Here is a 57,671-nt window from a genome sequence, read left to right as displayed (position 1 = left end):
GGGCCTCAACCAGTCCACCCACGGCACCTGGAACACCAACGCCCTGGTCAACCTGCACCTGGCCACCGGCGCGATCTGCCGTCCCGGCAGCGGCCCGTTCTCGCTCACCGGCCAGCCCAACGCGATGGGCGGCCGCGAGATGGGTTACATGGGCCCCGGCCTGCCCGGCCAGCGCTCCGTCCTGGTGCCCGAGGAGCGGGAGTTCACCGAGCGGGTCTGGGGGATCCCCGGGGGCAGCCTGCGCACCGAGGTGGGCAAGGGCACGGTCGAGATGTTCGAGCGGATGGCCGCGGGGGAGATCAAGGCCTGCTGGGTGATCTGCACCAACCCGGTGGCCTCGGTGGCCAACCGGGCCACCGTGATCCGGGGGCTGGAGGCGGCCGAACTGGTCGTCACCCAGGACGTCTTCGCCGAGACCGAGACCAACGCCTACGCCGACCTCACCCTCCCCGCCACCCTGTGGTCCGAGTCCGACGGCGTGCAGGTCAACTCCGAGCGCTGCCTGACCCTGATACCGGGCGTGCTGGACGCCCCCGGACAGGCGCTCCCCGACTGGAAGCTGATCGCCGAGGTGGCCCGCGCGATGGGCTACGCCGAGGGCTTCACCTACGCGAGCGCCGAGGAGGTCTACCAGGAGATCCAGCGGTTCTGGAACCCGGCCACCGGCTGGGACCTGCGCGGCGCCGACTACGAGCGGCTGCGCCGCACCCCCGTGCAGTGGCCGGCCGCGCCGGGCGGCCCGGAGCGCAACCCCGTCCGCTACCGCAACGACGGCGTCAGCCAGGCCCTGCTGGAGCGGCCGGACGGCAGCCGCCCCGCGCTGGTCTTCGCCACCCCGTCCGGCCGGGCGAGGTTCTTCGCCCGCCCGCACCTGCCGCCGGCCGAACTCCCGGACGCCGAGCACCCGTTCACCCTCACCACCGGCCGGGTCCAGCACCAGTGGCACACCCTCACCAAGACCGGCAAGGTGGCCAAGCTCAACAAGCTGGACCCGGGCTCCTTCGTCCAGGTCCACCCCGAGGACGCGGCCGAGCTGGGCATCGCGGAGGGGGACCAGGTGGAGGTGGCCTCGCGCCGCGGCCGCGCGGTGCTCCCGGCCCGGGTCACCGACCGGGTGCTGCCCGGCACCTGCTTCGCGCCGTTCCACTGGAACGACCTGTACGGCGAGTACCTGAGCGTCAACGCCGTCACCAACGACGCCGTCGACCCGGTCTCCTTCCAGCCCGAGTTCAAGGCCTGCGCGGTGCGGCTCACCAAGGTCGCGACGGCCCCGGCCGCCCTCCCCGCACTCGACGCCCCCGCCGAACTCCCGATCACCGTCCCGCTGTTGGCGGCTGCCCTGGGCCTCGGCGAGCTGACCCCGCCGGTGCTGGCGGCGGAGGAGCGCAGCTACCTCGCCGGGTACCTGGCCGGGATCACCGCCGCCCCGCCGGAGAGCGGGGTGCCGGTGCTGCCCGCGCAGGCGCCGCTCGCCCCCGCCACCGCCCGGTGGGTGGACGGCCTGCTGGCCGGGATGTACTCGCGCACCCCGCCGCCCGCGGACGGCGGGCCGCAGGTGCTGGTGCTCTGGGCGTCCCAGACCGGCACCGCGGAGGAGGCCGCCGCCGCCGTCGCGGCCCGGCTCACCGCGGCCGGCCGGTCGGCCAGGCTGCTCGCCATGGCCGACTGCGCGCCCGCCGAACTCGCCCGGGGCGCCGACCTGTTGGTGGTCAGCAGCACCTTCGGTGACGGCGAGGCCCCGGACAACGGCGCGGCCTTCTGGCAGTGGCTCAGCGCCGAGGACGCACCCCGGCTGGAGGGCACCCGCTACGCGGTGCTGGCCTTCGGCGACCCGAGCTACGCCGACTTCTGCGGCCACGGCCGCCGCCTGGACGAGCGCCTGGCCGAGCTGGGCGCCGAGCGGGTGCTGCCGCGCACCGACTGCGAGCCCGGGCAGGAGCAGCGCGCCGCCGACTGGTCCGCCCGGGCCGCGGAGGCGCTGGCCGTCGCCCCGCCGGCCGCGCCGAAGGCCTCGAAGCGCCGCGAGCACCAGGCCAGGCTGACCGGCAACCGGCTGCTCAGCCTGCCCGGAGCCGCCAAGGAGATCCGCCGCTTCACCTTCGAGCTCGGCGAGGACGGCCCCGAGTACGAGGCGGGCGACGCGCTGGGCGTCCGCCCGGTCAACTGCCCCTCCCTGGTGGAGGAGTGGCTCACCCTGACCGGCCACCACCCGGACACCGCCGTCACGGTGGACGGCCTCGGCGAGCTCCCCTTCGCCGAGGCGCTCACCCGCCACCTGGACATCACCCGGCTCACCCCCGACCTGCTCCGCCTGGCCGCCGAGCGGACCAGGGACCGCGAACTGCGTGCCCTGCTCCGTCCGGACAACAAGGACGGCCTGGCGCAGTGGAGTTGGGGCCGCCAGGCGGTGGACCTGCTGGCCGAGCACCCGCTCAAGCTGAGCGCCCAGGAGTGGGCCGAGGCGTTGCGGAGGCTCCAGCCCCGCCTCTACTCCATCTCCTCCAGCCCGCTCACCGAGCCCCGCCGGCCCAGCATCACCGTCTCGGTGCTGCGCTACGAGGGCCCGCGCGGCCAGCAGCGCAAGGGCGTGGCCTCCACCTTCCTGGCGGACGCCGCACCTGACCTCCCGGTCCCGGTCTTCGTCCAGCGCTCCCCGCACTTCCGCCCGCCCGCCGACCCCTCCGCCAAGACCGTGATGATCGGCCCCGGTACCGGGGTGGCCCCCTTCCTCGGCTTCCTGGAGCACCGCCGTGCGCTGGGCCACCTGGGCTCCAACTGGCTGTTCTTCGGAGAGCAGCGCCGCGCCACCGACTTCTACTACCGCGACGAGCTGGACGAGCTCTACCGCTCCGGCACCCTCTCCCGCCTGGACCTCGCCTTCTCCCGCGACCAGCGCGCCAAGGTCTACGTCCAGGACCGGATGCGCGAGCACGGAGCCCAGCTCTGGCGCTGGCTCCAGGACGGCGCCCACCTCTACGTCTGCGGCGACGCCACCCGGATGGCCAAGGACGTGGACCGCGCCCTGCGCGAGATCGCCGTCACCCACGGCGGCCTCACCGAGGAGGAGGCCGAGGTCCACCTCAAGCAGCTGGCCGCCGACCGCCGCTACGCCCGGGACGTGTACTAGACGCGCACCGGAGGTCTACCGCTCCGTCCGGCGCCGCCGGACCACGACCGCCAGGTCCACCGCCGCCAGCAGGGTGAGCACCCCGCAGACGATCGCGAAGGTGCGCAGGCTGGTGTCGCTGGGCACGTCGGTGGGGCCGTTCACCGCCGCCCAGACCGCGAAGCCGGCCGTCATCAGGGCGAAGAGGGGGGTGAAGAGGACGGAGAGCAGGAAGCGGAGCCTGAGGTCGCTGCGCGCCGTCATCGGCTCGGTGCCGCTGCGCCAGTCGTGGGGAGTCCTGGTCGGTCGCATCGCCGCACCACCTCCTGGGCCTACGATCGGCATGTACCCACGAGGGGAGAGGGGTAACGGCGATGGACGAGGACGAGTACCTGGGGCTGACCGCGGAGCGGGCGCGGCTCCTGGCCGCCGAGCGCGGCTGGTCGGCGGTGCGGGTGCTGGAGCCGGGGGCGCTGATCACGCTGGAGTACCGGGAGGACCGGCTCAACCTCCAGGTGCGTGACGGCCTGGTGGAGCGCTGCTGGCAGGGCTGAGCCTGCCCGGGGCGGCGCGGACGGGGGCGGCCCGCCAGAGGCCGGTGATCCTGCGGTCGACGGCGGTGACCAGCGGCTCGCCGGCCGGCAGGGCGAGCAGCACCAGGGCGCCCGCGGCCCACCCGGCGAGCACGTCCGAGAACCAGTGGGTGCCCAGGTAGACGGTGGTGAGGCCGACCGAGGCGGCGACCAGTGCGACCAGCGCCGTGCCGGTCCGCCGCCAGCGCACCGCCAGGTAGGCCAGCACGCCCCAGGTGACCACCGAGTTGGCGGTGTGCCCGGAGGGGAAGATGGTGCCGCCGAGGAAGAGCTCGGGGTCGTCGAGGTAGTGCGCGTAGTGCGGGCCGAGGCGCCCGGTGAGGATCTTCACGCTGCCCACCGTGATGTTGAGCAGCAGCAGGGCCCCGACCATCACCAGCAGGGGCCGCACCGTGCGCTGCCTGACGCTCCGCCAGCCCAGCCAGAGGCAGGCGGCGATGGCGGAGGGACCGCGCTGGCCGACCACCACCCAGAGGTCGAGGAAGTCCAGCACCTGCGGCCAGCGCTTGTACGGGCGCAGCTGCTTGAGCCACCAGTCCAGGTGCACCAGTGAGGTGTCGAACACCACCGCCAGCACGATCAGCAGGTAGGCCAGCCCGACCAGCACGGTGAGCGCCCGGTGGCCCCGGCTCATCGGGAACGGCGGGCTGACGGATCGTCGGGAAGCGGTCGGCACAAGCCAGACACTACCCGGACAGAAACGGACATTACGTCAGCCCGGAGCCGGGACGGCCGCTTCCGCAGGGTGGGGGTCCCGCGGAAACGGCCGTCGTACCGGGCCCGAACGCGGGCCGTCCCGCAGGTGTCGGCCGACTTGTTCAGACACCAGTTGCAGAGGAACTTAGCAGCCCCCCAGGGCCCGTGGTCACTCGATTCGGTCTCGATTTCCCGGCGCGGCCGGTCCGCCGGAAGCCCCCGGGCCCCGCACGGTGTGCGGGGCCCGGGGGCTTCGTCCGGCGCTGCGGCGCGTGCTGCAGTATGTAAGGAGTGGTCAGGGGGTGAGCCGCTCTACCGCGGCCGCCCCCTCCAGCTCCAGCTGGCGCCGGGCGCGCTCGATCAGCGCGGGGGTGGGGGTCCGGCCCGAGGCCATCACCAGGTCCTCGGGGTCGACCGGGTGCTCGGCGCCGGTGTGCAGCAGCCGGTCGGGCGTGGGCATGGAGTCGGCGTCGTCCGCGGGGTTCATCATCGTGCTGCCTCCAGGGTCCTCGGGGGGTGCGCACCGGCACCCGTGCCCCGAGTCTGCCCCCGCCGCCCCGGCCCCGCGAGCGGACGCTCCGTCAGTCCAGCGGGCCGCCCGCCACGTAGATGACCTGGCCCGAGACGAAGCCGGCCGCCTCGGCCGCGAGGAAGGAGATGGTGTTGGCCACGTCCTCCGGCAGGCCGACCCGGGCGACCGGGATCTGGGTGGCGGCGGCCGCCTTGAAGGCCTCGAACTCCATGCCGACCCGGGCCGCGGTGGCGGCGGTCATCTCGGTGGCGATGAAGCCGGGGGCGACCGCGTTGGCGGTGATGCCGAACTTGCCGAGCTCGATCGCCAGGGTCTTGGTGAAGCCCTGCATGCCGGCCTTGGCAGCGGAGTAGTTGGCCTGGCCGCGGTTGCCCTGGGCGGAGGAGGAGGAGAGGTTGACGATCCGGCCGAAGCCGGCGTCCACCATGTGCTTCTGGCAGGCCCGGGACATCAGGAAGGCGCCCTTGAGGTGCACGTCCATCACGGTGTCCCAGTCCGACTCGGACATCTTGAAGAGCAGGTTGTCGCGCAGCACGCCGGCGTTGTTGACCAGCACCACCGGGGCGCCGAGCTCGGTGGCGATCCGCTCCACGGCGGCGGCCACCTGGGCCGCGTCCGAGACGTCCGCGCCGACCGCCAGGGCCCGGCCGCCGGCCGCGGTGATCCGCTCGGCGGTCTCCTTCCCGGCCTCCTCGGTCAGGTCCACCACCGCGACCGCGTAGCCGTCGGCGGCCAGCCGCTCGGCCGTGGCCGCGCCGATCCCGCGCGCGGCTCCGGTGACCACCGCGACGCGGGGGGTGCTCTGCTCGGTCATGTTCGTACTCGTCTCTCTCTCGGGGGTGACGGGAGAACGCCATCGGTGCCGCCGAACGTTCGGACGGGCGCCGCGGGCGCTAGATTACCGACCGGTAGGAATGCTGACCAGGGGGCAGAGCCGCAGGTGACGCAGGGTGAGGATGGCTCATGTTCGGAGCCGTGGAGGCCGGGTCGACGTGGACGCGACACCTGGCGGAAATATGCCAACTCCGCCGAACAAACATCTACTCTTGGCCCCCGCCTGCCAGTTCTGGCCGACCGTTTGTATAGTGTGCGCCAGCAGCCACCGGCTGCACGGCTGGCGCGCTCACCCTCACAGCGGGTCGCTCACTCGCCGTTACTGCCCGCCCGGGTGTCCCACACACACCGGGTGTGACATCGGGACGGATTTCATGGTGCTGGGGGAGATCCCGACAACCCGCGTGCCCGGCCGACTTCAGCAGTCGCCCGGTCACCTCATCCGCGTGGCCCAGCAGGTGCACACCCGCCTCTGGTCCGAGCATGTCGGCAACGAGTTGACGGCGCCTCAGTTCGCCGTGCTGCTCGTGCTGGCGCTCGAACCGGGAGCGGACCAGCGCACCGTCGGCGAGCGGGCCTCGCTCGACAAGGCCACGATGGCCGAGATGGTCGCCCGGCTGGTCCGGCGCGGCCTGGTCCTGCGCCGCCGCGATCCTGCGGACGGCCGGCGCAAGCTGCTGGCGCTCTCGCAGAACGGCGCCCAGGTGGTCCGCGAGGCCACCGGCGGCGTGGTCCGGGTCCAGCGGACCCTGTTCGAGCCGCTCACCCCTGAGGAGCAGCTCGAACTGGTCCGGGTGATGGCCCGCATCGCCCGTCTGGAGCCCGCCGCGGTGGCGGCGATGACCGACGCCAGGCCCCTGCTGGACGCGCAGCGCGCCGTCGGCTACCTCATCCGGGTGGCGCAGCAGGTGCACACCAAGCTCTGGTCCGACCAGGTCGGTTCCGACCTGACGGCGCCCCAGTACGCGGTGCTGGACGCGCTGGAGACCGAGCCGGGCGCCGACCAGCGCACCGTCGGCGAGCTGGCCTCGTTGGACAAGGCGACCATGGCCGAGATGGTCAGCCGGCTGGTCCGGCGCGGTCTGGTGCTCCGCCGCCGCGACCCGCTGGACGGGCGCCGCAACCTGCTCTCGCTCTCCCCGGCCGGCCAGGAGCTGCTCCACCGCTCCTCGGCGGGGGTGCGCGCGGTGCAGGAGCTGCTGCTCGCCCCGCTGGAACCGCACGAGCACGCGCCCGCCATGGTGCTGCTGGCCAAGGCGGCCCGGCTGTAACGATTCATCAGGCTCCAAGGACCTGGCAGGAACGATTTTGCCCAGATTTTTCCGGAGCGCCTGACCGGCCGGCCACCACCCTTTCCGCAGAGGGTGGTGGCCGGCCGGTTTCGGTCCGTCGCCGGGCCGGTGCCGCGGTGGGCCGTCAGTTCCAGTCGAACTGCTGCGGGTCCGGGCCGAGGCGGGTGCCGGTCTCGACGGAGGCGACCGCGGCCAGGTCCTCGGCGTCCAGCTCGAAGCCGGCCACGTCGAGGTTCTCCCGGATGCGCGAGGGGGTGACCGACTTCGGGATCGCGATGATCCCGCTCTGCAGGTGCCAGCGGAGCACCACCTGGGCGACGGTGCGGCCGTGCTTCTCGGCCACCTTCACCAGGGCCGGCTCGGAGAGCAGGTCCTTGCCCTGGCCCAGCGGGCTCCAGGCCTCCGTCGCGATGCCGTGCTCGGCGTGGTAGGCGCGCAGCTCGTGCTGCGGGAAGTGCGGGTGCAGCTCCACCTGGTTGAGCACCGGCACCAGCTCGCTGCGCTCGCGCAGCTTGTCCAGCTGCTCGGGGCCGAAGTTGGAGACGCCGACCGAGAGGGCGCGGCCGTCGGCGGCCAGCTTCTCGAAGACCGTCCAGATGTTGAGGAAGCTGTCCCCGTGCATCGGGCGCGGCCAGTGGATCAGGTAGAGGTCCACGTGGTCGAGGCCGAGCTTGGTGAGGGACTCCTCGAAGGCGCGCTCCACCCGGGCCCGGCCCTGCTCGCCGGACCAGTCGAGCTTGCCCGAGTTCCACAGCTTGGTGGTGACGTACAGCTCCTCGCGCGCCACGCCCGAGGCGGCGAGGGCCTTGCCGGTGCCCGCCTCGTTCTCGTAGATCGCCGCGGTGTCGACGGAGCGGTAGCCCGCCTCGATCGCGGTGGCGACGGCGGCGGTGGCCTGGTCGTCCTCGACCTGCCAGACGCCGAAGCCGAGCTGCGGGATCGAGCGGCCGTTGTTGAGGGTGATGCTCGGGATGGTGCTCACGGGAAGGGGTGCCCTCCAGGTCGTACGGTCTTTGCCGTCAAGCACCCAACTGGTGGTCCAGGCCACTTGTTCCCGTCTCGGCCGAATTCGTCCGAAAATTCCCGCACACGGAGCACACCGGCCACCCCCGCCCCGGCCGGCGACCGTCGTGGGGCGTCCTGACGTGGCCGGACCGGACGGGCCGGGCGGAAAAGCGGTTGCGGCGCGCGCCCGGCCCCCGGCACGCTCGATGGCCATGACCTCGTGACGGAGCATCACCTCCCCCTGCCGCAGGCCGCCTCCCTCCCGCCGGAGCCCGCCTCCCCCTCCGCCGCCCCCGGTGATCCGGGCCCGGCCGTCCTCCCCCGCCCGCACCACCGCATCGGAGCGTCATGCCGCTCACCACCCTTCCGATGGCCGATCCCGGCCGTCCCGACCTGAACTCCCCGCTGGCGTTCCTGCGCTGGCTCCAACGCAGCCAGCGCCGGGGCAGCTGGCTCGCCACCCTCTGGGGCACCGTCGAGATGGCCGCGATGGCGGCCCTCCCGGCCGCGCTCGGCCTCGGCATCCAGGCCGTGGTCGACGGCGACAGCGGCGCACTCTGGCGGGCGGGGGCGCTCGCCGTGCTGCTCACCACCCTCCAGGCCGTCGGCAGCGTCCTGCTGCACCGTCAGGCGGTGTGGAACTGGATCACCGCCGCCGCCCAGGTCCGCCAACTGGTGGCCCGTCAGGCCAGCGCGCTCGGCGCCGGGCTCTCCCGGCGGATCGCCACCGGCGAGATCGTCGCCGTCAGCAGCGGCGACGTGGAGAAGATCGGCTGGTACGTGGAGCTGGTCGCCAGGGTCCGGGCCGCCGTCCTGGTCTGGCTGGCCGTCAGCCTGGTGGTGCTGGTGCAGCAGCCGCTGCTCGGCACCGCCGTGCTGCTCGGCGTCCCGGTGCTCGCGCTCTCCGTGCTGCCGCTGCTCGGCCCCTTCGAGCGCCGCTACGACGAGCAGCGCCGGCTCGGCGGCAGGGCCACCGAGCTGGCCGCCGACACCGTCGCCGGCCTGCGGGTGCTGCGCGGCATCGGCGGCGAGGAGCTCTTCCTCTCCCGGTACCGCGAGGCCTCCCAGAAGGTGCGCGGCGCCGCCGTGCGGGCGGCGAAGGTCTGGTCCCTGATGCAGGCCCAGCAGGTCCTGCTGCCCGGCCTGTTCGTGGTCGGGGTCACCTGGTACGGGGTCGAGCTGGCCGCCGAGGGCCGGATCACCGTCGGCGAGCTGGTCGCCGTCTACGGCGCCACCGCCTTCCTGGCCGCCCCGCTGCGCATCCTCGGCGAGGCCGCCCACGCCTGGAGCGTGGCCCGGGTCTCCGCCGCCCGGGCCACCCGGGTGCTCGCGCTGCACCGGACCGACGGCAGCCGCCCGCTCACCGCCGAGCTGCCCGCCGCCCCCGGCCTGGCCGACCTGCACGACCCGGTCACCGGCCTCACCGTCCGGGCCGGCCGGCTCACCGCGGTGGTCTGCGGCGACCAGGAGACCGCCGGATCGCTGGCCGCCCGGCTCGGCGGCCACGTGCCGCTGGCCGAGGACGAGAGCGCGGCGCCCTCCGTCCGGCTGGGCGGCGTCGAGCTGGACGCCGTACCGCTGGACGAGGCCCGGGCCGCGGTGCTGGTCCACGACAAGGAGCCGGTGCTGCTCTCCGGCACCCTGGCCGAGCTGCTCGCCGTGCCCGCCTCCGGGCGGGTCGGCGCCGAGGAGGCGGTGCGCGCCGCCCAGGCCGAGGACGTCCTGGACGCCCTGGTCGACGGCTCGCCCGAGGCCGGCGGGGACGCCCTCAAGGCCGTGATCACCGAACGCGGGCGCTCGCTCTCGGGCGGCCAGCGCCAGCGCCTGGCACTGGCCCGGGCCCTGGTGGTCGACCCGCCGGTGCTCGTCCTGGACGAGCCCACCAGCGCCGTCGACGCCCACACCGAGACCAGGATCGCGGCCGGCCTGCGCGCCGTCCGCGAGGGCCGGACCACCGTGGTGCTGGCCACCAGCCCGCTGCTGCTCGACCAGGCCGACACCGTCGTGCTGGTCGAGGACGGCAAGGTGGCCGCCACCGGGCGCCACCGCGAACTGCTGCGCACCACCCCGGCCTACCGCGCCGTGGTCACCCGCGAGGACGACGAGGCCGCCGCCTCCGTTCCCGCCGTCGTCGAGGAGACCGTGTGAAGCCGCCCCTGGTCCAGGAGCAGGGCCCCGCCACCGTCCTGCCCGTCGCCACCCCCGCCACCGTCCGCGGCTACGTCCGCCACCTGGCGCGCCGTCACCGGGGCGGCTTCGGCGCGGTGGTGGGCCTGCACACCGTGGCCACCCTGGCCGGTCTGGTCGGGCCCTGGGTGCTCGGCTCGCTGGTCGAGGACCTGAGCGCCGGCACCGCGGAGGGCAAGGTGCTCGCCGCCGTCGGCTGGTACCTGGCCGCGCTGGTGGTGCAGGCCGCCTTCATCGGCTGGTCCCGGCTGCGCGGCGGGGTGCTCGGCGAGGAGGTGCTGGCCGACCTGCGCGAGGACTTCCTGGTGCGCTCGGTCGCCCTGCCGCCCGGTGTGCTGGAGCGGGCCGGGACGGGCGACCTGGTCTCCCGCGGCACCACCGACGTGGACCGGCTCGCCAAGTCCGTCCGCGAGGCGGTGCCCGAACTGGCCGTCGCCGTGGTCTCGGTGGTGCTGGTGCTCGGCGCCCTGGTGCTCACCTCCCCGCTGCTGGCGGTCTCGGTGGCGCTCGCGCTGCCGCTGCTGCTCTCCACCTCCCGCTGGTACTTCCGGCGCGCCCCGCAGTCCTACCGCTCCGAGTCCGCCGGCTACGCGGCCGTCAACACCGTGCTCGCCGAGACGGTGGACGCCGGCCGCACCGTCGAGTCGCTGCGGCTCGGCGGCCGGCGGGTGGAGCTGACGGACCGCAAGATCCACGAGTGGCAGGCCTGGGAGCGGTACACCCTCTGGCTGCGCTCGGTCTGGTTCCCGACCGTCTCGGCCTCCTACGCGATCGTCATCATCGGCACCCTGGTGCTCGGCGGCTGGTTCGCGCTGCGCGGGTGGCTGACGGTGGGCCAGCTGACCGCCGGGGTGCTCTACGCCCAGGCGCTCACCCACCCGGTGGACCTCATCCTGCGCTGGTACGACGAGCTCCAGGTCGGCCAGGCCTCGCTGGCCCGGCTGGTCGGCGTCCGCGAGGTGGCCGACCCGGAGACCGACGCCTCCGTCCGTCCGGCGGGCCGCCGGGTGGCCGCCGACGACGTGCGGTTCGGCTACCGCGAGGGCGCCGACGTGCTGCACGGCATCAGCCTGGACGTCGCCCCCGGCAGCCGGGTCGCCCTGGTCGGCCCGTCCGGGGCCGGCAAGTCCACCCTCGGCCGGCTGCTCGCCGGGATCTACGCCCCGGGCCGCGGCAGCGTCACCCTCGGCGGCGCCGCGCTCTCCCGGATGCCGGCCGAGCGGGTCCGCGCCGAGGTGGCCCTGGTCAACCAGGAGCACCACGTCTTCGTCGGCACCCTGCGGGACAACCTGCGCCTCGCCCGGCCGGAGGCCTCCGACGCCGAGCTGCGCGGCGCGCTGGCCGCGGTCGACGCCGACGAGTGGGCCGACGCCCTCCCCGAGGGCCTGGACACCGAGGTCGGCTCCGGCGGACTCGCCCTGACGCCCCCTCAGGCCCAGCAGCTGGCCCTCGCCCGCCTGGTCCTCGCCGACCCCCACACCCTGGTCCTCGACGAGGCCACCTCCCTCCTCGACCCGCGCGCCGCCCGGCACCTGGAGCGCTCGCTCTCCCGCGTGCTGGCCGGCCGCACCGTCATCGCCATCGCCCACCGCCTCCACACCGCCCACGACGCCGACGTCATCGCCGTCGTCGAACGCGGCCGGATCAGCGAGTACGGCCCCCACGAAGCGCTGGTCAGCGCCGACGGCCCGTACGCGGCCCTCTGGCGCTCCTGGCGCGACGAGGGCTGACGCCCCGACGGCGGACGGCCGCCCGGCGAGGGCCGCCAGCCCTCGTCCGGGCAGCCCGAAGAGGTAGGCGGCCCGGACCGAGGGCTCGCGGGTGGCGAGCACCCGGTCGGTCAGCAGCTCGGCCAGGGAGTGCCGTTGCGCCTCGGTCAGCAGGGCGGCGAGCACCAGCAGGTCACCGGTCCGCCTGACCCGCGCGGCGTGCTCGACGGCGTGCCGGACCGTCGAGGTGAGGTGGAAGGCCGTCTCCAGGCGCAGCAGGGTCGGGACGAGCTGCTCGGGCGGCTGGTGCTCGGCGGCGGCGGTCGCCACCGCGTCAGCCGGGGCGTGCGGGAGCCTGCGCCGGTGGAGGTGGAGCACCAGGTTCCCGACGGCCTGGTGGTCGTTCTCCCGGACGAAGACCGCGGCGGCGGCCGAGACCTGGTCGGTCAGGCCGAGGCCGGCGAACGCACCGACCAGGTCGGCCGCCTCGACGACGTCGCGGCCCCGCACCGCCTCGGGGAAGGCGGCCAGGGCGGGTGACGAGGGCGCCGCCCCGTGCAGGGCCGTCAGGAGCGAGACGGCCTCGCCCGCCGGACGGTGCCGGGCCGTGGCGCGGACCAGCTCGACGATCACGTCCCGGTACCGGGCGTCCGGGTGGACGGCGAGGTGGAACAGCTGCTCGGCCGAGGCGCAGCGCAGGTCGTTCATCAGCTCGTCGGCCCGGGCGACCGGGGACACCAGGTCGAGGGCGAGCCGCTGCTCCCAGAGCAGCTGGCGGACCCGTTCCTCCGCCGCCAGGGTCCGGGCCCGCTCCCTGAGCAGCTCCTCGCGGAGGTGCAGGACCTCCCGGTGGAGCGTGTCGCGCTCGTGGCGCAGCCGCAGGTGTTCGGAGTCGTCGGTGGTGAGTGACTGCCGCAGGGCACGGAGCCGGTCGTCGGAGAGCGCCAGCGCCCTCTCCCGCTCGGCCAGCCTGCCGGCCAGGACCTCCTGCTCCTGGTGGCTGCTGGACAACTCCGCCCGCGTGCGTTCGAGTTCGAGCCGCAGGTGCTGCGAGTCGCTCCGGCCGGCCGAGGCCCGCTCCAGCAGGGCGAGCAGTTCGGTGCGCACCTCCGGGCCGACCGGCCGTCCGGCCGCGTCCAGCTCCTCGCAGAGGCCGGTGACGAAGGCCGGTTGCGGCAGGCGTTGGCCGGCCACGTAGCGGTACACCGCCGAGTGGTCCAGGTTGTGCCGCTCACCGTACTCGCGGTAGGTGCTGCCCAACTGCTCGTACAGGGGGCGCAGCCGGGCCGCGAAGGCCGACCGGTCGGAATGGTCTTGCTGGGACACCGCACCGTCCTCGCTCTCGCCGTGGATGGCTCGATCCTCCCGGCTCCGTCGCGCCGTGGCCGGTGTTGCGGACGGATCGTCAACACATGGGTGGGGAAACGGCGATGACGGTTGCCGGGACGACCGGCAACGTGTTGCGGCTTACGCAACGCGCACGCCGCACGGCACGGTGGGGTCCTCGTCCCCGCACACCCTGGAGCTCCGGTGTCCCGTACCGCCCTCGTCCTGCTCGCCGCCGCCGTGGTGGCGCTCGCCGCCCTGCTGGTCGCCGCCGCGGCCGCCGGGCTGGCCCGTTGGGAGGGGGCCGGGCGTCCGGCGGCGGTGCGGGCCGGGGCGGTGGCGTTCGCGGGCACCGTGACGCTGGCGGTGGTGGTCGCCTCGTACCTGGGGGACGTGCTGGGCTGACTGGGCCGTACGGATGGTGTCGGTGCGATGGTCGGAGTGGTGCGGCGGGCCCCGGCGGGGGTGGGCGCATGCTCGGCGGGTGACCAAGACAACGGGTGATGGGTCGGGGAAGCGGAGCGAGATCGCGGGGATCCCCACGCGGGTGATCGCGATCGGGGCGATCGTGGTGCTGGCGGTGTGGTTCCTGCTGGCCAACCTGGACAAGGTGAAGATCCAGTTCTGGGTGTTCACGGTGTCCTGTCCGCTGTGGATCGCGCTGCTGGCGACCCTGCTCGCGGGCGGGGCGCTGGGGTGGCTGCTCAAGGGGCGGCGCTCGAAGTGAGCGGGGTGGCCGCGTTCACCCCGCTGATCGAACTCCGGGGGGTGAACAAGCACTTCGGGGCGCTGCACGTGCTCCAGGAGATCGACCTGACGGTCGGCCGGGGCGAGGTCGTGGTGGTGATCGGGCCGTCCGGGTCGGGCAAGTCGACGCTCTGCCGGGCGGTCAACCGGCTGGAGCAGATCGAGTCGGGGACGATCACCATCGACGGGGTGCCGCTGCCCGCGGAAGGCAAGGGCCTGGCGAAGCTGCGCGCCGAGGTGGGGATGGTCTTCCAGTCCTTCAACCTGTTCGCCCACAAGACGGTGCTGCAGAACGTGGTGCTGGCCCAGGTGAAGGTCAGGAAGCGCGCCAGGCCGGAGGCCGAGGCCAAGGCCCGCGCCCTGCTGGACCGGGTCGGGCTGGCCGCGCACGCGGACAAGTACCCGGCCCAGCTCTCCGGCGGGCAGCAGCAACGGGTGGCGATCGCCCGGGCGTTGGCGATGGACCCGAAGGCGCTGCTGTTCGACGAGCCGACCTCCGCCCTCGACCCGGAGATGATCAACGAGGTGCTGGACGTGATGAAGGGCCTCGCCGACGAGGGCATGACGATGGTGGTGGTGACGCACGAGATGGGCTTCGCCCGCAGTGCGGCCCACCGCGTGGTGTTCATGGCGGACGGGCGGATCCTGGAGGACCGCGCGCCGGAGGAGTTCTTCGCCAGCCCGCGGACGGACCGGGCCAAGGACTTCCTCTCCAAGATCCTGAAGCACTGAGGGGCGGTCAGCGATGCGAAGGATCGCGGTCGTTGCGGTGCTGCTCCTCGCGGCCGCCGCCTGCGGCAAGCCCGGCACCCCGCCGCCCAAGGGCCCGCAGCCCAGCGCGCTGCCGAGCTACCAGGTGAACAGTGCGGACGCCGTGCAGGGCTCGCCCACCCTGGAGGCGGCCCGCGGGCGCGGCCGGCTGGTGGTCGGCGCCAAGGAGGACCAGCCGTACCTGGGTCAGAAGAACCCGGCCACCGGCCAGTACTCCGGCTTCGACATCGAGATCGCCAAGATGGTCGCCGCCGACCTGGGCTTCGCCCCGGAGCAGATCCAGTTCCGCACCATCGCCTCGGCCAACCGCGAGACGGCGCTGCAGAACGGCCAGGTGGACTACTACGTCGGCACCTACACCATCAACGACAACCGCAAGAAGCTGGTCGGCTTCGCCGGGCCGTACTACATCGCGGGCCAGGGCCTGTTGGTGCGTCAGCAGGAGAAGGACATCGCCGGGCCGCAGGACCTGGGCGGCAAGAAGGTCTGCTCCGCCGCCGGCTCCACCCCGTACCAGCGGATCCAGAAGGACTACCCGCAGGCCACCCTGGTCGGCTACGACACCTACTCGGCCTGCGTGGACAACCTGATCACGGCCCAGGTGGACGTGGTGACCACCGACGACACCATCCTGATGGGCTACGCGGCCAAGGTCCCGGACGAGTTGAAGCTGGTCGGGCAGCCGTTCTCCAAGGAGCCGTACGGCATCGGCACGCCCAGGAACGACACCGTGCTCAGGGGCGCGATCAACGACGCGCTCCAGCACCACGAGCAGAACGGCGACTGGAAGAAGGCGTACGACGCCACCCTCGGCCTCTCCGGGGTGCCGGCACCGGCGCCCCCGCCGATCGACCGTTACTGACGCTACCGAGAGGCGCCCGGGTTGAAGGTCCTGACGGACAACTGGTCCACGTACTGGGAGGGTTTCCTCGGCACGCTGGAGCTGACGGCGGTCAGCGCGGTGCTGGCCCTGGTGCTCGGGGTGCTGATGGCGGCCTGCCGGGTCTCGCCGGTGAAGCCGCTGCGCACGCTGGGGACGGCCTGGGTGACGGTGCTGCGCAACACGCCGCTGACCCTGCTGTTCTTCGCGGTGCTGCTGGGGCTGCCGCGGTTCGGGATCTCGCTGCCGTTCTTCACCTTCGCGGTGATCGCGCTCGGCTGCTACACCTCGGCCTTCGTCTGCGAGGCGCTGCGCTCGGGCATCAACACGGTGCCCACCGGGCAGGGCGAGGCGGCCCGCAGCCTGGGCATGACCTTCGGTCAGACCCTGGGCCTGGTGGTGCTGCCGCAGGCCTTCCGCTCGGTCGTGGCGCCGGTCGGCAGCGTGATGATCGCGCTGGCGAAGAACACCGCGATCGCCGGCTCCTTCTCGGTGGTGGAGCTGCTCGGCACCTACCGGACCGTCAACGAGCTGGGGTACAGCATCATCTGGACCTTCGTCTGGATCGCCGTCGGGTACCTGGTCATCACCCTGGCGATCAGTGCGGTCTTCAACCTGATGGAGCGACGGCTGGCGGTGTCCCGGTGAGCGCGGAGGGTACGCCGGCCTCGGCGCTGTACGACGTCCCCGGGCCGAAGGCGGCCGCCCGGCACCGGCTCTACGGGGTGCTGACCACCGTCCTGCTGGCGGCGGCGCTCGGCTGGGTGGTGTGGAAGCTCTTCGACACCGAGCAGTTCACGTACCAGAAGTGGATGCCCTTCGAGTACGAGGGCGTCCAGGAGCTGCTGCTGCGCGGCCTGGGCAACACCCTCAAGGCCTTCGCGCTGACCGCCCTGTTCGCCCTCCCGTTCGGCGCGCTGTTCGCCGCCGGGCGGCTCTCCGACCACCGGCCGGTGCGCTGGGCGTGCACGGTGGTGGTGGAGTTCTTCCGGGCCATGCCGCTGCTGGTGATGATCTTCTTCATCTTCGTCGCCATGCAGGTGCAGCCGCTCTGGGCGCTGGTGGCCGGGCTGACCCTCTACAACGGCTCGGTGCTGGCCGAGGTCTTCCGGGCCGGGGTGCTCGCGGTGCCCAGGGGGCAGCGCGAGGCGGCCTACGCGCTCGGCATGCGCAAGACCCAGGTGATGGCGTACGTGCTGGTGCCGCAGGCCAACCGGGCGATGCTGCCGAGCATCATCAGCCAGCTGGTGGTGGCGCTCAAGGACACCTCGCTGGGCTTCCTGATCACCTACGAGGAGTTCCTGCACGCGGGCAAGCTGATCGCCACCAACCTCGACTACGACCTGCCCTTCATCCCGGTGGTGCTGGTGATCGCCCCGGTCTACATCGGCATGTGCCTGCTGCTCTCCTGGCTCGCCCGCTGGGTCGAGCAGCGCGGCCGGCGCAGCCCGCGGATCAAGGGCGGGGCCCCGATGGCCAAGGCGGGCGTGGCGATGGGGCTGCCGCCGGAGGCGCGGTGACGTGCCGTCATGGGAACGGCTTACAGCACGCGATGACGCCCCGTCAGCGGGAGGGCTGCCCGGCGGGCGCGCCGAGGACCTCGGCGGCCTTGGCCAGGACGGCGCCCTGGTGCTCCCTGGCCCGGTCCAGCGCCGGGCGGTGGGCCTCGATGGCGGCCCGCTGGAGCTCGCTCTCCACCGTCAGCAGCACGGTCGGCAGCCGGGTGGCGGTCTTGCAGGCGACATCGGCCCGGGCGGTGGCGCGCTCCAGCTCGCTGGGCTGCGCCGCGTTCCACCGGGGGTCGTCGTTGGCCCGCCAGATGTCGGGGTAGGAGTAGCCGGCCCGCTGCATGCAGGCGCTCCACTCCGCGGTCGCGGCCACCGTGCGCGGGTCCTTCCCGGCCCGGGTGAAACTGTCGGTCGGTATCCGGTTGAGCTCGATGCTGCCCTGGCTGAACCTCCCCACCCCGAGGGTGCGCCGGGCCTCGCCGAGGCAGCCGCCCTCGGGCACCGGGACCCCGTTCAGCTCGGCGCCCCCCTTGCCGCCGTACGCCGTCACGACCTCGGGGGTGGGTTCGGGCGCGGCCTCGGCGGCCGGCCGGGGGAGCGGGTGGTAGCCCAGCCGCTCGGCCTCGGCCGGGTCGATCAGCCCGTACCGCTGGGCGTTGACCGGCCCCGCGGAGTCCGGTGGCGAGGCGGCCGGCCGCCAGTCGAGGCCGAAGCGCCGCAGGCAGTCGCCGGCCAGCAGCTGCTCGGCCCGGGCCACCGTGCGCTCCTGGTCCGCCGTCATCAGGTAGGCGTCGAAGGGCAGCACGATGTCGGCTCCGGTCCGGACCTCCCGGACCGGATCCGGCGGCCGGGAGCCGGGCCCGGCCCCCGGCGCGGGAGAGCAGGCGGCCAGGGCGGCCAGGGCCGCGAGCAGCAGGGTGAGCGGGGCGGTCGCGCGCATGTCCGTCCTTGTCCCGTGGGGCCGTTCCGGAGCGGGGCACCTTGCCCGTGCCCCGCTCCGGAACGCGCTGGTCAGAAGTTGTAGACGTTTCCGCAGGTCCCGCCGAAGATGTGCGAGTTCATCCGGTCGTTGGCGTTGGTGCCGTCGGAGAGCGTGACGTAGGCGAAGTTCGACACCTCGCCGCCGGCCGCGACGGTGAAGCAGGCGCCCCGGTACTGGGAGTTGTAGAAGACCCGGATGTTCTGGGCGAGGTCCCAGTTGTCCAGGCTGCTGACGTTGGTGGCCACGTAGTCGCCGCGGTAGAGCTGGATCCCGTTGTTGTAGGTGACCTGACCCCAGTTCGGCTGCCGGTTGAAGTTGTCGAACTTCCCGCCCTGGTAGTTGGCGTCGCTGTAGAGACAGGCGTTGTTCGGCGTGCAGGGCGCGGACGCGACGGCCGTGCCGACACCGGTGCCGACGGCGGCCACGGCGAGCAGTCCGGCCACGGCGAGGTTCCTCAGACGCATGGTGATCCGTTCTCGAAGGGTGCGGGAGCCGCTCCGGCTCCCGCCCACAGACTCTCCCGGGGGTGGTTCGCATTCCTTGTAAAAAAGCGAAGCGGGTGGGACAGGAGTGGATACCAAAGGATCTGACGGGGTATCGGCAGGTACCCCAAAATCTGCTTATGATTCGGGGATGTTCGACTCCCGGCACCTGCGCACCTTCCACGAGGTGGTCCGCACCGGCTCCTACTCGGCCGCGGCCCGCGAGCTCGGCTACACCCAGCCCGCGATCACCCAGCAGATGAAGGCGCTGGAGCGCGAGGTCGGCGTCCCGCTGTTCACCCGGGCCGGGCGCGGACTGCGGCTCACCGAGGCCGGGGAGACCTTGGCCCGGCACGCCGAGGAGATCCTGGCCGGGCTGCGCACCGCGCAGCAGCAGCTCGGCGCGCTCGCCCGGCTGCGGGCCGGCCGGGTCCGGGTCTGCGCCTTCCCCAGCGCCAACGCCACCCTGATACCCGCCGCGATGGCCCGCCTCCAGGCCGAGCACCCCGGCATCCGGGTCGAACTGCTGGAGGCCGAGCCGCCCGAGTCCCTCCAGCGGCTGCTGCGCGGCGAGTGCGACATCACCCTCGCCTTCGGCTACCCCGGCGCCGACCCCGAGGTCCCGCCCGAGGTGGTGGTCACACCGCTGATGGAGGACCAGCTCACCGTGCTGCTCCCGCTCGGCCACCCGCTGGCGCGCCGTCAGGCCGTCCGGATCGGCGACCTCTCCGAGGAGCGCTGGATCGCCGGCTGCCCGCGCTGCCGGGCCAATCTGCTCCAGGTCTGCTCCGACCAGGGCTTCGCCCCCGACGTGGTCTTCACCACCGACGACAACCTCGCCGTGCAGAGCCTGGTCGCCGCCGGCGTCGGCATCGCCCTGATGCCCGCCCTGGTGCTCTCCTTCATGTGCCACGCCAAGGTCACCGGCCGCCTCGCCGAGCCGCACGTGCGCCGCCAGGTCTCCGCCTACGTGCTCCGCGACCACCTCCGGGTGCCCGCCACCGGACTGGTCCTGGACGAACTGGTCCGGGCCGCCGCCGCCCGCGTGGGCTGCTGACCAGCCCCAACGGCCGCCCTCCGAACGGGCGAACGGCGCACCCGAACGGTCCGCCATCCATAAGCGCGAGCTGGCGGAACGTCAACGAATCCTCGTTGGACGCGTGCGCGCACGCGTCGCACGCTCGGTGGCATGACAACCACCACCGCGCCCCTGGACGCCTGTACCGAGCGGATGCACGGCCTGGTCGACGAGCTGCGCCGCGTGGTCGGCCGGGCCCTGCCACCGGAGCTGACGGTCCGGCTGGTCGCCGCCGCCCTGGCCCCGCACCTCGGCAGCCCGGACCTGCTCACCCCCGCCCAGCAGGAGGGCGACCCCGAGCGCTACCGCCAGCACCTGCTGCACGCCGAGTCCGACGGCAGCCTCTCGGTGGCCGCCCTGGTCTGGCTGCCCGGCCAGCACACCTCGATCCACGACCACGTCTCCTGGTGCGCCACCGGCGTCCACCGGGGCGAGGAGAGCGAGCGCCGCTACCTGCTCGTCCCCGACGGCCGCACCGGACGGCTGGTCGCCACCGAGGACGTGGTGAACCGTCAGGGCGAGGTCTGCGGCTTCACCCCGCCCGGCGACATCCACCGGGTGGCCAACACCGGCCCCGGGACCGCGATATCCCTGCACGTCTACGGCGCCGACCTGGCCCGCCTCGGCAGCAGCGTCCGCCGGGTCTACCAGCACCCGGTCGAGGGCTGAGACCCCGATGGCCTACAGGCTGACCGGCGATCGGGGGGCGGCGTCGCGCCGCCGGGGCACGCACCTCGCCGGCTTCTCGTCGGTCGCCGATGCTCCGCATGGACTCCCTCCTCGGCACCGCCGAGGCACGCACCCCAACGCCGCTCCTTCACCCACCCCCCGATCGCGGTCAGCCTCACCCTCCGCGCCGTCGCGCACCCCACCCTCCCCGGCCCGGTCCGCCGCCACGGCCCCGGGCTCGCCCTGGCCGCCACCGGCGTGGCCCGCCGCCTGGGCCGTGCACCGGGCCGTCCCGGCCGTGCCGATGCTCACCGCCGCCGTGGTGCTCGGGGTGACGGCCGGTCAGCTGCCGGCGCTGCGCCCGCTGGTCGGCGGCGCCGCCAAGGCCGGCCTCGGCCTGGCCTCCAAGCGGCTGATGCGCGCCGGGATCGTGCTGCTCGGCCTCAAGCTCGGGCTGCGCGACGTGCTCGGCCTCGGCTGGGCCAGCGTGCTGATGGTGCTCACCGTGGTCGCCGCCACCTTCTTCGGCACCGTCTGGCTGGGCCGCAGGCTGGGCCTGCCGGGCGACCAGCCGCTGCTGATCGCCACCGGCTACTCGATCTGCGGGGCCTCGGCGATCGGCGCGGTCGGCCAGGCGGCCGGCAGCGAGGAGGAGGACATGGCCACCTCCGCCGCCCCTCGTCACCCTCTGCGGCACCCTGGCCCATCGCGGTGCTGCCGCTGCTGCGCACCCCGCTCGGGCTGGACGCGGCGGAGTTCGGCCGCTGGGTCGGCGCCGGGGTGCATGACGTCGGCCAGGTGGTGGCCACCGCGCAGACCGCCGGGGCCGAGGCGCTGCGGGAGGCCGTCCTGGTCAAGCTGATGCGGGTGGTCATGCTGGCCCCGCTGGTGGCCGGGGTCGGGATCGTGCTGGCCCGCCGCGGACCGCGCGGCGGGAAGGCCGGGGCCAAGCCACCGGTGCTGCCGCTGTTCGTGGTCGGCTTCCTGGCCATGGTGGCCGTCAACAGCACCGGCCTGGTCCCCGCCGCGGCCCTGTCGCTGGCTGCCCACGCCCAGGAACTCCTGCTCGCCACCGCCCTGTTCGCCCTCGGCAGCGCCGTCCGGCTCTCCTCGCTGACCCGCACCGGCGCCCGGGTGGCCCTGCTCGGCCTGGCCTCCTGGGTGCTGATCGCGGGCGTCGCCTACGGTGGCGTCCTGCTGACGTCCTGAATCGGTAACTCTTCGCCCCGGCTGTCGACTTGCCGCTCCCGAACGGGCATCCTCGCAGCGGACGGGGGTGGGAGCGATGGAGTTCCACAGGGCGGGACGGCTGCGACGACGCGCGGCCAAGGTGCTGACGGTGGCGGTGGCGATGCTGCTGGCGGACGGCATCTGGGTGGCGCGCAGCGGCCTCGGCGACGCCGGGCAGTACGCGCTGGCGGTGGTCGCGCTGCTCGCGGCGGTCTTCGGGGTGTCCCGGCTCGTGGAGGCGGCACGGCCGTTCCGGCTCCGGGTGGACGACCACGGGATCGCGCTGCACGACCACGAGCTGAGCTGGAGCCGGATCACCGCCGTCGCGCTGGAGTACCCGGACGCGGTGGAGGGCTACGAGGGCGACGACCGCAGCTACCCCGATCCATGGCTGGTGCTCTGGCCGGTGCCCCCGGTGGTGCTCGCCGGGAAGCCGGCCGGGCGGCGCGGCGGCCACCCCGGGTACCGGGTCGCCAGCTGCACCGATCTCACCCCCGGCGTCGGGGGAGTTGAGCGCCGCCCTGGTGCGCTGGGGCGGCCCGCGGTTCGTCACCGCCCCGGCCGGGATCGGCGCCGAGCCGACGGCCGGTCTCCCGGCCGGCTACCACGGCCCCGAGGAGTGGCAGGAGTACGTCGTCACCGACGACTCGCACCGCCGCGTGGCGGCGGCCCGCGCGGTGTGGGTGGCCGGGCTGCTGTACGGCACGGCGGTCGGCCTCGGGCTCGCCGGGGTCCGGTCCTTCGACGCCTTCGGCCGGGCCCCGCTGCTCCCCTTCGGCCTCCTCGCCCCCTACCTGGTGCTGGCCGGTCTTTCCCGGGCCCGCCGCTACCGCCGCTGGGCCCGCCGGCCCCAGCGGCTGCGGATCGGCAGCCGGGGGATCGGGCTGCGGCCGCGCGGCGGGCAGGAGGTGCTGCTGGACTGGGCCGAGTTGACGGCGGTGCGGATCGCGCCGCGCCCCGACCTGACCGACGGCGCCGCCTGGCTGACGGTCTGGGCGGTCCCGGGCACCCGGTACGGGGCCTCCGGCGACTTCCGCCAGGACGGCCTCTGGGCCCGGGCCCTCATCCCGGTGGCCGGACTGCCGGCGCGGTTCCTGACGCCGGAACAGGCCCTGCTCCGGTACTCCGGCGGACGCTACCGCGAGAGCGGCTAGAGTCGGGGGCGCACAGCCGCAGACGAACGACCGAAGGGCCCCAGCGAGATGACCGTGCTCCCGGACCGGGACGGATTCGACGCCCCCGTCACGATCGACCGCCGCGAGGGCCCGTACGGCGAGGTGGCGCTGCGGCGGCGCGGGGCGCACTACGAGATCATCGCCAACGGCTGCTTCCTGATGGACACCGCCGACGGCCGCTCCGAGCGCCTGCTGATCCAGGCCGCGCTCGACCAGCTGGCCGCGGTGGAGAGCCCCGCCGTGCTGATCGGCGGCCTCGGCGTCGGCTTCTCGCTGGCGTACGCGGCGGCCGAGCCGCGCTGGGGCCGGATCGCGGTGGCCGAGCGGGAGGACGCCATCATCGACTGGCACCGCACCGGCCCGCTCGCCGCGTTCTCCGAGCACGCCCTGGACGACCCCCGGGTGGCGGTGCTCCACGGCGACCTGGTCGCCTACCTGGCCGCCGAGGGGGAGTCCTTCGACGCGCTCTGCCTCGACATCGACAACGGCCCGGACTGGACCGTCACCGAGGAGAACTCCGGCCTCTACGGCCCGGCGGGCCTGGCCGCCGCCCGGCGCCGGCTCAACCCGGGCGGGATCCTGGCGGTCTGGAGCGCACAGCCGTCCGCGGCCTTCGAGGAGGCGCTGCGGACGGCCGGCTTCGCGGACGTGCGCACCGAGGAGATCCCGGTGCTGCGCGGCGTGCCCGATGTGGTGCACCTGGCACGCCGCGCGGACTGACGGACGGCTGACGCTACTTCAGACCGCTGTCCACCGCGGTCATCAGCTCACCGTTGGTGGTGTCGCCGTCGAAGGACCAGATCATCGCGCCCGCCAGGCCCTGGGACTTGATCCAGGCGGTCTTGCGGGCGATCTCGGTCGGGTCGTCGTAGGTGTAGAAGACGGTGCCGTTGTAGATGTAGGAGTGGCCGGCCACCGGGTCGCGGTAGATGGTGTAACCGCCACCGTTGGCCATGGTCTTGAGCTTCTTGTAGTCCTCGAAGCCGTTCTCGTACGAGCCCGGGGCCGGCCCGGTCGCGCTCTGGAACAGGCCGTTGGTGGTGCCGCGCGGCACGCCCGTCCAGCCGCGTCCGTAGAACGGGATGCCCAGGGTCAGCTTGCTCTTCGGGGCGCCCCTGCTGAGGTAGGCGCCGATGGCGATCTCGGAGCTGAACTGACGGGCCACCGGGTTCGGGTCACCGGCCGCCAGCTTGATGCCGGACTGCTGGTTGGTCTGCGTCTCCCAGGCGCCGTGGTAGTCGTAGCCCTGGATGGTGGCGAAGTCGAAGGCGCCGAACAGGCCGGGCACGTCGATGCCGAGGTCCACCTTGGCCGGGTCGGCCGGGAGGAACGCGCTGAGGGTGTACTTCTTGCCGGTGGTGGCGGTCAGCGCGTCCAGCTGGCGGCGGAACTCCTGGGCCAGCAGGGTGTAGTTGGCCTTGTCGGCCGGGCGGAGGATGTTGCCGAGGTGCCCCTCGGAGTTCGGCCACTCCCAGTCGAGGTCGATGCCGTCGAAGATCCCGGCCGCCGAGCCCGCGCCGCCGCGGCCGTCGATGGTCGGCAGGTTGCCCTTGATGTACATGTCGATGCACGAGCTGACCAGCGCCTTGCGGGAAGCGTCGGTGAGCGAGGCGTCGGAGAACCACTTGCTGTACGACCAACCACCGATCGAGATCTGCATCTTGAGGTTGGGGTACTTGGCCTTGAGCTGCTTCAGCTGGTTGAAGTTGCCGGCCAGCTTCTGGTCCCAGGTGTCGGTGGTCCCGGCCACCGAGTTGCCCGCGTCCCAGCCCTTGCCGAAGTCCGCCCAGGCGTCACCGGCACCGTCACCGGCGTTCGGGTCCGAGTCGTTGCCGGCCGCCTTGTTGGTGATGAAGCAGGTCTTGCTGGTCGGGTGGATGTTGGCGAAGGCGTAGTTGAGGTGGGTCAGCTTGGCCGCCGTGCCGGAGGTGTCCAGCTGCTTCACGCTGTAGCCGCGGGCGTAGATGGACCACTGGGTGAAGTAGCCGATCTTCAGCGCGTTGGGGTTGACCACCTCCTTGGTGGTCCGGGTGGCGACCTGGTCGGAGGCGACCGAGGAGTTGCCCGCCGCGTCGCGCGCCTTCACGGTGAAGGCGTAGTCGGTCTCCGGGGTGAGCCCGCTGATCACCGCGTTGGTGCTGGTGACGGTGGCCGCCAGCGCCGGGCCGTTGTAGACGTCGTAGGCGACCACGCCGACGTTGTCCGTGCTGGCGCCCCAACTCAGCGCCACCGAACGGGAGTCCGGGATCGCCGAGGGGGTGCCGGGCTTGCTCGGCGGCTGGGTGTCCGGCTGCGGCGGGGGCACCACGACCTGGACCGGCCCGGCCGGGGCGGAGCGGTTCCCGGCGGCGTCGAAGGCCACCACGGTGATGTTGTAGGTCCCGGCCGGCAGGCCCGCGATGGTGGAGCTGGTCCCGGCGACGGTGGCCAGCTTGGTGGAGCCGTTGAACACGTCGTAGCCGGTGACCCCGACGTTGTCGGTGCTGGCGCTCCAGGAGGCGGTGATCGAGCCGCTGCCGGGGGAGGCCTGGAGGTTGCCCGGCACGCTCGGCGGCACGGTGTCGGAGCCGGTGCCGTCGCACGGCTTGCCGTTCAACTTGCAGTTGAGCAGCGGGGCGTAGGCGCCGGAGTAGGCGATGTTGAAGCCCAGGCTGTACGAGCCGCCGGGCGCGATCGAGGTCTGCCAGCTCGGCGGCTTGACCGTGACGTGCGAGGCGGCGGTGGTGTAGGTCGCGTTCCAGAGCGAGGCGACGGTGTTGTTGGCGGGCAGGTCGAACTCGAGCACCCAGTTGTTCAGGGCGGTGGTCTCGTTGTTCTTGACGGTGTAGCTGCCCTCGTAGCCGGAGCCCCAGTCGCTGCCCTTGGCGAAGGTCGCGGTGGGGGCGGCGGCCTGGGCGGTGCTGGGCAGCGCCACCGCCAGCAGCGGGGCGATCAACGCCCCTGCCGCGAGCAGGGGCAGGCTGAACCGACGTCTGCGCATGGCTGAGCTCCTGTCCAGGGAGCGCCGCCCGGTGCACGGACGGTCTGCTCCCTACCTGTGGGGAGGTGACGGTTCCAGGTGCGGGTACTGCCGGGCCGCCGGGCCGTCGGGTTGCCACGGAGATCCTGTGTCATGCGAGCGTAGGGACGGACCCCGGCGCTGGCAATAGGTCTGGACCAGGGTCGTGCACCTGCCAGTGCTGCGTCAGGTCCGGCCGTGCGTTGCGGTGCCGGGACGCCGAACGGCCGCCGGCCACGGGGCGGTTGCCTCGTGGCCGACGGCCGTCGGGGTGCGTCGTGGGCTGACCGCCCGTCAGCCGAAGGGGTTGTTCGCGGGCGGCGCGGGCTGGGCCGGGGCCGCGGGGGCTGCCTGGGCGGCGGGGGCCGGGGCGCCGAAGGGGTTGAAGTCGGCCGGGGGGACGTGGACGAAGCGGCCCTTGGCGTCGTCCTCCTTCTCCTCGGCGGCCGGGGCGGCGGCCTTGGGCTTCGGCGGGGCGAAGGGGTTGAAGTCCGCCGGGGGCACGTGCACGAAGCGGCCCTTCACCTCGTCGTCGTCGACGGGTGCCGGCGGGGCGGCCGGCACCACCGGGGGCGGCGGGGTGGTCGGGCGCGGCGGGGCCGCGGGCGCGGCGGGGGCCGCCGGCCGAGCGGTCGTCACGGTGCCGAACGGGTCGGCCGCCTGAGCGGTCGTCACGGTGCCGAACGGGTCCACGGCGGCCGGGGCCGGAGCCGGTGCGGCCACCGGAGCGGCGGGCGCGGGGGCGGCCTGGGCGGCGGGGGCCGGGGCGCCGAAGGGGTTGAAGTCGGCCGGGGGGACGTGGACGAAGCGGCCCTTGGCGTCGTCGTCCTCGGCCGCCGGGGCGGTGGCCGCCGCTGCGGGCTTCGGCGGGGCGAAGGGGTTGAAGTCGGCCGGGGGGGACGTGGACGAAGCGGCCCTTGGCGTCGTCCTCCGGGGCCGGGGCGGCGGCGGCCGCTGCGGGCTTCGGCGGGGCGAAGGGGTTGAAGTCCGCCGGGGGGACGTGGACGAAACGCCCCTTGGCGTCCTCCTCGGCGGAGGCGAGCGCGGTGGCCGCGGGCTGCTGGGCCGGCACCGTCGGCGGGGCGGTCGGAGCCGGCGGCACGGGCGGGGCCGGGGGAGCGGCGGGCGGCGGCGCCACCGGCTGCGGCGGGAGGGCCGACTGCACGTCGCCCTGGTAGGCCGGCTGGTAGGCGGGCGGCTCGGGCTGCTGGTACTGGGGCTGGGCCTGCGGCTGCGGCTGGGCCTGCGCTTGGGCCTGCGGGGCGACGGCCTGCGGCGGCAGCGCGGCCCGCGTGCCGTCCCAGCCGAGCTGGATGCCGGCCAGCACCTCGGCGAAGGCGCCCGCGTAGAGCTCGAAGTCCTCCGGGTGGGCGGTGCCGAGCTGCACCGTCAGCACCGAGACGCCGTCCGGCAGTGGGAGGAAGGCCTCGACCACCGAACTCACCGTGTTGTCCTGCGCGTCCGGCTCGTCGGCCGCCTGGCCGACCGGCAGCAGCAGGGGCGGAACCGAGGCGATCCGGGTCTCCACCAGCACCGCCGCAGGGCCGGCCGGGACCAGTACCGTCCACACCTCGGCCTGCGGCCGGGAGTCCGCCAACTCGGCCGAAAGCTCGGTGATCTGACGGCCCGAACGCCCCAGCGAGACCACCAGCGAGGCCCGGCTCGGACGGCCGTCCGCCTCCAGCGCGGCCAGACCGGCGAAGACCACCCCGGCCGCGGCGGCGGGCTGCGCCAGCAGACCCGTCAGCACCGACCACTCCAGCCGGTCCAGCGCGGTGCCGCCGGCGTACAACTCCTCGGCCACCTCCGCCAGATGACCGGCCCGGTCGGCCCGGCCGCCGCGCACCACCAGCGGGTGGAACACCGGCGGAACCACGAACCGGACCTCGACGCCCGCACCCGTCGCCAGCTCCTCCGGCTCCGCGACGGGACGGTCCGAGGCGAACCGCGCCACGGCCGACGGGAACTCCGGCCGCAGGAACGCGTCCGCAGCGTCCGCCACCACCGGCAGGCCGACCTGAGCGGCCGTCACCGCCTCGGCGGGCAGCCCGCGCAGCTCCTTCGCCCCGTACCGGCCGAACAGCTCCGCCGTCGGGGCGTCCGCCTCCGCGAACGCCGTCACCGTCGAGGCCTCCACCACGGCCCCCAGCCCCCGGACGGTCAACCGCCCCGGGCCGGACCGGGCGAGCCGCAGACCGAACAGCGCGGACGCCGCCGGATGCGCGGACGGCCCACCGCTCAACGAGCTCACCGGGTAGTGCGTGGCCACCCGGCTCAACAGGCTGTCGGCCAGTACGTCGATCGTGGCGCCGATCCGCTCCGCGCCCGCGAAGCCGTCCAGAGTCATGGCGGTGGGCCCCCTCGCTCCCCGGTGGAAATTCCGTTCACTTTCTATCAGAACCGCCCGACGACTTGGTGTTCAGCCCGTGTGGACCTGCTGCTCCGCACCCCTCGCGACGAGCCGCGACCGGCCCACCCGGAGGCCGACGGCGTACGGACGGCCGCCCGGGACGGCGAGTTGACGCCCCGCCCGCGCAGCCTCGCCGCAGGCGGTGTCCTACGCCGTGGGCGTGTGCCGCGCCTGCGCTGTCCGCTCGCCCGGTTGCCCGCCGCAGGCGATCTCCCCCTGCCCGCGCAGGCTCGCCGCAGGCGGGTCAGCGGCGGCGTTCGAGCAGGGCGGCGGCCAGGGCTCCGAGGGCGGCGGTGGTGAGGGACCAGACGGGCGGGGCCGGGGCGGCGGTGCGCCAGACGGAGACGGCGGTGGCGGCGAGCCAGCCGGTACAGGCGCCCAGGGCGGTCATGGCGAGGCGGTCGGTGAGGGAGGGGCGGGCGCGGCGCCCGGTCTCGCGGGCCCAGCGCAGCACGGAGCCGGGCAGCACCGTGGCCAGGGCGCCGAGCAGCGCGATCACCGGCCCGTGGAACGGCCCCGGCAGCGGCGGCCGGTAGTCGAGCGCCTGCACGGCGGCCAGCACCATCAAGACCCCGCCCAGCACCGAGGTCTGGAGCAGCGTCAGCTGCTGCTGCCGCTGGTGCAGGCGCTGCTGCACCAGCGCGGTGGCGTTCCGCACCACCGTGTCCGCCCGGTCGCCGACCAGCCGGAAGTCCTCGGCGTCGTGCTCGGTCTGCCGCAGCAGCCATCCCCGCAGCGCGAGGTCCTCCGCGAACAGACCGCCCAGCGGGGCGCCGGCCACCGGTGGGACCGCCAGGTCGGCGTTCTCGGCGGCCAGTTCGGCCTGCCGCCGGAACCGCTCCAGTCTCGTGCGGTACGTGAGCAGGGTGTCGGCGGCCTGCTGGAGCTCACCGAGGGCCAGCTCCAGGGCGAGGAACTGGTCGGCCCGGTCGGAGGCCCCGGTGCGGGCCGGTTCGGCGCAGAGGCCGACGACCCGGTCGGTGAGGCGGTTGACCCGGTCGCGGTGGGCCCGGAAGCCGGCCTGGCGGTCCACGAACGCCAGGTACTGGTCGCGGAGTTTGGCGGTGTGGAGGAGGTAGCGGTGGAACCCGGTGGGCCGCAGCGCGGCGGCCTCGGTGGCGCCGTAGCTCCAGATCCAGGAGTCCAGCAGCCCCTCGTCGGCGCGGGCGGCCAGTACGGCGAGCTGCCGCGACCGCCCCTCCGCACCGTCGACCGGGGGCGAGAGGACCAGGAACTCGCCCGGGGCTCCCGGCAGTTGGAGCGCACGGGCGGCCGGAACCGGCACGCTCGTGACGGGCGCGAAACCGACCCGCAGCGCGGCCTCGCCGGCCACCGTGGCGGGCGGCGCGGTGTCCGGTACCACCCGGTGGACCACGGCGGTGCCGAGCACCCCCTCCGGGGCCGGATCGCCCGCCACGCCCCCGCCGTGCCGGGCCACGGCCGCCCGCCAGTCGCGCTCCGCCCGGGTCCACGGCTCGCCGGGGGCGGTGGCCAGCAGCACGATGACGCCGACCACGTCGTGCTGGAGGTAGCAGAGCGCCTGCTGCGCGGCCCCCGCCGTCCCGGGCCGCTTCCGCCCGGCCAGCACCCGGAACGACCCCGGCCGCCCACCCTCCTCGGGCCGCCCCTCCGGGACCTCCAGCGGAAGCTCCAGCAGGGGCTGCGTCATCCCGTGGTCCCGGCACGCCCGCCACCACGCACGCACCAGCGCCCCGGCGGGGCCGTCCAGCGCGTCCCGCCCGACGAACAGATGGAGGATCAGATCGTGGTCAGCCGGCGTCACCGGGCTCCTCACGGCCGGCTGACGGCTGGCTGGACCGCGGCACCTCCGGCTTGAGGTCGATCCGGGTGTTGACCAGGTCGGTCTGCAGCCGCGGAGCCGGCACGTCCCCGGGTTCATCTGCTCCGCGGACGGCGCCGAGGGGCTCGAAGGCCTCGTCCAGCCCCTCCTGGGCCTCGACCAGCTCTTCGGGGTACTCCGCGAGAAGGTCGAAGATGTACTCGAAGGCATCCGTGGCCGCGTCCCTGGACTGCGCGGCTGGTCCGTCGTGGCCTTCGGCGTGCTGGTCCGTCACTGTCGTCCCCCCGGACGCTCTCAACTGTCCCTCGGAGCACCCAGGTTACGCCGGGCCGGCCAGGCGGGCGAGGGCCTCGGGGAGGTCGGGGACGGCGAGGAGGGTGGTGAGCTGGCGGACGAGCTGGGCGGTGGGGCCGGTGGTGGACTCGGTCGCGAGGAAGTCCGCCAGGTCGACGGCGAGGGAGGGTTCGCGGGCTGCGCAGACCACCAGCGCGGCGGTGAACTCCTGCACCAGCTGGAGCTGCAGCTCCTCCGGCGGGACGGTGCCCTCGTCGGCCAGCCAGTCCAGCGAGGTGATCTCGACGTTGGCGATCCAGGCCCGGACGGTGCGCCGCAGGTTGGGGCTGGGTTCGCCCAGGGAGAGGTGCGAGAGGATCTGCTCGGCGGCGGCCCGCCGGACCTGGTCGATGACCGCCGTCCCGGCCGGGCTGGAGGTCACCGAGCCGCCGCGCAGCAGGGCGGTGAAGCCCGGCCCGTGGCTCTGCACGAAGTCGAGGTAACGGCCCATCACCCGGTAGAGCCGCTCGGAGAGCGGGCCCTCCCGCGGCTCCTCGAAGCGGCCGGCCAGCTCCTGACCGGCGCGCCGCAGGGACTCCTCGTAGAGCGCCTGCTTGCCGGGGAAGTAGTGGTAGACCAGCGGGCGGGAGGCACCGGCCGCCGCCGCGATGTCGTCGATCGACACGTCCTCCGGCGCGTGCCGGCTGAACAGGTCGAGTGCCACGGCGATCAGCTGCTCCCGGCGCTCGTCCACGCTCAGCCGTCGGCGGGGTGCCCGCCCGTCCCGATCCGCCACCGGCGGCGTACGCGAAACCATGGGCGTCACCCTACTGCCCCGGCGCGTCAGCTCCGATGGGCCAGGTAGCGCCGGTAGGCCTCCAGGCCGTCGGGCACGAACTCCCACTCCGTCAGCCGCTGGGCCAGCTCGGCCTCGGTGAGCCAGCCGTGCCAGTCGATCTCCTCGACCTGCGGCTGCACGGGGCCGTCCCAGCGGGCCTCCCAGACGTCGCACCACCAGGAGAGCCCGGGCTGGGAGAACAGGAACTTGAACAGCGGCCGCGGCTCCACCCCGGAGACGCCGAGCTCCTCCTCGGCCTCCCGGACGGCGGCCTCGGCGTAGCTCTCGCCGGTGCCGACCACGCCGCCGACGAAGGCGTCGTACGTCCCGGGGCCGTAGCCCTTGGTGGCGGCCCGGCGGTGGACGAAGATCCGGTCCTGCGGGTCGCGGACCAGGACGAAGGAGCAGCGGTGGGTCAGGCCCTGCCGGTAGACCTCGGCGCGCGCGGCGGTGCCGATCACCTCGTCGCGCTCGTCGACCACGTCCAGGATCTCGTCCTCGGGGTTCGTCATGGCGCCCACGCTACCCACCTGACGGGGTGTCGGGGGAGAGGGGACGGGAGGCCCCGCACGTCAGCGCACCACCGATGATCGGACTATCGTTCAGGGGCGGACTGTACGGCGGAGCGAAGGCGGCACGTGGTGGTGGAGATCTGGGGCGAGGTGGCCGAGGGCTTCGAACCGGTCCGGGAGGCGTTCGCGCGCAACTTCCGCGAGTACGGCGAGCTCGGCGCGGCCTTCGCGCTCTACCACGACGGCCGCAAGGTCGCGGACCTCTGGGGCGGCGACGCCCGGCCCGAGGTGGGCGGCCGCCCGGCCCCGGCGGTGGCGTGGACGGCGGACACCGCGCAGGTGCTCCGCTCGGTGACCAAGGGCCTGACGGCGGCCGCGGCGCTCCACCTGGTGGGGCAGGGGCGGCTCGACCTGGACGCGCCGGTCTCCTCGTACTGGCCGGAGTTCAAGGCGGCGGGCAAGGACCGGGTGCCGGTCCGCTGGCTGCTCTCGCACCAGACCGGTATCCCCGCACTGGACGTGCCGCTGCGGGTGGAGGACGTGATCGCCTGGGAGCCGGCCGTCGCGGCGGTGGCCGCCCAGGCGCCGTTCTGGGAGCCCGGTCGGGCGCACGGCTACCACCCGTACACCTTCGGCTGGCTGGTCGGCGAGGTGGTCCGGCGGGCCGACGGCCGCTCCGTCGGGCGCTACTTCGCCGAGGAGATCGCCCAGCCGCTCGGCCTGGACCTGTGGATCGGCCTCCCGGCGGGTGCCGCCCCCCGGGTCGGCCGGCTGGTCGACCTGCCCGGCCCGGCCGCGGCGGCCCAGAGCGCCTCGGGCGGGCTGCGGCTGCGGCCGAAGGCCTCCGTGACGGCGGCCTACCAGGACCGCACCTCGCTGACCTCCCGTTCGTTCGCCTCGGTCCGCTCGGCGGTGGACCTGAACGACCCGGCCATCCAGGCCGTCGAGATCCCCGGCGCCGGCGCGATCGGCACCGCCCGCTCGGTGGCCCGGCTGTTCGCGGCGCTGATCGGGGCGGCCGACCGGCACGGCGGCACCCCGGGCGAGCGGCTGCCCGCGCTCTTCGGACCGGAGCTGCTGGGCGAGGCGATGGGGCCCGCGGTCAGCGGCCCGGACAAGGTGCTGATCGTCAACACCACCTTCGGCCACGGCTTCTTCCGGCACGGGCCCAGCTCGCCGATGGCCTCCCCGGCCTCCTTCGGCCACCCGGGCCGCGGCGGCTCCCTCGGCTTCGCCGACCCCGAGCTGGGCATCGGCTTCGCCTACGTCACCAACGGCATGATGCCGGGCGTCACGGGGGACATCCGCTCCCGCACCCTGATCGCCGCCGTCCGTCAGGTCCTGGCGGACCGTCAGCCGGTCTGAGCCGTACGGCCCCGGGTCCCGGCGCTCGCGGCGGTGCTCACGGACCGTCGGGTCCGACCGCCCGTCAGGCCCTGCCGCGCCGCCGCGACAGGTCGACCAGGGCGATCACCAGGGCGGCCCCGACGATCGCGGCCGAGGTGAGGACGCCCGCGCGGAACGCGGCCTGCCACCCGTCGCCGACCCGCGCGAAGAAGACCGAGCTGACGATCGCGATGCCGGCCGCCGAGCTGACGCGCTGTCCGGTCTGGAGCATGCCGCTGGCCGTGCCCGCCTGGGCGACCGGGACGTCCTGGAGGGTGAGCGTGGAGTTGGGGCTGATCACCGCGCCCGAGCCGACGCCCGCCACGAACAGCGGCAGCGCCGTCGCCCAGCCCGCCGCCGGACCGGAGGCCAGCGAGGCCGCCAGCCAGGTGCCGGTGAGGCCGAGCACCACCAGCACCAGACCACCGGTGATCATCCGGCGGCCGAAGCGGTAGACGTTCCGCCCGGCGACCACCGAGCTCGCGGCGGTGCCCACCGCGAACGGCGTGATGGCCAGCCCGGCGGCCAGCGCCGAGTACCCGAGCCCGCTCTGCAGGTAGAGCGTGAAGATGAAGAAGATGCTGGTGAACCCGGCGAAGTAGACCGCCCCGAGCAGCGCGCCCAGCGAGTACGAGCCGAAGCGGAACATCCCGAGGTCCACCAGCGGCGCCCGTCCGCCGCGCGCGTAGCGGTGCTCCCATCCGAGGAAGGCCGCCAGCAGGACCGCGCCCAGTCCGAGCAGCAGCCACTTCGCGGAGCCCTGCCAGCTCCGCTGCTCGATCAGCGGCAGCAGCAGGGCGAACACCGCACCGCCCAGCAGCAGCACGCCCACCGGGTCGAGTCCGGCCCGGGCGCCGCGGGCGCCCTGGGCGGCGCGCTCACCGCGCGGCAGCAGGCGTCGGGCCAGCGGGAAGGCCAGCAGACCGATCGGCAGGTTGACGAAGAAGACCCAGCGCCAGCCGTGCTCGGTGCCCAGGGCCTGGATCAGCAGCCCGCCGAGCACCGGCCCGACGGCGGTGGCGATCCCGATCGTGGAGCCGAGCAGGCCGAAGGCCTTGCCGCGCTCCGCGCCCCGGAAGAGCTGCTGGATCAGGCCGGAGATCTGCGGGGTGAGCAGCCCGGCCGCGACGCCCTGGCCGAGCCGGGCGGCGATCAGCCAGGTCTCGCTGCCGGCCAGGCCGCAGAGCACCGAGGCGGCGGTGAAGAGCGTCAGCCCGGCGAGGAAGAAGGTGCGGCGCCCGTACGCGTCGCCGAGCCGTCCGGCCGGGACGAGGGTGAGGCCGAAGGCCAGCACGTAGCCGGAGAGGACCCAGGACAGGCCCGCCTCCGAGGTGTGCAGCCCACTCTGGATGGAGGGCAGGGCGACGTTGACGATCGACACGTCCAGGAAGGACATGAAGCCGACCAGCAGGCAGACCCAGAGGGCCTTCCACCGCCTCGGGTCGAGACCGTCGGCCGGGTCCGGGGCGGGCCCGGTCCGGACGACGGGGGTGCCGGTGGCGGCCTTGCTGGTCAACGCGGCGTCATCCTTCGGGGCGGATTGGTTCGGTAGGGCAAGTAATAGTTTACGCCCGAAGTCTCCCGGTCCGCCCGGTCGGCCGCCCCGGTCAGGCCTGGCCGGTCTCGAAGCGGCTCACCTTCCCGTCGGTGACGGTGAAGCGCCAGGCCGTCCGCATCGCGCCCCAGGTGTCGTTGCGGTAGTCCGCGACGAGGGCGCGGCCGCCGTCGCTCTCGCTCGCCACGTCGATGTGGCCGTTGGAGGAGAACACCTCCCGCTCGGTCCAGTCGTGGAGGTCGCGCTCGGTGCCGTCGTCGGACATGGTGGCGTCCGGGGTCAGGGCGGCCCGGAAGGCGGCGCGGTCGTTGGCGTTGAGCGCGGTGAGCAGCGCGCGCACGGCGGGGTCGCCGAGCTGGGAGATCGGGACGGACATCAGGGCCTCCGGGGAACGGGGGACGGCGGTCGCGTCCAGCGAACACTCCGGCGGCCCCGGTGCGGGTGACCTTGCGCCGTCCGTGGCGCGCCGCGGCTGACCGCCCGTCAGTGATCGAAAAGAGCTGGGCCGCCGGCCGCCCCGCTGGTTAGCCTTCGCCGCATGAGCTGGCTTCCCGAGGACTTCGTCCACCCGCTGCACGAGCCCCTGATCGAGGGCTTCCACCTGCGTCCGATCAGGGCCACCGACACCGAGATCGACTACCCGGCCGTGATGGGCTCCCGCGAGCGGCTGTTCGAGCTCTTCGGCCCGGCCTGGGGCTGGCCCGCGGCCACCATGACCGAGGAGGCGGACCGGATCGACCTGGCCCGCCACGAGCGCGAGGCCGAGGCCCACCAGTCCTTCAACTACGCGCTGCTGAACGCCGCCGAGACCGAACTGCTCGGCTGCGTCTACATCGACCCGCCGGAGCGCGCCGGCGCGGACGCCGAGGTCTCCTGGTGGGTGGTGGACGCCCGGGTCGGCAGCGAGCTGGAGGCCGCGCTGGACGCCTTCGTGCCGCGGTGGATCGCCGAGCGCTGGCCGTTCGAGCGGCCGCGCCTGATCGGACGGGACCTCAGCTGGGCGGAGTGGATCGCCCTGCCGAAGCCCGAGTAGCCGACGTCCCGGCGCGGGCCCGCCCCTCCCCCCGGAGGGGCGGGCCCGCGCCGTGCTCAGCCGGCGTTCTGCGGCGGCAGCGCGGCCACGACCGGGTGGTCGTAGCCGAGCGGGCCGAGCCGGGTGGCCCCGCCGGGGGTGCCGATCCCGTCGGTGAACTCCACGTTGACCGCGGTGAAGTGCTTCCACTCCTCCGGGGTGTCGTCCTCGTAGAAGATCGCCTCGACCGGGCAGACGGGCTCGCAGGCGCCGCAGTCGGTGCACTCGTCCGTGTTGATGTAGAGCATCCGGTCGCCCTCGTAGATGCAGTCCAGCGGGCATTCGTCGATGCAGGCCCGGTCCTTGACGTCGACACAGGGCAGGGCGATCACATAGGTCATCGGGCGGCCGTCCTCACGGTTGGTTCCAGGTGGGTGTTCTGACGCGCTGTCCGGACGCGGGTCGACCGTATGACCTCAAGTAAACTTGAGCACAAACAGGAGGCCGCCCCGCATGACGCGCCATCAGCCCGGCGAAGCCCGGGCCACCCCCGACGACTGGCTGGCGATCGGCGAGGTCAGCGCCCGCACCGGCGCGGCGGTGTCGGCGCTGCGCTTCTACGAGGAACTGGGCCTGATCGCCTCCGAGCGGGACGGGCGCAACCAGCGCCACTACCCGCGCCACATGCTCCGCCGGATCGCCCTGATCTCGGTGGCGAAGCGGATCGGCATCCCCTTGCAGGACCTCCGGGAGGCCTTCGCCGACGTGCCGCTGGACCGGCCGCCGAGCCACCAGGAGTGGCAGCGCGCCTCGCGCGAGTGGCGGCTCCGGCTGGAGGAGCGCGGCTGACCATCGAGCGGCTGGAGGCCGAGCTCACCGGCTGCATCGGCTGCGGCTGCCTCTCGATGAAGGCCTGCGCGCTGCTGAACCCGGGCGACGAGCTCGGCGAGGACGGCGCCGGCGCCCGTCGGCTCTTCTGACGGACGGTCATCCCGTCCCGCCCGTTCCGCCCTTGCCGTCACCGTGTCGGCCGGGATCCGGGGCGGCGGTGTGCTTGTATCCCTTTTGCGGGGGATTCATCCACCGAAGGGAGCCCTGGATGGGGCCGGCCGAACTGCTAGTCCTGACCTTCCCCCAGGAGACCATCACCGTCGAGGCGGTGAAGGCCCTGGGCCTCCTCCGGGCGGCGGGCGAGATCAGGGTGATCGACACCCTGGTGGTCACCCGTCAGCCCGACGGGGAGGCGACCTACGGGGAGCTCGAGGACTTCGAACACCTCCGGGGCGTGGTCGACCCGGACCGCGAGGAGCTCCAGCTGATCGGGCCCGAGGACGCCCAGGAGGCCGCCGAGCTGCTGGCGCCCGGGACGGTGGCGCTGCTGGTGCTGATCGAGCACGTCTGGGCGGCGGCCGCCGCCGGCGCGCTCCGGGAGCTCGGCGGCCGGATCGCCACCGGCGTCCGCATCCCGCAGGAGAACATCGAACAGGCCGTCCGGGCCGCCGAGGCGCGTCGCGTCGCGGCCGGACAGTAAGAGGAGGAGCCCGTGTTCCGACCCCTGCGTCCGATCCGCCCCGTCCGGGTCGTCCGACCGGTGGGCGCCCCGCTGGTCCGCGGCCTGGTGGTCGGCGGCGCCGCCTACGCCGCCGGCCGCAGCGCGGCCCGCTCGGCCCAGAACGAGCAGGACCAGAACGCCGCCATCGCCGACCTCCAGGCCCAGCAGGCCGCACCCGTGTACCAGGCACCGCCCGCCTACCAGCCGCCCCCGGCCCCCGCCGCGCCCGCCCAGCCGGACGTCGCGACCAAGCTCGCCGACCTCGGGCAGATGGTCCAGCAGGGCCTGCTCACCCCGGAGGAGTTCGCCGCCGCCAAGGCCAAGCTGCTGGCCGGCTGAGCCGGGCCGGCCCTTCGGGCCGCGCACCGAGGGCACGTCCTGCGGCGCGCGGCCCGATCTCCTTCCCCCGTCCCGTCCCGTCCTTCCGCTTCGTGCCCGGCCCTCGTCGTCCCGGCCCTCCCTCCGGGATGATCGGTGGCATGCCGACCCTCGTGCCGCCCACCGTTCCCGCCGGATCGCTCGCCGCCCGTCCGCAGCCCGAACTCGACGGCGGCGACGGCCTGTTCCTCCGGCCCTGGCAGCCCGGCGACGCGCCGGCGGTGCTGACGGCCTACCAGGACCCGGAGATCCAGCGCTGGCACGTGCGCCGGGCCGACTCCCTCGCCGAGGCGGAGGGCTGGATCGCCGACTGGCGCGGCGGCTGGGCGACCGAGACCGAGGCGCACTGGGCGGTGGTCGACGCCGGCGGCGGACTGCTCGGCCGGGCGGCGCTCAAGGGCCTGGCCCTCCCGACGGCACGGCCGAGGTCGCCTACTGGGTCGTCCCGGCGGCCCGGGGCCGGGGCGTCGGCCCGCGCGCGGTGGAGGCGGTGGCCGACTGGGCCTTCGCCACCGCAGGCCTCGCCCGGCTCGAACTCTCCCACGCCGTCGGCAACGCCGCCTCCTGCCGGGTGGGCCGTCAAGACCGGCTTCATCCTGGAGGGCACCCGCCGCAGCGCCTGGCCCCAGGCCGACGGCCGCCACGACGCCCACCTGCACGCGCGCCTGCGCACCGACTGACCTCGCCGCCGGTCCGTCCGTCCGTTCTGCGGCCCGCCTCCCGCCCCGGCGCAACCGGCGGGCCCGAGCGGGCGCGGGCGCCCGAGTGCCACCTGACGGGCCGTCGGGCTCCTACTGCTGCCCGATCATCATCAGCTTCTGCGGGTCCCGCACCGGCTCGAACCCGGCCCGGGCGTAGACCTCGTGGGCGTCCAGGGTGGAGAGCAGCAGGCGCTTCAGCCGGTAGGGCGCGAGCAGCTCCACCACCGACTCCGCGATCCAGGTGCCGAGGCCGCGGCCCCGGGCGGGCCGGTCCACGTAGACGTCGCAGAGCCAGCCGAAGGTCGCGTGGTCCGTCACCACCCGGGCGAAGGCCAGCTGTTCGGCGTGCCCCGGGGTGTAGACGCCGAGCACCACCGAGTTCGCGATGCTCCGGACGACGGTCTCGCGGTCACGCCCCAGGGCCCAGAAGGCGTCCCTGGACAGCCAGTGGTGCACCAGGTCGAGGTCGATCCTGGCGGGGTCGGTGTCGAGGACGAGGCCGTCCTCCCGGGTGAGCTGCACGGTGTCTCCCTCGGACGTTCAGGCGGCCAGGCCGACGAGGACCTCGGCGCGCGGCAGCCCGGCCACCGCCGCACCGGGCAGGATCAGCTTGCCGCGCCGCCGCCCGCTGCCGATCAGCACCTGCGGGAGCGCCACCACCGCCTCGTCCCACCAGCAGCGGCCACTCCGGCGGCAGCCCGACCACGGTGATCCCGCCGTACTCCATCCCGGTCCGGGCCACGGCCTCCTCCATCGGCGCGAACGACGCCTTCCGGGCCCCGAGGTGCTTGCGCACGACCCCGTTCACGTCCAGGCGCCGGTCCGCCCGGACCAGACAGGCCGCGTACGTCACCTCGCCCCCGCGCTTGGCGGCCACCACCACGCAGTTGGCGGAGAGTTCGAGCGGCACCCGGTAGGCCTCGCAGAAGACCGCCGTGTCGGCCTTCTCCGGGTCGGTGTCCACGTACAGCACCGACTCCGCCGCGTCCCACCCCTTCAAGGCCTCCAGCACCGGCGGGGCCAGCCCCTCCCAGGCCTCGGAGGCGGCCAGGACGGTCCCGAAGTCACCGAAGGGTGCGCGCAGTTCGCTCATCCCCCGGACTGTAGCGCAGCCAGTTCCGTCCGCATCCGGCGCCGGACCGAGGCGACGATCGGGGAGTCGGTGAAGGCCTCTGCGACGAGGGCGAGTTGGGAGCTCTCGGTGCGAAGGTCGGGCGCGGTGGCGGGCGGGGTGTGGCCGTCGGTGTCCGGGTACGGGTAGCGCCGCCCGGCGGCCGCCGCCTCGAGTGCCGCCGCCAGCACGGCGGCCTCGACGGTCGCCTCGGTGCGCCGCGGGTCGAGGGCGGCGGCGCGGCAGGCGGCCGAGGCCCAGCCGGGCACCCCGGCGTGCAGGTGCGCGCGGAGCGCCAGCTGCCCGTCGCGGATCTCGATCACCCGTCGGTAGAGGGTGAACTCCGGGTTCCCGGCCGGGCCGCGCAGGCTGCGGGTCGAGGGCGGCTCCAGGGCGATCTCGGGGCGGACGGCGTACAGCGCCGACCAGAGCGGGTCGATCCGGCGGAGCTCGCGCCTGGCCCGCAGCCGGCGCACCCGCGCGGCGATCCGGCCGCCCCAGGCGGTGACCGTCATCCCGCCGATCACCATCACCAGGGTGGCCAGGCCGATGGCGGCCGAGTGCAGGTTGACCCCGCTGGTCTGACGGCCCGTCCGGAACCCCTGGACCAGCGGGAAGAGGCTCATCGCGGACCAGTACAGGCCGCAGGCTCCGGCGACGACGACCAGCCGCAGGCCGGTGCGCAGCAGCCCCGGCCCGAGCCGGCGGGCCGCGCGGTGGACCAGCAGGGTGAACAGCGCGACGCACCAGAGGCTGTGGGCGGTGAAGAGCGCGTTGTAGGCGGTCAGTTCGGCGCGCCCGGCCGCCCCGACGGTGATGTTCCCGGCCACCGGCGTCACCTCGGCGGCCCGGTAGAGGAGGGCGACCGCGGTCATCACCACGACCGAGCACAGGGCCTGACGCCGCATCAGCGGCCGGTCGCGCTCGCCGTCGCGCACCGCGAGGGCCGTCAGCGCCAGGAAGCACTCGGCCGTGAGCTTGAGCTCGGTGCACAGCAGCGGCAGCAGGTAGGCGACCGACGGCTGGGCCGCGATGCCCGGGCTCCGGGAGAACGGCAGCAGGGCCATCGAGAGCCCGAGCGAGGCCGTGAACGCGGCCAGGTAGCGGGCGCCGGGCTGCAGCGGTCCACCGCGCCAGAGCCGGATCCGGTACAGTACCCCGACGATTGCGACCGCCCCGGCCAGCCACTCCACCAGCGAGATCACGGCGCGCCGGCGGGGCGCCGGCCCCGGCCCCGAGGCCAGTCGAAGACGCCGCCGAGCCGGACCGCCTCCTCGCTCTCCTCGCCCGGGCGCGCGGCCCCGGAGCCCATCCTGCCGCGCAGGCCCGCGGCGCGGTGCAGCACCAGTGAGGCGAACAGTTCGGCCTCCTGCTCCTGCGCGCTGTCGTACGCGCTGCGCCCCAGCACCCGGCGGACCAACTCGCCGGACAGGTGCGGCAGCAGGCCGGCCACGCCCGCGCCGCCGGGCCCCTCGGCCGACGACCGCGCGTCCTGGTGGCCGCAGAGCAGGTGCCCGACCTCGTGCAGCACGATGTGCTGCTGGTGCAGCGGGGTGGTGTCGGTCGGGTAGCCGATGTACTCGGCCCGTTCGGTGCTGATCAGCACCCCGCAGGTGCCGGCCGCCCCGGCGGGCAGCGGCAGGAACTCCACCGGCCGCCCCAGGTGCACGGACAACACCTCGCCGAGGGACGGGAGTTCGAACGGATCGGGGAGGGTCAGCGTCGCCGCGAGCTCCCGACAGCGCCGCCAGAGCCTGCGCCGTTCGCGGTCCTCCATGTCGCCCCCACGAGCTGCCCGAACCCGGGGGACGTCGATCCGGCGCGCTCCGCACGCGCGCCCGCCCCCGCGCTCCGGAGAGCGCAGACGCGAGCCTACTCGGCGCCCCGGGCTCGCGCCTCACGTCTGGCGATTGCTTCGATCATGTCAGTGATGGTGCCCAGCCCCTCGGGCGAGAGGGTCACGGCCCGGAGCGCGACCTCCTGCACGCCGGCGTCCCGCAGGGCCCCGAGCAGGGCCAGCTCCTCGGCGATCCGATCGCCCTGCTCGTCCTCGAAGAAGTAGGCCGGCGGCACCTGGAAGTACTGTGCCAGCGCCTCCAGGTGACGCTTCGTCGGATTGTCGCGCCGTCCGGTGCGCAGCTGCCAGAGATAGGTGGCGGAGAAGGTCTCCCCGGTCGCCTCCCGGCAGGCCCGCGCCACCTCCTCGTTGCTGTGCGGCTCGCCGTTCGGCCGCCTGACGGTGCGGAAGAGCTGCTCGATCCGCTCCCCGAGGACACCGGGCCCGTCTGCCGTCACTGTGCGCCTCCCCGTCCGGCCGCTCCGGCCTCCCCCATCGTACCGATGCGTCCCGGCGGGGCCGGAAGGGGCGTGCGAGACTTCCCCGGTGCTGCTGACCTGGATCGCCGAACTGGCCGACGAACCCCTCGCCCTGGAGCCGGCCGACCGGCCGGTGGAGTGGGAGACCAACACCTGGCACCTGAACGCCGAGGTGGAGGACCGCCGCTCCCTCACCGTCGCCGAGGTGGCCGCCGCCTTCGAACGGACCGCCGCCGCCCTCCGGGCCCGGGTCCTCGCCGCCGGGTACACCGGCCCGGCCACCTTCTACGTCTGGCACGACGAGCTCGCCGGACAGCTCCGCTGCTCCACCGGCACGGCCCCCCCGGACGACCTCCCCTTCGGCGGCGCCTACGCCCCCACCACGGACCTCGCCCCCGTCGTCGCCCCCTTCCTGGCCGACTCCAGCCCCGGCGTCATCACCATCACCGAGCCGTCGGAGGACGACGCGGCGGGCCCGGACCCCGAACCGGCCCCGTTCCCCGTCTGGGTCAGAGCCGTCGGAGCCTGACGGATCATCAGAAAGCCGTCTTATGGCGCCCGTTCGCGCCGGAGTGCTCGGATTCTCGCTGGCCTCCCGCCCGGGTCCTCCCTACCGTGGCAGCCATGAACACATCCCGCATCGCCGTCGTCACCGGCGCCAACCAGGGCCTCGGCCGCGCCCTGGTGGAAGGTCTCGCCGCTCGCCTCACCGAGCACGACCTGGTCCTGCTCACCGGCCGCGACCAGGGGCGCGTCACCGAAGCCGCCCGCGAGGTCGCCCTACTCCCTGCCACCCGCGCCCGGGTGGCAGGGAGGGTGCTCGACGTCACCGACTCCGACGCCATCGCCCGTCTCGCCGCAGAGCTGTCGGAGCGTCACGGCGGCGTCGACATCGTCCTCTCCAACGCCGTCGCCCGCCTCCTGCCGGAGGACTCGCAGTCCGAGCGGGCCGACGAGTTCATCGACGTCTCCAACGCCGCCACCCACGCGGTGCTGCGCTCCTTCGGCCCCGCGCTGCGCCCGGGCGGACGGCTGCTCGTGGTGGCCAGCAGCCTGGGCACCCTGGGCCGGCTGGACCCCCGATTGCACCACCTCTTCGACGGCGCGGACCTCGACGGAGTGGAGCGGGCCGTGGAGTCCTGGCGCGCGGCGGTCCACGATGGCACGGCCGCCGAGGCCGGCTGGCCGCGCTGGCTCAACGTGCCCTCCAAGGTGGCCCAGGTGGCCGCCGTCCGCGCGGTCGCGGCCGCCCGCCGGGACAAGGACCTCGCCGCCGGCACCCTGGTCGCCGCTGTCTGCCCCGGCATGGTCGACACCCCGACCTCCCGCCCGTGGTTCACCGACTACAGCCAGGCCCAGACCCCGGCCGAGGCCGCCCGCGCCGTCCTCGACGTGGTCCTCGCCGAGCCCGTCGACCCGTCCCTCCACGGCGAGCTGATCCGCTTCGGAGCCCCGCTCGACTGGCACGGCGGCACCCCGCCGGTCGAACAGGACCTGATCCTCAAGCCCTGAGTGGTGGCGCCCGACTATGCTCTCGCCACGAGTGCGAGTCGGGCGGAGGGGCCATGAGCAGGGTCGTCGTGGTGCACGGGGTGGGGCGTCAACTCGACACCGCCGAGACGCTGTTGGCGGAGCTGGAACCAGCCTTGCGCGGCGGGGTCGGGCTCGCGCTGCGCCGCGATCCCACCCTCGGAGGGCTTGCCGACGGAGACGTGGCCTGCGTCGCGTACGGAGACCTCTACCGGGAGTCCGGCGCGCGCGGAGAGCCGTACTACCGGGCGGAGGACGTCGAGGACGGGTTCGAGGCAGACCTCCTGGAAGCGTGGTGGCGGGAGGCCGCGCGGCTGGATCCGCGTATCCCGGGACCGGACCAGGCCACCGGCGGCCCGGGCGCTCGGGGCGCGGTTGGCCGTCTGGCGTCGCGCCCCCTGACGGTGGACCGGGTCCGCCGGGGCCTGCACGCCCTGACCCGCTCGCGCTTCTTCGGGGCGGTCTCCGAGCGATTGCTGATCTCCGACCTCAAGCAGGTGAGCCGGTACTTCACCGAACCGGGCCTCCGCGCTGCGGCGCGGGCCAGGGTCGAAGAACTGCTCACCCCTGAGACCAGGGTGGTGGTCGGTCATTCGCTGGGCTCGGTGGTGGCCTACGAGGCGCTGTGCGCGGTCGCCCCGGCCCCCGACCGCGGGCCGCTGACCCTGGTCACGCTCGGATCCCCGTTGGGGTTGGCCGGACTGGTCTTCGACCGCCTCCAGCCGGTTCCCGGGGGCTGGCCGACGGCCGTGAAGCGCTGGACCAACCTGGCCGACAGGGGAGACGTGGTGGCCCTGGTGCGGGAGCTGGCTCCCCTGTTCGGGCCGGAGCTCCAGGACCTGACGGTGGACAACGGGTCCGAGATGCACAGCATGCGTGCCTACCTGACGGCTGCGCAGACCGGGACCGCGATTGCCACGGGACTGGCTGTATGACGGTCCTCCCGGGCTCCGACGGTCACAACCGCTTCGTCTTCGTCCTCGGCTCGGGCGTGTATACCGCCGACCCGACTCTGGCCCCCCTACCGGGGGTGTCCGAGGATCTCGGCCGGGTCAAGGCCCTCTTCGGATCGCTCGGGTACGCCGAGATCCTCCCGGACCTGGCCCATGCCCCGGACGCGCAGCAGGTGCGAATCGGCCTCGAGGCTTGGCTCCGGGCGGAGGAGCGCTGTGAGAAGGACGTGCTCGTCGTGTACTACGCGGGCCACGGTCTGCGCGGTTCACGACACCACCGGCTGACCTGTCTGAACAGCCGTCAGGACCTGGTGGCCACCGCGCTCGCCACCCGCGACCTGGCAGAACTGCTGGCGGACACGCGGGTCGGGCACGTCCTGCTGCTGCTCGACACCTGTTTCGCCGAGCTAGGTGCGGCCGAGGCCGCCGTGGTGGCCGGCCAACTGGTGGACGAGCGCCCGCGGGATGCCGACGGCCTTTGGTTGGTGGCTTCCGCCCGCTCCAGGGAACTCGCCTACGACCACGCCTTCGTGACCGCTTTGGAGGTGGCGGTCCGCGAAGCCACCGCTGGGATGCGCCAGCGCTACCTCGACATCGCCACTGTGACCAGCCAGGTGAACGACCACCTCCGAGAGCACGGTTCGGACCAGAGCGCCAGCTACCACGCGGTCTCCGGCCGGGCCGTCCCGCCGTTCCTGCCCAACCCCAGGTACCGCCCCGGTCTGCCCGACGGCGCCATGGACGTCCAGTCCCAGCGGGAGTGGACCGCGCACTTCGAGCCCCGGGGGCGCGGGGTCGAGTACGTCAGTGAACGGGGCGACTGGTTCACCGGCCGACGCCAGGCTTTGGCCTCGCTCGCGGGATGGCTGCGCGATCCCGTCCACGACCGCCGGGCCCGGGTGGTGACTGGCGATCCGGGCTCCGGCAAGTCCGCGGTCCTGGGACGGCTACTGGCCTTGACCCGGCCGGACCACCCCGAAGCCCCCGCACACTTGCTGCCGCCGCCGGATGTGGTGACGGTCTCGGTGCACGCGCACGGCACCACCCTGGAGCAGCTCACGACGCGGCTGGCAGTCGCTTTGGATGTCGAAGCCGACACCCCTGCACAGCTGCTCGCCGGTCTCGCCGCGTACGAGGGCTCGCTCCGGACCGTGCTGATCGATGCCCTGGACGAGGCCGGCACTGGCGTCGAAGGGCGGGAACCACAGCGTATCGCCAGGGAGTTGCTCCGTCCCATGTCGGTGCTGCCCCGGCTGCGCCTGCTGATCGGAAAGTGGGGAAGAAAAAGGCGTCGGTCGGACGACCGATTCCCGACTGTGTGCTGTGGCGTGAGGTGCCTCGACCTAGGGACAAACGGATGGCGTACGAGGCAACCGGACGCGCTGATGACCTCGAGGATATAGGGGTTAATAACGCGCGGACTGCACGCTTCGCCGCGATTGCCGGGTGAGGTCGCGGAGGCCCGGGCGGTCGGCGTTGGCCAAGGCAGTGGTGGCCCTGCGGGCTGGGCGCAGTGCTCCTATAAACCTGTTCGCCAGGATGACCGTCGCGGCGCTGCTGTCACTGGGACTCTGGACCATTGTATCAGTTCCCGGCCGGGGCTTGGGAGGCAGCAGCTTCGGGCCTCGGAGGTGGGACAGGCCTTCGACGCCTAAAACAACATGGCCAAAAAAAAAGTGGCCCCTGTAACGGATAGCGTAGGACGAGGATCGAGTGCGGTATATCAGCTGTGTGCGACCGTTGGCCATACTCGGAAGGGTTCGGTCTTACTTCCGTGTGGGACTCGTTGTGGGGCTCCAACTGGCGCGGCCCTCTCGGGCAGAAATGCACCGACGCTGACGTGAACTGGGCTGTCTGAGGCAGGCGGGTTCGTACGATCGTGGAGGTGCCAGTGGTTCAGGTGAGGGCGCGGTCAGGTGTCCGGCTGTAACCACGAGGCGTTGACCGAGCACTACGCATGGGGGAGGGGGAGTTGCGTCGGCGCGATCGCCAGGCGCAGGGGTAGAGGACGGCAGCGCCGGATGACTCTGCCCTGATCGACTCGGTGGTGGCGGCCATGGCCGAAACCACGTGACCGAATGCCTCGACTGGGGAGGGCGGGGCGGCGCACCCGTATGGTCCGATCGCACCTGGCCGGAATCACGCCGCAGCGTCGGGAGATCTGGGGCGTGTCTCCTCGAAGAACCCATTGGTTCGGATGGTCCACGCCGAGCCCGATCCGCTGGGTGTGCGAGACGATGGAGGTGCGTCGAAAGGCGGCTCAGAACGTGAGCCACGAATCGCACGATGTACTTCGGTAAACCTCGGCCCCCTCTGGATCGGCATCTCTCCCGTCCACGAGCGGGTGAACACGGTCACAAAAGGCTGTGTGGGACGCGGCGCGAGTACGCGGTAGATTGGAGGAGTACCGGGAGTGGCGCTTTGGCGAGGGGAGCGGCTGGTGTTTGGGGAAGCGACCAGAATGGGGCGACCGGTCTCAGACGAAAGGCACTTTTGTACGCGAGGGGAGTTGAGGCTCGTGGTCCGCGATCCACTGCTCGCTGTTGAGTTCAATAGTGTGGGGGGGTCGCCGGCCGTGCTCATCGCTCGAACTGGGAAAAAGCGACCGGTGGAGATCTGGGATCCGGCGGGGCAGGGTCTGGGCCTGGGCGTCTTGGAGGCGGGCATACCAGGACAGTTGACATTCCAATTCAACTCCGTCGAAGTGGAGCGGGGTGATGCCTCACTAGTGACGGGTGCCACGATGGGAATCGGTGGGGCGGTCTGGGACCGAGGTAGAAAAAAGGGATTCGTGTGCGCACCACGGAGCGTTCACACAACTTCTGCCGTGCGGACCGAGACCAGGTCGGCGATTGGCCAGTGATGGATATACGGGGCTCGCATCGTGGCGGCTCTGTACCTGTGTCCCAGGGGGGGTGGGGCGAACACCAGATGCTGATCGTGGGTTGCTCGCGCGACGGCTCTGCCTGTGTGCCGCGACTGGCGTCGCGTCAGCTCCCGGCGAGAGGCTTCCGGGGGCATCCGAGTGCAGGTCCGCCTGCACACGTGGAGCCTGCTCGGGCACGAGAGTTCGAGGAGAACCTTCCGCTTTGGTCGCAAACAGTGCCGTCCGGTTCGGTCGGCGACTCTTGAACGTGGGACACTGGGGTCCTTGGGTGGAGCTTGGCGACTCAGAGGGCTGTGAGAGCGATGGCCGTCGTCGGTCATGACGGTGTCGACCTGATGGCGCTGGGAATTTTCACCGGTGTGGGGCACTCCATTTCCGCGTCCTGACACCGGTAGAGTGGTCTTCTCCTGCCGACCCGTCGCACCGGGATGGAATACCCGCCTCGCCTTTGCGGACTCGACGGTCGCCTGTCATGGTGCTGGGTTCGCGACGGTTCCATGGAGTTGAGGAGAACGGGGCCGTCAGGGCCCGCGGGTCGGTTTGCTGGCCCGTCTCAATGGCCACTAGCGGACTGGGTCGCGTTCTGCATCTGCGATCGTCCTACGGCCGCACGTATGGCCGGTGGCTGCCAGTTCCAGGCAGCGATGTCTCGTCCGCCTGTGGGAGATGGAGGTGACGACCGGAGAGCTTGTAGTACATAGTCACGGAGGACATGCAGCACGGTGATCCGGGCGGCTTGCCTGACACGTGGTTGCTGGACGGCTCCCCTGCCGTGGTGTCGGCGAGTTACGACCACACGCGCTCGTGGTGTGGGACGTTTCGTCTCGGCCGGGAGGCTTCGGTCTTTCTCGAAGGTTCAAACAAAGAAAAAAGAAAAACCCGCCTGGGTGAAGGAGGTTACACGGTCACGACGGTCAGTCGTGAGGCCTGGTTGGCGATTACGGCGAGCGGTTGCGCTGTTCTACAGGAACGCGTTCGTATGTGGAGCCTCGCGGAGCAGGATCGGAGGGCCGGTGCACCGAGGGTAGCTACGGATCGCCGCTGGCCGTCGGCCACATCGGAGCAACCGCCGTGGTTGTGTCACCACACTGCTGCGGAAGGCGTAATGGGCCGTGGGGAAATCGTGGGAATCGCCTGCGGATCGGCGGGAAAACCTTCGAAGTGAGGCGGGCGGTTCGGCGTCGAGACCTTGGCTTGGGCCCACTGACGGGGGCCGGCAAAAAAAAAAAAGACCGGTGGCGGTGTCGCCGACATATCCGGCAGTGGGCGGAGGAGCGAGTTTGGGATCCAATACGGAGATGACCTGGATCGGTGATCTGGAGGGGACAGGTGGTGCCAAGTCGACGCGATGGCATACGGTCGCGGTTGGGCCCGTCCCCGTGGTGGCTGGCCTGTCGCCGGGACTACTCGCCATGGCACTCAGGTGTGGGACCGCGGGATGTCGTTCCGCATCTCGGGAAGCAGTGGTGTCAGCTCGGTAACTGGGTGGAGTGTCCGACTGTGGCGGTGTCTGGCGTCCTTGGACGGCATGCCCGTCGGGCCCTGACGGCCGACCGCTCTGCCGTACATGGTCTGGAATCTGCGGGATGGAGGCACTGTTGTGACATATGCAGCTAGAAAAACTTGGGCCGGCTCTGCCCAGCGCGGTCCCCTCGGGGCGCCCGCGGTGAGCTGTAGTAGTCGGTGCCGGCTACGAGGGTATCGTGACTGAGACATGACGGGAGGCCGTCAGGCCCGGGTGGTCGGAGGTGACCCGGGCCTGACGGGATGTCTCAGGGGCGGTTCCTATAAAGAAGGCCGAGGCGTCTGGGGAGTAGGAGACCAGGATGTTCCTTGGTCTGCTGTACAGTTTCGCTACCCAGGAGCATCTTGTGGGTCGCATAGGGCGGCCGTATTGGCCGGGAGTTCTTGTAGGGGCCGCCGAAGGCCGCGTGGGCCGGGTAGGCGTGGTAGGCAGTTGGATCCAGGACCCCGGCCGGCCTGGATGGCGCGGCCCGGGCCGCGGTAGTGGCGTTGGAGCGTCGCGGGACCAGACGCCGGCGCCGAGGCCGTAGGGGCGGTGTCTTTGGCGAGGGCGATGGGGCCGGGATCGTCGAAGTCGTCGAAGGCGGGGGGGTGACGGCGACGACGGGGGCCGAAGTATCTCCTCCTGGAAGATCCTCACAATCCTGCCGCATGGAGTTGTCCGCCCTCGAAGATCGGCGGGGTGACGTAGTAGCCGCCCGCGCCAGGTCCGCCGTCCAGCTCGGCCCGCTCACCAGCCGGTCAGGGAGCTTGGCGCCCTCGGCCTGGCCCGATCTCCAGTAGGCGAGGATCTTGGTGGCTGTTCGGGCGCTGGCCTGCGCGGCCGATCTGGGCTCGGGTGTCGAGCGGGTTGCCCTGGCGCATGGCGCGGACGGCCGCTCCAGGCCGTCGTCCGAGGAACGGTCGTAGATCGAGGACTGGATCAGGGCCGCTGAGGTGCAGGTGCAGACGCCCGTCGCCTGGTTGAAAAGGGCGAGAGGCGCGAAGGCCGCTCCCAGGGCCTTGTCGTAGAAGGCGCCTGACGGGTCCGCCACGTTCGGGAGAAGAAGAGGTTGGGGCTACTTGCCGCCGGATGCTCCAGGAGACCGGGATGAGGTTCGGTCGCGGGCGTACTGCTGAATCATGGCGGGCCCGGGAGGTCTGCGCCGGTGAAGGAGATCTTGTCGGATCCGCGAGGGAGGGATGCCAGGCGGGGCTTGCCCGCCTCCTCCGCCGAAGCCGGTGACCACGTTGACCACCAGGCCCGGCGTGAGCAGGTCGGCCACCAGCTCCATCAGGCAGCAGGACGGGTAGGTACGGGGGTCGCTCAGCGGTCATTAGAGGACCACCGCGTTGCCCGGCCGGCGAGCCGCCGGTGCGATCTTCCAGATGGCCATGCATGATCGGGAATGTTCGCACACGGGATATCTGGCCGACCACGCCCAGTCGGCTCGTGGAAGTGGTATTGGGGGGGGGGGGGGGGGGGGGGGGGGGGGTGGCAGACGGTGTGTCCTCGTCATCTGGGACGGCCGGCCCTCCTGGGCGCCGGGGGCATTGGGGGTAGGTTCTCCGGCGAAGTGCGCATGGTTTCGCCGGGCGAGCGGCAGGTTCGGCGGCCAGGTCTCGCGGAACGGCTTGGCCGTTCTCGGCCCAGCTCTCCGCGACGGCTGAGGCGTTCGAGTTTGGGGCCTAGATCCGTTCGGGGCACCCGGAGCAGCACCTTGGGCGGCGTCGGCGGGTGAAGTGGGCGCCCCAGGCGGGGGCGGCGGCGTGGGGCGCGTCGAGGGCGGGGGGCCTCGATGTCCTCAGCGGTGGCCGGCCCCGGGGCCACCTCTGGCAGAAGGTCGGCCGGTGCGGGGGTGGGGTTCTTCGAAGTAGCCGCCTGCGCACACCGTGGAGTGAAGGAGCCTGCCGATCCAGTTGCTCGTCAGCGGGGGCGGACTCGACGGATGCTGCCGTGCTGGCCGGTGGGCTGGTAGACAGGTCATGGGGCGGTATCTCCCTCGCTGCTGAGCTGGTGGAGCTGCGGGAGCGACGCACGTACTCGCACCGGTGCAGGGGTCACCGGCCGGACACGCACGTTAGGCGACCATGGCCAGTGCGAGACCTGCTACCCGCGAGGGCTCGGGGCCCGCCATGCGTGCGTCGTGCAGCTCGGAGAGGAGGGAAACGGGGGAGGGGGGCGGTGACGGAGGGTAGCGGTGACGGGGCTGGTGGGACGTCAGCCCGTACGATACTCGACCGGTCCGGAGCTCCCAGGCGGAGATAAGGGCCAAAAGGGCGGTCCATGCGCCGAGTCCGTCGGCGTACGCGGTGCGCGGCATGACGATCGGCTACCGGATCATGCCCAACAGTACGGTAGACTTTTCGGGCAGTTCGTTTCATCACAGCTCGCGCCGCCGACCGTGTCGGCCATCATCTGGGCCTCCGCCATGACCCGGAGGCGGCTTCCTCGGGAGAGCAGCTGGGCGCGCTCGGCGCTGCACGATCATCAGCCAAGGGTTGGCCCGTCGGTGCCCAGGTGCCAACTCCTAGGGCGTAGGGAGCGACATCATTGGTGAGGGAGGGTATGTCGGGCCGCCGTCAGTGGCGGTTGGCGGAGGCACGGGATGGTCAGCACGGGCCTGCGGCACCTTCGAAGCGTGCCCCAGGGCCGCTCGGATCAATGTCGAAGATGGGTCTCCATGCGCGGCGGTGTCGCGAAGGCGACTAGCCGGGCCGACGAGGCATCAGTAGCTTTCCCGGTCGCGAGAAGTGGTCGGCTGGGGCTATTCGCCCGGCCGGCCTCGGCGGGGGGGAGGGGCGAATAGGGACTCCTAACCAGTTGGTACGCGGGCCCTGGCTCTCCAGCGGGGCGACATCCACTCAATGGATGCTGGGGGCGTGGGCGGCCCATTGGTCGGAGAAGTGCTCGTTCGAGGCGGGGGTGCGTGCCGAGCTCGGTCTGGGGCTAGTGCATGAGGGCGGTGAGGAGGGCCGCTCGCAGATCTCGGCGACCCTTCGGGGGGCGTCGTCCCAGCGCGTCGTTCGAACTGGTCTTCAAGAGGAAGTAGAAGCGCCTCAGGTCAGCGGCCCAACCCAGGTCCTCGGCCGAGCTCCTCCGGGTAGGTCAGTCGCCGCCAGTTCCCTGCGGTAACGGAATCCGCCACCTCTCGTAAGCTGCAACTGGGCCGGTGGAGGCGGGGCCATTTCACGGTGGCGTTGCTGCGCAATCGTCGTGTGCCGGGCGGCCTGTGGGCTTGGTGGGGGCTGGCGTCGGTGGGGGAAGGGGAGGCTCAGACTGGGCTGTCGTTCGGACATCGACTCCAGGCGCTCGGTTACTGTAGCGTATTTCTGGCGGCTCTCTTCACGGCTCTGTGTGTGTCAGCCTTGTGGCGCCGTTAGTCGTCTTAATGATCAACGGCGCCCTTTCCGGGCGAAGCATTATCCGATCTGAATCTCAGACGGCAGGGTACCAAAGGGCATTTGCCCTCGTGTCCGGGCCTGAATCCTGAACGTGGGGCCAGGCCTGCGCGAACGCGCGCCACGGGGTGACGGCCACTGGTATTACGCCTCAACCACCAGATCCGAAGGGACGGGTGGCAAGGGCGGAGGTCTGGCAGTGGTCGAGTCACAGGGCGGGCCGATGGACGTTCACTGGCAGCGGCGGTCACGCCTGCCCCGCCTGCACGAGTCGGGAGGGAGGAACTCCACCCGCCGAGCAGGCGTTGGACGCGCCTCTGCGGAGACTGTCGAGGCGGTTGGCACCGAGGATTCGGCGAGCTGCTCGTCTACAGACGCCTCCCCGACCTGGGGGTTCGTCGGCAAGACGGGTCCTGTGATGGATCGCAGACTCCGCCGGCTGGCCAAGCTCCGCAAGACCTGCAGGCACCGTGCTACTCGGCGGCCGGGGTGCGAACGGAGACCAAGGATGCCGAGTTCCACCGTCCTCAAGCACTGCTGCGTGGCCGGTGCTCCGGCGGACTCTCTCGCGATCCGAGCGGTCCGAGTCTTGCGGCGGCTGGTGTACTTTGGTGAGCCATCGTGAGGGCCCGCGATCGGCCTGCTCCCGCCCTCCTGCGCGGTCGAGCCGAATGGAGCCCCCAGGGGTCCGCGAGGGCTCGACTACGTTGGCTGCACCCAGCTGGCTCCGGCTCGCCGCCGCTGGTGATGATGGTGGCGACCGTGCACTGGGCCGACCAGGGGAGTCGCTCACCCTGGCTGGTGCCGTCCTTCGCCGCCCGGGCCACGGTCTGCTGCGCGGTCCCCCTGCTGGTCCTTCCGGCTACCGCAACAGAGTTCGGAGGAGAGCGCGAGCTCCAGCAGCAGATCGAGGTCCAGGCCACCCGCCGGCACGCGCTGCGGGCCCGCTCAACCCGACCTCGGTCGGGCCAGCTGGTCCGGGGCCGAGACTCGGGGCCCGAGACGGGCGAGGACCCTGTTCTGCCACGAGGTCGTGGGCCGTCACCAAGGGGAACCCGTACGATCGTCGCCGTCCTGCTGGCGCGAGGTCCGTGACCAGCAGCTCCGACCCCTTCGATGGAGAAACGTCAAAGCAGACTGGCGGCTACCTGGCCGAGCCGCGGCCAAGGGTTCCATGACGCTCAAAAAAGAAAAAGTACTGGTCTGGATCAAGCTCGGTATAGCAACGTCCTAGGCGGTTCGCCTGGCCTGCGCCCTGGTGCTCGGACACCAGACATCAAGCAGGACCTGTCCGCCACCATCTGCGCGCAGAGCCCGGCCGAGGCCGGGGATCCGTCCGCCAGCTGCGCCGCCAGCACCGTGTGCTGACGCACCAGGCCCCACCGGCCGTCTCGACTGTTCGTCTCACCCGTTGATCGGCACCGCAGGAGGCGTCTATCTACCAGACCTGCCGCCGACATCACCGCGGACCCGGCATGCACGGCAGGTCCGCCACCGCCATCGACACTCCGGCGGCTCGCTTCCTGGACGCCTCCCGCCACCTGCTGGGAGACGACCCACCCCGAGGGCGACGACCGGCAGGTGGCCAAGCGTCTCCGCCAAGGCCCGTCACCGAGTCACTGGCGATCGGTGCGCCCGAGGCCGGCGCTGTGGCGGCTGTGCTCCAGCGCGCGCTGTAACTGAGCCCGGCCGGAGGAGGACGTCCGTGCCGGGGAGGGGGAGTGGTAGCTCTACGAGTCGGGCTGCGCCGCCCTCTCTTTTGGGACGGTACTCCCCTGATCTTAACCTTCCACCAGCGTCCGCCACGTCCCTCTCGCTTAGGCCGCGGCCTCATCGCCGACTGCGTGTCCACAAAAAGAACCGGGGGACCTTCCGGCTCTCCAAGAGTTGCTGGCGCACGCCGGACGGCTGGTCGAGGCCGGCCGAGGTCTGCCGGCCGTAGGGCGGAGGCACACCGCGCCCGGCCCGGGCGGATGCGGCTGGAGGCGCTGCAGCTTCATGTGGGATCGCCTGCAGCGCGACGAGGACGCGGCCTCGCGCGCTCGGCGCCGGTGGCCGAGGCTGGGCCGCACGGTCAGTCGGTCCGCGGCGACTTCCGACCGGGGCCGTCCACGGGACCATGCTGGCCTGGGACCTGACGCTAGGGCGCGGGCGAGGCCCGCGGGCCGCGCGCGGATCGCCTGGTCGGGACCAGGGCGATGGACGGCCACCAGAGCCATTGCCCGAGGGCCTCGGCGGCGCAACCCAACACCTGGGTTTCGAGTTGCCCCGCCATCCTCGGCCTGACCTACACGTACACAATCCGACGACGGGAACTCTCACGCGAACCAGGCGTTGAGGATACTAAGTCACCGTACTGTCAGCGGTCTGTGTCCCGAAACGGGGGGGAGGGGGGGGGGGAGGCAGAGGGGGGTGCCACAACAACACCGGCTAGTGATGTACGCGGTGGCCGCGTGGAGCGGTGGGGTGGCACCGAGGTCGGTTCTCCTACTGGGTCCGGGTGGTGGTAGTGGGGTCCTGTTGCGGCTGGTTTCCGAGCCGCGACTCCTCGCCGAGTGCCTGGAGGGCACATTCCTCCGTCGCGGCCTGCAGCGTCTCACCGGAGGCGGATCGCCCCTAGAGGAACAGGTCGGCCGAACTGTGCCAGTGGTGCAAATGGGACCGGGTGTGGGCGGGTGGGGGCGGTGTGCTGGCGTGACGATCCCTGTAGCGGAAGTTAGGCGCCGCGGCGGTGTTACGGACGAGGCCTGGGAGGCTGGCCCGCAAGTACCGGGAGAAGGGGGGGGGGGGCTTCGCACGAGAAAAGCGGAGGAAAGGACACAGGGGCCGTACCACCGCCACCTGCCATTTTTCTTGTCCCGACGCGTCCGACCCTCTACGGCAAGCTGCTGCTCGCCAGGGGGGTCGACCTGGCCAGCTGGAGTCGCCCAGGTCTTGCCGCACCGTACGGCGAGCAGCTTGACCGCCGGGGCTGTGCACAACAGGGCCGGGAGGTCGTGGTCCCCGTGGACCGGCCACCCCTCGCCAAGGCCATCTTCTCCCCCGAAAGCCCCGACGAGGCGGCGGGAGCTGGGCACGGAAAGGTGCGGTCCCGTCCGGGCGGAGAAGTTCGGCACCGATGCCTCGGCGCGGGGCGCGGGCCCTGCGGATGCAGGCCTCGGTCTGGACAGGCCAGTTCTCGCTCGAGCCGGCTGGAGGAGTCCGTCAACTACTGGAGGGGGGGAGGCTCACGTGTGGGGCGGTGGCGGGCGACGTAGGTCAACTCGCGGCGCCCTGATCCGGGCACCGGGTCGGCTGCAGCGACGCCGCCGCAGAGTACTGGCTACGGTCGAGGGCAATCGAACTTGCCCAGGAACTAGCGGGCGCGGTACGGGCTGGTCCCAGGCCCTGCCGCGAACTCGCCCACGCGGGCCTGCGGCCCAAGCCAGAGCTGTCGTGACGGCCCTCAGGCATAGGACTCCCCCAGCCAGACGAGGTGCGCGAGTTCGTCGGCCGAGGCTCGGCCGGTCCAAAGTAGTACCTCCGGTGGGGACCTCCCGCAATGCGATCGCCGAGCAGGCTCCAAGCGTGGCGCTGGCATGGTCTCACCGCCGCCTGGCGGCCGTCCCACGCGGAAGGATCAGCACCGTCCCCGATGGCCTCGTGCCAATGCCCTGGGGACTGGAGCGCTTGCGCCCCCTAAGGAGTTACGCGGTAGGGCGCCCCGCAGGGCGCGAGGAACTGCGGCGCCGGGGGGGAAAACGCACACCTGCCGGCTGGCTGAGCTGCGGTTTCAGTTGCCGGTGAGGTTGTTCCCGTGCCTCCCGATTCGCGCAGCGTTCCTCGCGCCCCTGGTGTAGACCACGGGGTACGTCCTCGCACCCAAGTTACGGATCCAACAAGTCGCACAGTTCGGCACACGGCGAAGGGGTCGCTGTCCAGTAATGGCCGCCAGAGCGAGGTAAGGGTAAGAAAAGTGGGGTTGAGGGGAGCCGCGCGCCGATTCGACCGCACCGCCGCCGGCGCCGGCAATCGAGCGCTGGACCTGCGCAGGCGGCCCGTCGGGCCAACGGTCCTCTCCCTCGTGGCGACGCTGCACTGCCCCGACCAGCCGCCCGAACCCGCAGCGACGGGGGGCCGGAGCGCCTGCAGTGGCTCCTCTGCGCCTCCGACGATGCTCGAGCCGCCGTGCTCGGCCCGGCGCGCCACTTAACGGGGGTCCGACACTGTCGGCCGGTACTCCCAACCGGATCGCCGACAACCGGATCACCTCGACGGGCGAGGACGCACCCGCTCGCCCCCCGACGCGGGCAACGGCGGGTGAACCCCTGCACGGCGGGGGACGCCCCGAACGGGCTCGCCCACCGCTGCCTCTGGGCAGGCCCCGAAGCGCCGGGCGGCCGGTGAGTCCGTCCGCCTGACGGCTGGCAGGCTGGCACAGGCCGGGACGCGCCGACCGAGGTCTCCGCCGGTGCGCTTGTGACGTCACCGTGGACTACTGCTCTGACCGGCGTTCCGGACCTCACCATCGTCCTACCATCACGCCGTCACCTGACCCGCCGCACGGTGGTCAAATCTCTGACCAACGGCACGCGCTACTTCAACCTCGCGGGGGCGAGGGCTCCGGCGACGTCGCTCGGGCCCACCTGCTTCAACCCTGGAGGGCCGACCACTACACCCCGGTGGACGCGGCGGGCAGATCCCGGCGCGGGCCGCGTTACGAGGCGGTGGCCGGCACGCACCTTGCGACGTTTGCACGCTACGTACCCGCCCGATCGGGAAGGCAGATCGGCGAGGCGGGCGGCTGACGACCACAACTCTGGGTGCCTTGCGCGGCTACGACGGGCGGCACCGCTCCGTCCCGCGGCGGCCGCTCCTGGAGGCCGATCCGATCAGTCGGCCAGGAAAAAGAGGGTGCTCCACCTCTGGAGGGTGCTCACCGCACCGGGCCGGGCATCCATGTCTAGGCACGGCCAACGGCTTCGACGGCGCCGGTCCACCCGTGCCCGAGCGGGGTGCCCTACTGTCCAGCTACTGCGCGTCGTCGCCGAGACCTGCGGCACCTACCCGGACTCGGCCGCACATCCCTCCGTACCAGAGCCACCGTGCTGGCGCGCCGGGCGAGGAGTTCCGCTCGCGTCAGCGGTCTTCCGCCTCGAGCAGCCTCCTGACGGCCGCTCGCCGTAGGACGGGTCACCTCCTCCGGCAGGAGGCGGTGCATCCGATTCGGCCGTATATTGACGGCGGAATGGACGGGCAGCAGGGCGGACGACAGGTCGTCGAGGTGGCACTGATACCGGGCGCTGGCCGCGCCGGCCCGCCGCGCTCTGCTGGCGGAGCTGAACGGGCGGCCGGCGAGCCGCTGGAGGCAACGGCAGCTGGCCTAGGGCGGTCGCCTCCACGCTGACCACAGGCGTCGCGGCGCACCTGAAACCGCCCTGGTGGCGGTGCCGGGCTGGTCCGCCGTGCACACCGACCGGGCGGTCGGCCGGGGCCGCTCCGAAGGCTGCGCTATCAAATAGGCACCGCCGCCGCCGGAGCCGGCGAACAGGCTGGACGCCTGACCGCGAGTTGGGTGGAGCACCTGGCCCGGGGTAGCGAAAAAAAGCCCGCTCATCCCCGTCGCAGGCGGGCCGGGAGTGGGGAGGCCCCGAGCCGCCCCCGGACGCCCCGCTGGCCGACACGGGTGATGGGCGGCCGCCGAGGCGCTGGGGCTTCGAGCCCGAACCTGGAACGACGCACGGGGGGTCCTCCCTGCTCACGGCTGCCCGT

Annotated in this window: 47 protein-coding genes and 4 pseudogenes (1 of these 51 running past the window's edge); 30 read left to right on the top strand and 21 right to left on the bottom strand. The window is 72.9% G+C overall.

Features of this window, described 5'->3' with window-relative positions; all coding sequences use genetic code 11:
* Window positions 1–3,127 carry the 3' portion of a bifunctional nitrate reductase/sulfite reductase flavoprotein subunit alpha gene (locus ABD946_RS05890; RefSeq protein ID WP_345280770.1) on the top strand. It extends 929 nt beyond the left edge of the window, so only the last 3,127 of its 4,056 coding nucleotides appear in the window; its start codon lies beyond the left edge, outside the window; it ends in the stop codon at window positions 3,125–3,127.
* 15 nt (window positions 3,128–3,142) lie between these two features.
* Here the strand turns inward: ABD946_RS05890 and ABD946_RS05885 are convergent, their stop codons facing one another.
* The gene (locus ABD946_RS05885; protein WP_345280768.1) at window positions 3,143–3,418 is read right to left on the bottom strand and encodes a DUF6343 family protein; all 276 of its coding nucleotides are present in this window, start codon (window positions 3,416–3,418) and stop codon (window positions 3,143–3,145) included.
* Window positions 3,419–3,480: 62 nt separating this feature from the next.
* On the opposite strand from ABD946_RS05885, the gene ABD946_RS05880 reads away from it, so the two are divergent.
* On the top strand, window positions 3,481–3,660 hold the full coding sequence (locus ABD946_RS05880; protein WP_345280766.1) for an I78 family peptidase inhibitor: 180 nt from the start codon (window positions 3,481–3,483) through the stop codon (window positions 3,658–3,660).
* Here ABD946_RS05880 and ABD946_RS05875 read toward each other — a convergent pair.
* The 3 genes from ABD946_RS05875 to fabG all read right to left on the bottom strand — a co-directional run bounded on the left by ABD946_RS05875 (window position 3,611) and on the right by fabG (window position 5,741).
* The gene (locus ABD946_RS05875) at window positions 3,611–4,333 is read right to left on the bottom strand and encodes a phosphatase PAP2 family protein (protein WP_345280764.1); all 723 of its coding nucleotides are present in this window, start codon (window positions 4,331–4,333) and stop codon (window positions 3,611–3,613) included. The genes ABD946_RS05880 and ABD946_RS05875 overlap by 50 nt on opposite strands.
* A gap of 357 nt (window positions 4,334–4,690) precedes the next feature.
* Entirely contained in the window at window positions 4,691–4,885 is a 195-nt protein-coding gene (locus ABD946_RS05870) for a hypothetical protein (RefSeq protein WP_380149869.1), read from the bottom strand.
* A 91-nt stretch (window positions 4,886–4,976) separates the two neighbouring features.
* Window positions 4,977–5,741, bottom strand: coding sequence for a 3-oxoacyl-ACP reductase FabG (fabG, locus tag ABD946_RS05865; RefSeq protein WP_345280762.1), 765 nt, complete (start codon window positions 5,739–5,741; stop codon window positions 4,977–4,979).
* Window positions 5,742–6,207: 466 nt separating this feature from the next.
* Between fabG and ABD946_RS05860 the strand changes: the two genes are divergently transcribed.
* Window positions 6,208–7,032, top strand: a complete 825-nt coding sequence (locus tag ABD946_RS05860; RefSeq protein WP_345280760.1) for a MarR family winged helix-turn-helix transcriptional regulator — start codon at window positions 6,208–6,210, stop codon at window positions 7,030–7,032.
* A gap of 145 nt (window positions 7,033–7,177) precedes the next feature.
* Here the strand turns inward: ABD946_RS05860 and ABD946_RS05855 are convergent, their stop codons facing one another.
* Window positions 7,178–8,035 carry an aldo/keto reductase gene (locus ABD946_RS05855; RefSeq protein ID WP_345280758.1) on the bottom strand — a complete coding sequence of 286 codons (858 nt, stop codon included), beginning with the start codon at window positions 8,033–8,035 and terminating at the stop codon, window positions 7,178–7,180.
* Window positions 8,036–8,406: 371 nt separating this feature from the next.
* On the opposite strand from ABD946_RS05855, the gene ABD946_RS05850 reads away from it, so the two are divergent.
* The 10 genes from ABD946_RS05850 to ABD946_RS05805 all read left to right on the top strand — a co-directional run bounded on the left by ABD946_RS05850 (window position 8,407) and on the right by ABD946_RS05805 (window position 17,198).
* On the top strand, window positions 8,407–10,206 hold the full coding sequence (locus ABD946_RS05850; RefSeq protein ID WP_345280756.1) for an ABC transporter ATP-binding protein: 1,800 nt from the start codon (window positions 8,407–8,409) through the stop codon (window positions 10,204–10,206).
* Window positions 10,203–11,975, top strand: a complete 1,773-nt coding sequence (locus ABD946_RS05845) for an ABC transporter ATP-binding protein (RefSeq protein WP_345280754.1) — start codon at window positions 10,203–10,205, stop codon at window positions 11,973–11,975. Before ABD946_RS05850 ends, ABD946_RS05845 begins: the two co-directional genes overlap by 4 nt.
* Before the next feature lie 135 nt (window positions 11,976–12,110).
* A complete protein-coding gene (locus ABD946_RS05840; protein WP_345280752.1) occupies window positions 12,111–12,494 on the top strand; it encodes a hypothetical protein in 384 nt (127 codons plus the stop codon).
* A 15-nt stretch (window positions 12,495–12,509) separates the two neighbouring features.
* Entirely contained in the window at window positions 12,510–12,863 is a 354-nt protein-coding gene (locus ABD946_RS05835; RefSeq protein WP_345280750.1) for a hypothetical protein, read from the top strand.
* Window positions 12,864–13,484: 621 nt separating this feature from the next.
* Window positions 13,485–13,685 (top strand): hypothetical protein, encoded by a 201-nt coding sequence (locus ABD946_RS05830; protein ID WP_345280748.1) that lies wholly within the window; start codon window positions 13,485–13,487, stop codon window positions 13,683–13,685.
* A 79-nt stretch (window positions 13,686–13,764) separates the two neighbouring features.
* Complete coding sequence (locus ABD946_RS05825) at window positions 13,765–14,007, top strand: LapA family protein (protein ID WP_345280746.1); 243 nt, start codon at window positions 13,765–13,767, stop codon at window positions 14,005–14,007.
* A gap of 5 nt (window positions 14,008–14,012) precedes the next feature.
* Window positions 14,013–14,759, top strand: coding sequence for an amino acid ABC transporter ATP-binding protein (locus ABD946_RS05820; protein WP_345280817.1), 747 nt, complete (start codon window positions 14,013–14,015; stop codon window positions 14,757–14,759).
* Window positions 14,760–14,772: 13 nt separating this feature from the next.
* The gene (locus ABD946_RS05815) at window positions 14,773–15,660 is read left to right on the top strand and encodes a glutamate ABC transporter substrate-binding protein (protein ID WP_345280744.1); all 888 of its coding nucleotides are present in this window, start codon (window positions 14,773–14,775) and stop codon (window positions 15,658–15,660) included.
* A 21-nt stretch (window positions 15,661–15,681) separates the two neighbouring features.
* A complete protein-coding gene (locus ABD946_RS05810; RefSeq protein WP_345280742.1) occupies window positions 15,682–16,326 on the top strand; it encodes an amino acid ABC transporter permease in 645 nt (214 codons plus the stop codon).
* A complete protein-coding gene (locus tag ABD946_RS05805; protein ID WP_345280740.1) occupies window positions 16,323–17,198 on the top strand; it encodes an amino acid ABC transporter permease in 876 nt (291 codons plus the stop codon). The genes ABD946_RS05810 and ABD946_RS05805 overlap by 4 nt, the downstream gene beginning before the upstream one ends.
* A 43-nt stretch (window positions 17,199–17,241) precedes the next feature.
* Here the strand turns inward: ABD946_RS05805 and ABD946_RS05800 are convergent, their stop codons facing one another.
* Together ABD946_RS05800 and ABD946_RS05795 are read right to left on the bottom strand one after the other, a co-directional pair.
* A complete protein-coding gene (locus ABD946_RS05800) occupies window positions 17,242–18,126 on the bottom strand; it encodes a hypothetical protein (protein WP_345280738.1) in 885 nt (294 codons plus the stop codon).
* Window positions 18,127–18,197: 71 nt separating this feature from the next.
* Entirely contained in the window at window positions 18,198–18,632 is a 435-nt protein-coding gene (locus tag ABD946_RS05795) for a peptidase inhibitor family I36 protein (RefSeq protein ID WP_345280736.1), read from the bottom strand.
* 169 nt (window positions 18,633–18,801) lie between these two features.
* On the opposite strand from ABD946_RS05795, the gene ABD946_RS05790 reads away from it, so the two are divergent.
* The 5 genes and pseudogenes from ABD946_RS05790 (at window position 18,802) to ABD946_RS05770 (ending at window position 23,522) form a co-directional block, all read left to right on the top strand.
* Window positions 18,802–19,707 carry a LysR family transcriptional regulator gene (locus ABD946_RS05790; protein ID WP_345280734.1) on the top strand — a complete coding sequence of 302 codons (906 nt, stop codon included), beginning with the start codon at window positions 18,802–18,804 and terminating at the stop codon, window positions 19,705–19,707.
* A gap of 132 nt (window positions 19,708–19,839) precedes the next feature.
* Window positions 19,840–20,397, top strand: coding sequence for a cysteine dioxygenase family protein (locus ABD946_RS05785; protein ID WP_345280732.1), 558 nt, complete (start codon window positions 19,840–19,842; stop codon window positions 20,395–20,397).
* Between the two features lie 243 nt (window positions 20,398–20,640).
* Window positions 20,641–21,606, top strand: a pseudogene (locus ABD946_RS05780) (YeiH family protein).
* 530 nt (window positions 21,607–22,136) lie between these two features.
* Window positions 22,137–22,781: a hypothetical protein gene (locus ABD946_RS05775; protein WP_345280730.1), complete on the top strand. Its 645-nt coding sequence runs from the start codon at window positions 22,137–22,139 to the stop codon at window positions 22,779–22,781.
* 48 nt (window positions 22,782–22,829) lie between these two features.
* Window positions 22,830–23,522, top strand: coding sequence for a spermidine synthase family protein (locus tag ABD946_RS05770; RefSeq protein WP_345280728.1), 693 nt, complete (start codon window positions 22,830–22,832; stop codon window positions 23,520–23,522).
* Window positions 23,523–23,535: 13 nt separating this feature from the next.
* Here the strand turns inward: ABD946_RS05770 and ABD946_RS05765 are convergent, their stop codons facing one another.
* The 6 genes from ABD946_RS05765 to ABD946_RS05740 form a co-directional block, all read right to left on the bottom strand.
* Entirely contained in the window at window positions 23,536–25,782 is a 2,247-nt protein-coding gene (locus ABD946_RS05765; RefSeq protein ID WP_345280726.1) for a glycosyl hydrolase family 18 protein, read from the bottom strand.
* 130 nt (window positions 25,783–25,912) lie between these two features.
* Entirely contained in the window at window positions 25,913–28,147 is a 2,235-nt protein-coding gene (locus tag ABD946_RS05760) for a hypothetical protein (protein WP_345280724.1), read from the bottom strand.
* 307 nt (window positions 28,148–28,454) lie between these two features.
* Window positions 28,455–29,993: a CATRA conflict system CASPASE/TPR repeat-associated protein gene (locus ABD946_RS05755; protein ID WP_345280722.1), complete on the bottom strand. Its 1,539-nt coding sequence runs from the start codon at window positions 29,991–29,993 to the stop codon at window positions 28,455–28,457.
* On the bottom strand, window positions 29,980–30,285 hold the full coding sequence (locus tag ABD946_RS05750; RefSeq protein WP_345280720.1) for a hypothetical protein: 306 nt from the start codon (window positions 30,283–30,285) through the stop codon (window positions 29,980–29,982). Before ABD946_RS05750 ends, ABD946_RS05755 begins: the two co-directional genes overlap by 14 nt.
* A 45-nt stretch (window positions 30,286–30,330) precedes the next feature.
* A complete protein-coding gene (locus ABD946_RS05745; protein WP_345280718.1) occupies window positions 30,331–31,101 on the bottom strand; it encodes a TetR/AcrR family transcriptional regulator in 771 nt (256 codons plus the stop codon).
* Window positions 31,102–31,127: 26 nt separating this feature from the next.
* A complete protein-coding gene (locus ABD946_RS05740; protein WP_345280716.1) occupies window positions 31,128–31,634 on the bottom strand; it encodes an NUDIX hydrolase in 507 nt (168 codons plus the stop codon).
* A 129-nt stretch (window positions 31,635–31,763) separates the two neighbouring features.
* On the opposite strand from ABD946_RS05740, the gene ABD946_RS05735 reads away from it, so the two are divergent.
* Window positions 31,764–32,999, top strand: coding sequence for a serine hydrolase domain-containing protein (locus ABD946_RS05735; protein ID WP_345280714.1), 1,236 nt, complete (start codon window positions 31,764–31,766; stop codon window positions 32,997–32,999).
* 64 nt (window positions 33,000–33,063) lie between these two features.
* On the opposite strand, the gene ABD946_RS05730 is transcribed toward ABD946_RS05735, so the two are convergent.
* Both ABD946_RS05730 and ABD946_RS05725 read right to left on the bottom strand, forming a co-directional pair.
* Window positions 33,064–34,536 carry an MFS transporter gene (locus ABD946_RS05730; protein WP_345280712.1) on the bottom strand — a complete coding sequence of 491 codons (1,473 nt, stop codon included), beginning with the start codon at window positions 34,534–34,536 and terminating at the stop codon, window positions 33,064–33,066.
* Between the two features lie 91 nt (window positions 34,537–34,627).
* Entirely contained in the window at window positions 34,628–34,951 is a 324-nt protein-coding gene (locus ABD946_RS05725) for a nuclear transport factor 2-like protein (protein ID WP_345280710.1), read from the bottom strand.
* A gap of 162 nt (window positions 34,952–35,113) precedes the next feature.
* On the opposite strand from ABD946_RS05725, the gene ABD946_RS05720 reads away from it, so the two are divergent.
* On the top strand, window positions 35,114–35,608 hold the full coding sequence (locus ABD946_RS05720; protein ID WP_345280708.1) for a GNAT family N-acetyltransferase: 495 nt from the start codon (window positions 35,114–35,116) through the stop codon (window positions 35,606–35,608).
* A gap of 56 nt (window positions 35,609–35,664) precedes the next feature.
* Here ABD946_RS05720 and fdxA read toward each other — a convergent pair whose 3' ends face one another.
* Entirely contained in the window at window positions 35,665–35,988 is a 324-nt protein-coding gene (gene fdxA, locus ABD946_RS05715) for a ferredoxin (RefSeq protein WP_345280706.1), read from the bottom strand.
* A gap of 112 nt (window positions 35,989–36,100) precedes the next feature.
* Between fdxA and ABD946_RS05710 the strand changes: the two genes are divergently transcribed.
* From ABD946_RS05710 to ABD946_RS05685, 6 genes and pseudogenes are all read left to right on the top strand, one after another.
* The gene (locus ABD946_RS05710) at window positions 36,101–36,436 is read left to right on the top strand and encodes a MerR family transcriptional regulator (protein ID WP_345280704.1); all 336 of its coding nucleotides are present in this window, start codon (window positions 36,101–36,103) and stop codon (window positions 36,434–36,436) included.
* Window positions 36,406–36,567: a MerR family transcriptional regulator gene (locus ABD946_RS05705; RefSeq protein ID WP_345280702.1), complete on the top strand. Its 162-nt coding sequence runs from the start codon at window positions 36,406–36,408 to the stop codon at window positions 36,565–36,567. The genes ABD946_RS05710 and ABD946_RS05705 overlap by 31 nt, the downstream gene beginning before the upstream one ends.
* A 119-nt stretch (window positions 36,568–36,686) precedes the next feature.
* Complete coding sequence (locus ABD946_RS05700) at window positions 36,687–37,118, top strand: DUF6325 family protein (protein ID WP_345280700.1); 432 nt, start codon at window positions 36,687–36,689, stop codon at window positions 37,116–37,118.
* Window positions 37,119–37,130: 12 nt separating this feature from the next.
* Window positions 37,131–37,478, top strand: coding sequence for an SHOCT domain-containing protein (locus ABD946_RS05695; protein ID WP_345280698.1), 348 nt, complete (start codon window positions 37,131–37,133; stop codon window positions 37,476–37,478).
* A gap of 128 nt (window positions 37,479–37,606) precedes the next feature.
* Window positions 37,607–37,903 (top strand): annotated as a pseudogene (locus ABD946_RS05690) (GNAT family N-acetyltransferase); the annotation flags it as partial.
* Window positions 37,816–38,031, top strand: a pseudogene (locus tag ABD946_RS05685) (GNAT family N-acetyltransferase); the annotation flags it as partial. The pseudogenes ABD946_RS05690 and ABD946_RS05685, both read left to right, overlap by 88 nt.
* A 277-nt stretch (window positions 38,032–38,308) precedes the next feature.
* On the opposite strand, the gene ABD946_RS05680 reads toward ABD946_RS05685, so the two are convergent.
* From ABD946_RS05680 to ABD946_RS05660, 5 genes and pseudogenes are all read right to left on the bottom strand, one after another.
* Entirely contained in the window at window positions 38,309–38,740 is a 432-nt protein-coding gene (locus ABD946_RS05680) for a GNAT family N-acetyltransferase (protein ID WP_345280696.1), read from the bottom strand.
* A gap of 18 nt (window positions 38,741–38,758) precedes the next feature.
* A pseudogene (locus ABD946_RS05675) lies at window positions 38,759–39,302 on the bottom strand (YbaK/EbsC family protein).
* A 5-nt stretch (window positions 39,303–39,307) separates the two neighbouring features.
* The gene (locus ABD946_RS05670; RefSeq protein ID WP_345280694.1) at window positions 39,308–40,534 is read right to left on the bottom strand and encodes an MAB_1171c family putative transporter; all 1,227 of its coding nucleotides are present in this window, start codon (window positions 40,532–40,534) and stop codon (window positions 39,308–39,310) included.
* Entirely contained in the window at window positions 40,531–41,106 is a 576-nt protein-coding gene (locus ABD946_RS05665) for a ParH-like protein (protein WP_345280692.1), read from the bottom strand. Before ABD946_RS05665 ends, ABD946_RS05670 begins: the two co-directional genes overlap by 4 nt.
* Before the next feature lie 95 nt (window positions 41,107–41,201).
* Window positions 41,202–41,624 carry a helix-turn-helix domain-containing protein gene (locus ABD946_RS05660; protein ID WP_345280690.1) on the bottom strand — a complete coding sequence of 141 codons (423 nt, stop codon included), beginning with the start codon at window positions 41,622–41,624 and terminating at the stop codon, window positions 41,202–41,204.
* Between the two features lie 88 nt (window positions 41,625–41,712).
* Between ABD946_RS05660 and ABD946_RS05655 the strand changes: the two genes are divergently transcribed.
* The 4 genes from ABD946_RS05655 (at window position 41,713) to ABD946_RS05640 (ending at window position 45,531) form a co-directional block, all read left to right on the top strand.
* Complete coding sequence (locus ABD946_RS05655) at window positions 41,713–42,174, top strand: hypothetical protein (protein ID WP_345280688.1); 462 nt, start codon at window positions 41,713–41,715, stop codon at window positions 42,172–42,174.
* A 95-nt stretch (window positions 42,175–42,269) separates the two neighbouring features.
* A complete protein-coding gene (locus tag ABD946_RS05650; RefSeq protein ID WP_345280686.1) occupies window positions 42,270–43,157 on the top strand; it encodes an SDR family NAD(P)-dependent oxidoreductase in 888 nt (295 codons plus the stop codon).
* A 53-nt stretch (window positions 43,158–43,210) separates the two neighbouring features.
* Window positions 43,211–44,110: an alpha/beta hydrolase family protein gene (locus ABD946_RS05645; protein WP_345280684.1), complete on the top strand. Its 900-nt coding sequence runs from the start codon at window positions 43,211–43,213 to the stop codon at window positions 44,108–44,110.
* On the top strand, window positions 44,107–45,531 hold the full coding sequence (locus ABD946_RS05640) for a caspase family protein (protein ID WP_345280682.1): 1,425 nt from the start codon (window positions 44,107–44,109) through the stop codon (window positions 45,529–45,531). Before ABD946_RS05645 ends, ABD946_RS05640 begins: the two co-directional genes overlap by 4 nt.
* Window positions 45,532–57,671: the final 12,140 nt, after the last annotated feature.

Source organism: Kitasatospora albolonga (assembly GCF_039535905.1).
Lineage (GTDB): Bacteria > Actinomycetota > Actinomycetes > Streptomycetales > Streptomycetaceae > Kitasatospora > Kitasatospora albolonga.
This window is presented reverse-complemented; position numbering and strand designations above follow the sequence as displayed.

Coding starts and splice junctions, on each gene's coding strand:
- ABD946_RS05665 (WP_345280692.1), bottom strand. CDS start 41,106: ATGGAGGACCGCGAACGGCGCAGGCTCTGGCGGCGCTGTCGGGAGCTC.
- ABD946_RS05800 (WP_345280738.1), bottom strand. CDS start 18,126: ATGCGCGCGACCGCCCCGCTCACCCTGCTGCTCGCGGCCCTGGCCGCC.
- ABD946_RS05725 (WP_345280710.1), bottom strand. CDS start 34,951: ATGTCCGTCCCGATCTCCCAGCTCGGCGACCCCGCCGTGCGCGCGCTG.
- ABD946_RS05795 (WP_345280736.1), bottom strand. CDS start 18,632: ATGCGTCTGAGGAACCTCGCCGTGGCCGGACTGCTCGCCGTGGCCGCC.
- ABD946_RS05885 (WP_345280768.1), bottom strand. CDS start 3,418: ATGCGACCGACCAGGACTCCCCACGACTGGCGCAGCGGCACCGAGCCG.
- ABD946_RS05815 (WP_345280744.1), top strand. CDS start 14,773: ATGCGAAGGATCGCGGTCGTTGCGGTGCTGCTCCTCGCGGCCGCCGCC.
- ABD946_RS05740 (WP_345280716.1), bottom strand. CDS start 31,634: ATGACGAACCCCGAGGACGAGATCCTGGACGTGGTCGACGAGCGCGAC.
- fdxA (WP_345280706.1), bottom strand. CDS start 35,988: ATGACCTATGTGATCGCCCTGCCCTGTGTCGACGTCAAGGACCGGGCC.
- ABD946_RS05720 (WP_345280708.1), top strand. CDS start 35,114: ATGAGCTGGCTTCCCGAGGACTTCGTCCACCCGCTGCACGAGCCCCTG.
- ABD946_RS05785 (WP_345280732.1), top strand. CDS start 19,840: ATGACAACCACCACCGCGCCCCTGGACGCCTGTACCGAGCGGATGCAC.
- ABD946_RS05700 (WP_345280700.1), top strand. CDS start 36,687: ATGGGGCCGGCCGAACTGCTAGTCCTGACCTTCCCCCAGGAGACCATC.
- fabG (WP_345280762.1), bottom strand. CDS start 5,741: ATGACCGAGCAGAGCACCCCCCGCGTCGCGGTGGTCACCGGAGCCGCG.
- ABD946_RS05790 (WP_345280734.1), top strand. CDS start 18,802: ATGTTCGACTCCCGGCACCTGCGCACCTTCCACGAGGTGGTCCGCACC.
- ABD946_RS05875 (WP_345280764.1), bottom strand. CDS start 4,333: ATGAGCCGGGGCCACCGGGCGCTCACCGTGCTGGTCGGGCTGGCCTAC.
- ABD946_RS05640 (WP_345280682.1), top strand. CDS start 44,107: ATGACGGTCCTCCCGGGCTCCGACGGTCACAACCGCTTCGTCTTCGTC.
- ABD946_RS05770 (WP_345280728.1), top strand. CDS start 22,830: ATGACCGTGCTCCCGGACCGGGACGGATTCGACGCCCCCGTCACGATC.
- ABD946_RS05870 (WP_380149869.1), bottom strand. CDS start 4,885: ATGATGAACCCCGCGGACGACGCCGACTCCATGCCCACGCCCGACCGG.
- ABD946_RS05710 (WP_345280704.1), top strand. CDS start 36,101: ATGACGCGCCATCAGCCCGGCGAAGCCCGGGCCACCCCCGACGACTGG.
- ABD946_RS05765 (WP_345280726.1), bottom strand. CDS start 25,782: ATGCGCAGACGTCGGTTCAGCCTGCCCCTGCTCGCGGCAGGGGCGTTG.
- ABD946_RS05760 (WP_345280724.1), bottom strand. CDS start 28,147: ATGACTCTGGACGGCTTCGCGGGCGCGGAGCGGATCGGCGCCACGATC.
- ABD946_RS05850 (WP_345280756.1), top strand. CDS start 8,407: ATGCCGCTCACCACCCTTCCGATGGCCGATCCCGGCCGTCCCGACCTG.
- ABD946_RS05650 (WP_345280686.1), top strand. CDS start 42,270: ATGAACACATCCCGCATCGCCGTCGTCACCGGCGCCAACCAGGGCCTC.
- ABD946_RS05880 (WP_345280766.1), top strand. CDS start 3,481: ATGGACGAGGACGAGTACCTGGGGCTGACCGCGGAGCGGGCGCGGCTC.
- ABD946_RS05745 (WP_345280718.1), bottom strand. CDS start 31,101: ATGGTTTCGCGTACGCCGCCGGTGGCGGATCGGGACGGGCGGGCACCC.
- ABD946_RS05645 (WP_345280684.1), top strand. CDS start 43,211: ATGAGCAGGGTCGTCGTGGTGCACGGGGTGGGGCGTCAACTCGACACC.